Source organism: Seonamhaeicola algicola, assembly GCF_007997385.1.
Lineage (GTDB): Bacteria > Bacteroidota > Bacteroidia > Flavobacteriales > Flavobacteriaceae > Seonamhaeicola > Seonamhaeicola algicola.
Genome location: NZ_VOSC01000033.1, coordinates 231,460 through 289,130, shown reverse-complemented (window position 1 = coordinate 289,130; position 57,671 = coordinate 231,460). Strand labels below are relative to the sequence as shown.

Genomic DNA, 57,671 nt, shown 5'->3' with positions numbered 1-57,671 from the left:
AGCTTTTTTCCAGGCGTTTATGGCTTCTTCTTTTCTTGTGTTGTAAAGTAAATTTCCTAATAAGTAATGGGCTGTAGCGTTATTGGTATCTTCACTAATTATATATTTTAAAACAACTTCAGATTCTTCTCTGTATGGGAAACAATAATCTACACTAATTTTTTTTGATAGTTCAATATGTTTGTATGCATTTTCATTGTTTCCATTTTTATTGTAAAACCATGAAAGATAATAGTGTATTAGTGGGTTTTTAACTTCTTTTAATGAAGAAAGTAGTTGTATGCCATCATTATATAAACCGGCATTCATGTAATTTGTAGCAATTTCAAGATAGTTATTATCTAAATCTTGCATGTTTTTATGCCAATTTTTTAAGGGGTGGGAATTGTTTAGTTGACTTTTTTCATATAGAGCAGAAAAATTTAAAGGGTCATATTCTAAAATATCATTTATTAATGTTTTTGCTTTTTCCGTATTGTTTGTTTGCCTAAGTAAAGCGCTGTAAAGTATGTTAATTCTGCCATCTCTTGTGTTTGTAGAATAAGCATCTTTAATGTATTGTAATGCTTTATTGTAATTTCCAGCAGTGCTTTCTAGTTGTGCAAGTTGGTAATTTGCAGCGGCAAACCATTGGTAGTACCAAGTGGCTCGTGCAAAATTAGCATAAGCCTTATCGGTTTCTCCCAAATACCTGTAAGCTAAACCTTTGTAGTAATAAATTTCACCTTCCTTAGGTTGGTAGTATTTAATGTTTAGTTTTTTTGAAGCTGTTTCAAGGTATGCTAATCCTTCTTTGTATCTTGTTTGAGTAATGCGACGAATACCTAATGCTATGTTTGTTCTGTAATCTGTGGGCGATTTTTTAAGAGCAGCCAAATAATAATCATCTGCATTCATGCCGGGTCTGTTAAATTGGTCTACAAATCTACCAGTTAAGTAAAGGTCTTCAACAGTTTCTATAGCTTCTGGTTTTTTTACCTTTTCTTGAGGTTTTGGTAAGTCAGGATTTAAAGGTCTGTGTGGTGTATATGAAATAAGTGTTTTACCGTTGCCATCAAGTAATGTAATTTCTAGTTTATACTCATCAATATCCTTTTTAAATTTATATGTTGAAGTAAATGGTTTAGCAGGATTAATATTTATAAGTTTTTCAGAAATGATTTCAGAGTTATATTTTAAAATATATTTGGCGTTATCATGATTTTTAGTAGTGTTAAAACCAAAAAACACCTGTTTATTGTTTCTTTTTTGAAGTGTTACTGAAGCTTCAATGTTTGAGTTTTTAACAACCTCTAAACCTCTAATAGCATACCAGTAGTTTTTGGCGTCTTTTACGGCATGTGGCATATTCCAGCTATAATCTGGTTGATTGTTAGAGAACGTGCCAGTCATTAATTCAACATATGCTTTACCGTCATCGGTTAACTTTCTTCTAGCGTTTTGTCCTTGTAAGCCAGGGCCAAATTGCCAAAGTTTTGAGGCGTTATTTTTATAAGGATTGCCTACATGAACGGTACCTGCTTTAACACCATAATCATAACCACCAATAAAACCTTCTTTTATATCCCACATAAAAAATGATACAGGATTAGGGTGATTTTTCCACCAAGTTAAATCTACACCTTCTTTATAACTAGTTCTTCCGTAATCATTAGTTTCATTAGCTAAGGGCCACTTTATAAAACTACTATTATTATGAAAAACCCCAATTTCTTGGCTAGGAGGCCAAAAAGTTCTAAAGTTATCATTTGCAGTAATGGCAACATTAGCCCAAAATAAAAAAGCTTGTGTTTTGGTACTGGTGTTATTAAGCTTGTAGTCAACTTCAATATATGATTTTCCTGGGTGTAATGTCATGCCTACTATACCGCGTGCTCTAATAGTTTTTTCGGTTTCACCAATCCAAATAGTTGCACTACCATCATCATTTTTTACCAATCTGTAATCACTTGGAAGCATAGTTGTAGTTCTGTGATGATGCGGAAAGCACCATTCAATACCACCAGAAACCCATGCACCTAGAGTGCCAATTAAATCGGGTTTTATAACACTGTTTGTGTGAAATAATTCATGCCCATTAGTTTTGTCAATAGCTGAAAAAAGTCGCCCACCAAAAGCAGGCAACACTTTAACTTTAACATACTCATTTTCTAAGTACACCATGTTGTAAGTTTCATCTACAAGCGTTCTGGTTAAATTGGTTTGTGCAGGGTATGGGTAAACATGCCCTTCGGCACCTTGTACGCCACGGCCTGTATAAAAAATAGGACTTTTTAAATTGTTGCCTGTTTTGTAAGTTGGTATTATTTCAGTGCCTTCATAAATTTTTACTTGGGCACTTACACTTACATTCAAAAGAAAAATAAAAGCAGCCAGTACTTTTATTTGTATAGCATTATACAGTTTCATGTTTTTTTAGTTTAGTGGTTTTTGTTGGTGTTTCTTAAAAAAAGTGATTATTAAATTAGCTTGATATTTATAAATAATGCATTAAATTGCTGTGCAAAATGTGTACAAAGTTTGCATATAATACATGATAGAGCAGGAGTATCTTAAATATTGTCTAGAAAAAATAGAAGAAAGTTTAGGTTGGAAACCATCAGCAGCATGGAAAGAATCAGACTTTATTAAGCTTTCTGAAATTATAACCCAAAAGGCAAATATTTCAATAAGTTCACATACCTTAAAGCGCCTTTTCGGAAAAATTAAATATAAAAAGTATTACAATCCGCAGCAAGCAACTAAAGATGCACTGGCTAAATTTTTAGAGTATAGTGATTGGGAAGCGTTTGTGTTTTCAATAAAAAAAGAAAAGCAAGTAACAACAACAAAGCTAAAAAGTAAACATAAATTACAAAAACCTTTAGTGCTTGTAATTGTTGGTGTTTTAATTGTTTTGTTGGGTGTTTTTTTGTTTGGCAATAACAAAAATAAACCACTAAAAGACACCTTTTTTAAATTTTCATTGGCAGATTCTGTGGGTATTGTACCGTATACAGTATCTGTAAATTATAATTTGAAGGATGTGAAGTTTGATAGCACTTTTATTGATTTTGGTTTCAATCATCCTATAAAAGGTAATCAAACAGTTTTGCTTGATAAAAACGAATTTATGCGAAACTTTACTTATCAAATCCCAGGACAATATGTCATAAAATTAAAAAGTGAAGGAAAAAACGTAGTAAAAAAGAAAGTTCTTGCTAAATCTGATGGTTGGGAAAGTTTTTTTAATCCTGAAATTGCAATTGGAGATTATTGGTTAGATAATAAAATACCAAAATCGGCCATGTTAAATAACCTTTATTACGCACCTAGGTATTTAGATTCTGTAGGGTTTAACACAAACCAAGTATATTATTTAAGCAATAGGTTTTATAATGAGTTTAATATTGATGGCGATAATTTTGAACTTAATGCAAAATTTAAAAACTCTGAAGATTTAGGAGGCATAACATGTTTTGATTTTATTATTAGAATTATTTGTGAAAACGAAACAAATAATATTAAGCTCATGGAAAATGGTTGTTCGCAATTTTCTGGAATGAAAATTGGAGAAACTGTTTTAAGTGGCGTAAATAAAGATTTATCGGCATTTAAATTTAACCTCAACACTTGGAATTATTTAAAAATTAAAACCAATAACAGGTTTGCTCAAGTTTATATAAATCGAAATAAAATTTTTGAAGGGTCTTATACCAAACCAAACGGAAATATTGTTGGGCTTGAAATTATTTTTAAAGGCTCAGGTATGCTAGATAATTTACGCTTAAAAGATTTAAAAACTAACAAAAAATATATTAATAGTTTTAAGTGATAAAATAAAAAAGCAGCCATAGGCTGCTTTTTCAATATTATATGGTCTGCTATTAATTAGTGACCAGAAACTTCTTTAATTTTATCTTTAGTTGCATTTGCAGCGTTGTCTACGGCTTCACCTGCAGCATCAGCAGCATCGTTTACAGCTTCACCAGCAGCGTCTACAGCATCTTCAGCGGCTTCTTTTACAGAATCAGCAGCTTCTTCAGCGGCGTTAGCAGCGTCTTCAGCAGTTTCTTCAACAGCTTCAGTTGCATCTTCTACAGCTTGCTCAACAGATTCTTGTGCATCTTCAGCTTTTTTTGTATCTCTACAAGAAGTAAATGATAAAGCTAAAGCTAATAAAACAACAGTGCTTAAAATTAATTTTTTCATGATTTTTCGTTTTAGTGTTAATTAAGATTCTTCTATCAAATATAGAAATTTATTTAACTATATACGTAAATAACTAAGAATTTGGATTACGGCTCCCTTATTATTTTTTATATAGTTTAAATTTTTAGACCCCGCTTTATTACAAAAGTCACTTTTAGTAATGAGCTTGCTTAAAATTTCAGATAATTCTTGATTGTTAGCAATAGAAAACATGCCTCCAAAATTAATCATATCAGCTGCTTCGGGGAATTTATCATAATTTTTACCAATAATAATAGGTACTCCAAAAACGGCAGGTTCTAATGTATTGTGTAAGCCTGTATTGCCCATAGCGCCTCCAACATAAGCTATATTTGCATAGTTGTAAATTTTGCTTAATATACCTATGGTGTTTATAATAAACACTTGAGCATTGGGTAAATTGCTATTTTCTTTTTCAGTAAATAAAACAGTTTTTGGGTGTAACTGTTCTTTTAAGTTGTTTATTTGGTTTGCCTTTATATTGTGAGGCGCAATTATAAATTTTACGTTTTTGTGCTCGGTATTATTTATAAAATCAATTAAAAGCGCTTCGTCTTCAGGCCAAGTGCTACCAGCAACTACACACAATTGATTGTTTTTAAAAGTTTCAATAAAGTTGAGTGTATTATTTTGCTGTAATTGGCTGTAAACTCTATCAAAACGAGTATCGCCAGTAACAGTAACATTTTTGTAGTTTATTGAGTTTAGTAGTTTTTTTGAAGTTTCGTTTTGTGTAAATATATGGTCAAAAGCAAAAAGCGCATTTTTTAATTTTTTACCATAAAATTTAAAATAAGACTGATTAGCCCTAAAATTAGCCGATATTAAAATAGCCTTTAACTGCTTTTCTTTTAAGGTGTTTAAAATATTAGGCCAAATATCATACTTTACAAAAATGGTTAATTCAGGTTTAACCATATTTATAAATTTTGATGCGTTTTTAAGAGTATCTAAGGGTAAATACACAACAACATCAGCAACAGGTGTATTTTTTCTAATTTCATAACCCGATGGTGAAAAAAAACTTAGTACAATTTTGTGATTTTTATGGTAGTTTCTAAGTTCTTTAAAAACCGGAAGACCCTGTTCATATTCGCCCAATGAAGCGCAATGAAACCAAAGTGTTTTATCTTCATTATTTAAATGTGTTTTAAGCACATTAAAAGTTTGTTTGCGGCCGTTTACACCAAGTTTAATTTTATCATTAAAAGGTGTTAAACATTTTAAGGCAAACCCCGCTAAACTGATACCAATGTTATAAAGAAAACCCAATATTATTTGTTTGTTGCTAAAATACATTTCTTTACGTAATTTCATTGGTTTACCTATATGATTTTTTGTAATTTCGTAGTGTAAAAACTCAAAAAAAGAGTTCTAATTTTTTCAGATGAAGAAGATTCAAATGGTAGACCTCAAAGGTCAGTATAACGCTATAAAAGACGTTGTAAACCCTTCTATACAGCAAGTAATTGAAACCACATCATTTATAAACGGACCGAAAGTTCATGAATTTCAAAAGAATTTAGAAACCTACCTTGGTGTAAAACATGTAATACCATGTGCTAATGGTACTGATGCTTTGCAAATAGCCATGATGGGGCTTGGTTTAAAACCAGGAGATGAGGTTATTACTGCCAATTTTACTTTTGCAGCAACTGTTGAAGTTATTGCGCTTTTAAATTTAACACCTGTTTTGGTTGATGTTAATGAAGATGATTTCAACATTAATATTGAAGCACTAAAAAAAGCCATTACACCTAAAACTAAAGCTATTGTGCCCGTGCATTTGTTTGGTCAATGTGCCAACATGGAAGCTGTTATGCAAATAGCAAAAGAACATAATTTATTTGTTATTGAAGATAATGCCCAAGCTATAGGTGCAAATTATACCTATAGCAATGGTAATAAAGTTAAGGCAGGAACTATAGGGCATGTTGGAGCAACATCGTTTTTTCCATCAAAAAATTTAGGATGTTATGGCGATGGTGGTGCTATTTTTACCAATAATGATGATTTAGCACACACCATTAGAGGCATAGTTAACCATGGTATGTATGAGCGTTACCATCACGATGTTGTAGGTGTAAATTCTAGATTAGATAGCATTCAAGCAGCTGTTTTAGATGCTAAATTACCAAAGCTTGATAGCTATAACAAAGCAAGACAAACTGCTGCAAAAAAATATAATGAAGCTTTTAAAGATATTGAAACCATTATTACACCTTCTATAACTGGTGGTTGTAGAGAAAATATTTGCAATACTTGCGATTGCCACGTATTTCATCAATATACCCTTAAAATAAAAGGCGGAAAAAGAGATGCTTTAGTAAAGCATTTAAATGAAAATGGTATACCATGCGGTGTATATTACCCAATACCATTACATAAGCAAAAAGCTTATGCAGATGCGCGTTATAATGAAGCTGATTTTACAGTAACAAATCAACTAGTTAAAGAGGTAATTTCATTGCCAATGCATACAGAGCTAGATGATGAGCAAATAGAACATATTACATCAACCGTTATAAAATTTGTCAATGGATAAAATACTAGTTACAGGAGGTTTAGGCTTTATTGGATCTCATACCGTAGTAGAATTACAAGAAGCAGGTTATGAAGTTGTTATTATTGATGACTTATCAAACTCTTCAGAAAAAGTATTAGATGGTATAACTGCCATTACTGGAAAAACACCAATTTTTGAAAAGATTGATTTAAAAGAAAAAACCGATGTTGAGGCGTTTTTTAAAAAGCACAACAACGTTAAAGGTGTTATTCACTTTGCAGCAAGTAAAGCTGTAGGCGAGAGTGTAAATGAGCCATTATTATATTATGAAAACAATATTGGTACACTTGTTTACTTACTTAAAGAATTAAAAAAATTACCTGAGGCTAGTTTTATTTTTAGCTCATCATGTACTGTTTATGGGCAAGCTGATGAATTGCCAATTACAGAAAGTGCACCAGTAAAACAGGCAGAATCTCCGTATGGAAATACCAAGCAAATTGGTGAAGAAATTATTAGAGATACGTGTAAAGTAGTACCAACACTAAAAGCCATTGCATTACGTTATTTTAACCCTATTGGGGCGCATGCGTCTACTGAAATAGGAGAACTTCCAATTGGTGTGCCGCAAAATTTAGTGCCTTTTATAACACAAACAGCTATTGGTATTAGAGAACAATTATCTGTTTTTGGTGATGATTATCCAACGCCAGATGGCACTTGTATTAGAGATTATATTCATGTAGTAGATTTGGCAAAAGCACACGTTGTAGCTCTTGAAAGATTGCTTAGCAATAAAAACAAAGCTGCTTACGAAACATTTAATTTAGGAACTGGTAAAGGAAGCTCTGTTTTAGAAGTTGTTAATGCTTTTGAACGCGTATCAGGTGAAAAATTAAACTATAAAATTGTAGGAAGAAGAGAAGGTGATATAATATCGGCTTATGCTGATACTAATAAAGCTAAAAATGAATTAGGCTGGGAAACCAAATTATCACTTGATGATGCTATGCTTTCAGCTTGGAAATGGGAACAAAAAGTAAGAGGAAAGTAAGAAGAGTATAAATATTAAATAAAAAAAACCGATTAGAATGTTAATCGGTTTTTTTTATGTTTTGAGGTTTCTTTTTAAAAAGTGTTACAAAAACCAGTATAATCATGCCCGTAGTTACTGAAACATCGGCAAGATTAAAAATACCAGTTCTTAAAGTATCCGTTAATTTTACGTACCAAAAATCGGTAACGCTTCCGTACATAAATCTATCATAAACATTAGCAATACCACCACCAATAATACTTGAAAAAGCAAACAAAGACCAATTGTCTAGGCTTTTATCTTTAAAAATGTAGCGTAATACAAAACCTAAAACTACAATAGGTAAAATTAAAAGTAAAATAATACGCATGGGTTCATTTAAATCGCTTCCCATGCCTAAAAAAGCACCTGTATTTTCAACATTATGTAATGAAAAATAATTGCCAATTATAGATGATTGGCTACCCGGTTCTACATTAGCTCTCACCCAAATTTTTGAAACCTGATCAAGTGCAATGGTAGCTATAATGGTTATTATTATAAAAAGTGAACGACGAGACATTTTCATTTATAAAGTACCTTCAAAAGTTGCTGAAACAGTTTCTGATGTTCTGTTAATTTTCTTAACCAAACCTTGTAAAACTTTACCTGGGCCAACTTCGGTAAAATGTGTTGCTCCATCGGCAATCATTTGTTGTACAGATTGTGTCCAGCGTACTGGTGCTGTAAGTTGAGAAATTAAGTTTGTTTTTATTTCAGACGCATCAACAACCGCATTAGCCGTTACATTTTGATATATTGGGCAGTTAGGTTTACTAAACGTAGTATTCTCAATTGCAGCTGCTAATTCCTCGCGTGCTGGTTCCATTAAAGGCGAGTGGAACGCTCCTCCAACAGGTAGTACTAAAGCTCTTCGGGCGCCTTCTTCTTTTAAAGTTTCGCATGCTTTGTTAATAGCTTCAACTTCACCTGAAATAACTAACTGGCCAGGGCAATTGTAATTAGCGGCAACCACAACACCGCTGGTAGTAGCGCACACTTTTTCAACAATATCATCATCTAAACCTAAAACGGCAGCCATGGTGCTTGGTGTTATTTCACAAGCTTTTTGCATGGCCATGGCACGTTGTGAAACTAGTTTTAATCCGTCTTCAAAATTTAAAGTACCATTAGCAACTAAAGCAGAAAATTCACCTAAAGAATGCCCTGCAACCATATCTGGTTTAAAACTATCTCCTAGGGTTTTAGCTAAAATAACAGAGTGTAAAAATATAGCAGGTTGTGTAACTTTTGTTTGTTTTAAGTCTTCAGCAGAACCTTCAAACATAATATCTGTGATATTAAAACCTAAAATATCATTAGCTTTTTCAAATAATTCTTGTGCAATGGCAGAGTTTTCATAAAGGTCTAAACCCATGCCTGTAAATTGGGCGCCTTGCCCAGGGAATATGTAAGCGTTCATTTGTTTCTTTTTTTGTGCTGCAAAAATAGCAATATTATTAGTTTTTAAGTAACTATACAGGTAGTATTGCTTTTTACTTGCTAATAACGGTTATAGTTTCTTTTGAATTGCCATTATAGGTAATATCAATGGTAGCCTTATTGTTTTTGCTTTTTGATGTGCTTTTTACGTTAATTTCAAAAGTTGTATTGGCATCAACAAGGGTGAAATTTAAATTATTTATTATTCTGAAGCTATTAGTTGGATCTGTTAGTTTAATGTTACTAATAAAACTACCCGTATTACCACCTTCATTTTTAATTTTAATAGATGAAGTTGATTCTTTAGAAATAACTACTTTTTTAGGAGCTTTAAAGTAAGATGTTTTTAAGGTGAAACCTTCGGGAGTGTCTTCATTATAAACCTCCATGTTATGTTGTCTTCCACCACCTCTTGTTGGCGAACCAGCGGCAACATAAATACCATTTCCAGATAGAATAGCTTGTGTGCCGTGTCTTGGGTAATGCATATTAGCTTTGTTTACCCATTGCTTTGTTTGTGGGTTGTATGCTTCAACAATATTATAGGCGGGCCCATGTTTTTCGCCTTCGCCACCCATTACAAAAAGTTCATTATTTAAAACTGTAACACCAGGTGCAGCGCGAGGTGTGGGGATGTTATCTTTTAAAACCGACCATTTTTTTGTTGAAAAATCATAAACATCAACAACACTAACTAAAGGTGCAAAAACACCACCTTTACCACCAGATTGCCTTCCTGCAACAGCATAAAGTTTATTGTGTATTACTGCCGCACTGAAATGATCTCTGGCTTGCGAAGCGTTTTCAAGAACTTTCCAAGTGTTTTTTGCAGGATCATACTCATCAAACCAATTAACAAAACCGCCATCATGCCCAATTGTGTTACCTCCAACTAGGTAAAATTTATTGTTGTAAACAACTAATCCGGCACCGCCACGTCTTCTGTTTTCAGGAATTTCGGGGCCTTGAATCCAGGTGTCTGTTGGTGGGTGGTATAGCCAAACGTTGTCTTCAGGAATTTCACGCGGAAACGTATTGGTTTTAAAAGCGCCAATTACCCAAATAAACCCTTTATAAAATGTTGCTTGAAAATGATTAAATTGTTTTGGTGCTTTGTTTTGCGCCACTTGCCATGTGTTGCTTTTATAATCATAGACATCTAACTTTTGCGCAGATTCTCTACCTCCAAACATGTAAAACTTATCGCCTGCTTGAACAAAAGAACATTCATGGCGTGCGGTATAATTTTCGGCTTCGTTTTTATCAATCCATTGGTCTTTTATTTGTGCATTTGTAGCGCACGATAAGGTTAAAAGCGTTAAACAACAAAATAAGGCGTGTTTCATAATTTATTTTCTTGTGTAGGTAATAAATGAGAATTCGTGTTTATGGTTATCGTCTTTTTTATGAAACGTATTGCTTGTTTCTTTCCAAATATTTGTGTCAATTTCAGGAAAAAAAGCATCGGCTTCAAAAGTTTCATGTACTCTTGTAAGTTCAATTTTATCAGCAATATTCATAGCTTGTTCATAAATTTGTCCGCCACCAATAATAAACGGTTGCGCATCGGTTTTACAAGCTTCAATGGCTGCTTCTAAACTATTAACAGTGATAACGCCTTCAGGTACCTTGTAGTTTTGTTGCCTAGTAATAACAACATGAGTTCTATTAGGCAAGGGTTTTGGGAAACTTTCAAAAGTTTTGCGTCCCATAATAATATGATGCCCGTTGGTAAGAGTTTTAAAGCGTTTTAAATCATTACTTAAATGCCAAATAAGCTTGTTATCTTTGCCAATAGCATTGTTTTCGGCAGCAGCAACAATTATAGTTAGCTCTTGTGTTTTTTTGTTGTTTAATTGTTCATTATAAACTTCACTTTTGGCAATGTGTGGTGCTTCTTTTTTTAATTCAGTTTTAATTTTTTCAATTCTATTTTTTTGAAGCGCTACTAGCTTGTCTAATTGTTTTTGTTCCCAAGCTTTACCCATAAATTTATGGGTTACAAAAACATTAAAAATATGATATAATAAAAAGAATAGCCATAATAAAATGGCAAATACAAACCACTCAATTTCAGCAATTTTAAAATTCTTACCAATACCTAAAACGGTGTTTGCTAATATTAAAAATAAGGCGCCTATTAAAAACACAACAAAATGAGCATATAAACGTTTTTTTTGTTTAATGCGTTTTTGGGCATTTTGTATTAGCTCTAGTTGTTCTTTATCTATTTGAGGAACGTTTTTCTTTTTTCCAAACATATATTAAAAAATATGAAATGTAAAGTTACTATTTTAAATGAATACTTTATTAGTTTTATAGAATTTGCCTTTGAGTTTTGGTTTTGTTTTGGTGTGAACTTTCTGAAAATCAGTGTTAAAACAGGGGTTTTTGTGTTGCAAAAAGTGTATTTTTTAATTGCTTTTTTTTGTTAGTTTAAAATATTGTTAAGCTATATTATTAAATTGATAATTCTTTAGTGTTTAAAGGGTTATTTACTAACCTGTAGGAATTAGTTTTATAAATTTGCTTAATAAACAACACGCAAAAATTTTAAATTATGGCTATTAAAAAACAATATTTGAAAAGTAAACCAATTTGCAAAGTTACTTTTTCTATTGAAGCTGAAGCGGCTAAAAATGTTTCTGTAGTAGGAAGTTTTAATGAATGGAATGCTAAAAAAGCACCTTTAAAAAAATTAAAAAATGGTACTTTTAAAGGTACTGTAGATTTAGATAAAGACCACTCATATGAATTTAAGTATTTAGTAGATGGTGAGTACATTAATGATACGGCTGCCGATGCTTATGCTTGGAATGATTTTGCTAATGCTGAAAATAGCGTGGTAAACGTATAAATTAGTTAAATTAAAGATATAAAAACAAAGGCGCTTCAAAAAATAAGTTGAAGCGCCTTTGTTTTGTTCTTAATGTAGGTTTGTACTATCTATTTCTTAATAAACCTTTTTACGCCTGTTTTTCCATCAAAATTTAATTTGATAAAATACATACCACTACTTAAAGTAGATACGTTAATTTGTTTACTGTCTGTAGTGCCATTTGTTATAGTTTTTCCAGACATATCAATAATACTATAATTGTATTTATTATTTAAAACAGGTAAATCTAAATTAATTTGGTTGGCAACAGGGTTGGGGTAAAGTTTAATTTCTGAGCTAACATCATTAACATCTTCAATGCCTAAAACATCACTAACAGTGGCTTCATACATACCGTTACCGTGTGTGCCTATTAATAAATGATTATCAGAAGGTCTATATGCTAAAGAACTTACTACTGCAAAACCAATTTGATTTGGAGCTTCTCTCACCCAATCAATGCTAGTAGGATCTGTAGTACTGTATAAACCTCTTGCTGTACCAACAAAATAGAGTGTTTGTCCTGCAACCTCAGTAATGGCTGCTGAACGTATTGAATGTGATGAAAGATTACGCTCTACAAGTGTCCAGTTTGGTGATGCAGATGTGGCATTTGTTGTTAAGTAAATACTGTTTATACCATAGTTTGAGTACGTGGCTAAAACAATATCGTTATTAGTGGGGTGAATAGCTAAACCAGATACAATTGATGGAAATGTTGTGCTAGCTGTTGGTGGTGTAATATCTACCGCTGAAGATATGTTTGTTGCATTTTGCGGATCATTTAACCTGTAAATATGTCCACTATCGCCACCCATTAATAAATAACTTGAAGCAGGGTTATATGTGCCACGAGTAGTTGAGAAAATTTCAAACTGATCATTGTGCCCAAAAGCAGCAGTTGTATTACCTAAATCTGTCCAGTTATCTTGGGTTACATTTGTAGCATCGGTAGTTCTTAATAATTTATCTAATGAAGCAAAGTATAAGGCGTTGTTGTTATCAGGGTCTAAATGAAAATAAGTAACAAATTGGCTGTCATAAGGAGTGCCAGGGGCAGATTCCGGGGTTATTTCAACATATGTGCCACAATTACGATACGTTACACCATTTTGAAGGCTAATGAAAAAACCAATTCCTGAGTTACAATTGGTGTCTCTTGATATTGCTGTTGAAGCACCATCTCCATTAGCAATATTAAGTTGTTCAGTTAAATTAGGAAGCGATATGAAGGTTCCACCAAGTACACAACCATTGTCTTGAGCCCCGCCAATAACAAAATCAGAACCGTTTCCAGGATCAATATCTACATGATAAAACTGAAATGTTTGATAGTTGTTATTTAAACTAGTCCACGATATTGTGTTAGCTGTTATATCATTTGTAACATGCACGCCACCATCTGTTCCAGAAAAAAGAACATTATTATTAAACGGATTAAAAACTAAAGCGTGTATATCTGGGTGATGATTACTGTAAGATGTATATCCTGAAGAGCTTGCGTAACCACCAATTCTTGAAAACATGGCATCAGTAGTAATGTTTTCAATTTTGTAAGCATTTGTGCCGCCAATTACAACAAAGTTCTCATTATCAGGTTTAACGTTTACAACCAAATCATACCCATCTTGAGCAGCAAAAGGATCATTCCCTTCAGAGCAACCTGCTTCATCAGGTAATTTACTAGAATAATTGGTCCAGTTTGTGGTACTTTGATTCCACATCCATAAATCAGCTTCTTGTAAAGGAGTTGGGTCATTACAATCTATACTATTTCCGTTAACAAATAACGTATATAATTTATTTTCGTTAGAAGGCGCTAGTGCTAAAACAACTCTTCCTTCAGGAGTAAAATCGGCGCTAATACCATCGTCATTAATTCTAGTCCATGACCCTACACCTGTGGGAGAGGTCCAAATACCTTCTGTAGCTGTATCATGTATGCCAGAAAAAGCAGCGTAACACCTTCCTGAGGTTGTTATAACAATATCGGTAGCTTGTCCTGTTGAGCTTGGGTTACCGTCAATTTCAGTAGTCCAGCTAGATCCATCAAATCTAGCAATTAAACCTATTGAAGCAGCATATAAATGCCCAGTTAAAGGATGTACAGCTAAACTATAAGTAACATCAAAATCAGAATCAAAGCTTTCATAGTTACTGTCAGTTGAGGGCATTTGTACCCATGTAACACCACCATTTATGGATTGCCAAATACCTTGACCAAAAAAATAGGCTCCAGATGTTTGTTGAGCACTTGAACTTGCAGAATTGCCCAAACCTTCACCTGTAGCATAATACCAAACATTCTCAAAACCAGCTCTAGGGTCTTGAGCAATGGCAGTTACATTATGTATTTCGTCATTTGGTGAAACTTTAGTCCAATTAGCGCCGCCATCGGTAGTTCTAAAAACACCACCGCTTACACCGCCAGCAATTATTGTATTACCAGTGTTATCACTTTTGTCAACCACCAAAGCTCGGGTTCTTCCACCCATATTGCTTGGGCCACGACTAATGTAGGCTGCTTGTGGAACTTTTGCAGTTAAATTTATATTAGCTCTTAGTTTAGCGTTTTTGGCTTGTTTAAATTCACGTTTTTTATCGTTTTTTGAAATTATACCAGTGTTGGGGTTTACCTGTCTGTAGTATTCATATAAATTTCTAGCTTCATTATACAAAGCACGCTCTTCAGGTGTTTTTTTCTTCCCTTTTTTTGTAGGGTTAATGTTTTTTCTTTCAACCTTCACGATTTTTTGGTTGTCGTTGTTTGAAACACTAACAATACAAAAAGCAATAATTGCAAAGAGCGCTAAGGAAGCTAAGAGTAATTTTTTTTTCATAATAAAACAGGTGGGTTTTTAGTTTACACAGCCACGGTACCTTTTATGTGCGGATGCGGATCATAATTTAATAGCGTAAAATCTTCAAATTTAAAATTGAAAATATCTTTAATATCTGGATTTAAAACCATTTTTGGAAGTGGTTTTGGGTCTCTTGATAATTGAAGTTCTAGCTGCTCCATATGGTTGCTGTAAATATGAGCGTCGCCAAAAGTGTGTATAAAATCTCCTGGTTGGTAGCCACAAACCTGTGCCATCATCATAGTAAATAGAGCGTAAGACGCAATATTAAACGGAACACCTAAGAAAATATCGGCACTTCGTTGATATAATTGACATGATAGTTTACCATTAGCTACATAAAATTGAAAAAAAGCATGACACGGAGGTAAAGCGGCTTTACCATTGGCAACATTTTCAGAGAATGATTTTGAAGTATCGGGCAAAACCGAAGGATTCCAAGCAGAAACCAACATTCTTCTACTGTTAGGGTTGTTTTTTAGCGTTTCAATAACGTCTTTAATTTGGTCTATTTCATCACTATTCCAATTGCGCCATTGGTGCCCATATACAGGCCCTAAATTACCATTTTCATCAGCCCATTCATTCCAAATTCTAACACCGTTATCTGTTAAATATTTAATATTAGTATCACCTTTTAAAAACCAAAGTAACTCATAAATTATAGATTTTAAGTGTAGTTTTTTTGTTGTAACCATTGGAAAACCTTCACTTAAATTAAAGCGCATTTGATAACCAAAAACACTTTTAGTACCAGTACCTGTACGGTCTCCTTTTTCGTTTCCATTTTCTAAAACATGCTTAACTAAGTCGTGATATTGCTTCATAAAATCATTATTATCTTCTTCTGAAATAAAAATATAAAAAACCTCAAACAAAAGGTTGTTTTAATGTGATAAAGTTGTTAATTGTTTGTTTATGTTTTGATTAGCCTATAATCATACCAGCAATTGTAGCCGAAACTAATGATGCTATAGTGCCGCCAATTAAGGCTTTAATGCCAAATTGTGATAGCACTTTACGTTGCCCAGGAGCTAATGAGCCAATACCTCCAATTTGAATACCAATAGACGCAAAATTTGCAAAACCACAAAGCATGTAAGTGGCCATAATTATAGATTTTTCATAATTAAGGTGAATGGTGTTTGATGCATTTTTTAAATCGGATAGTTGGATGTAACCTATAAATTCGCTGGCAGCTAATTTTATGCCAAGTAATTGCCCCATAAGTGCCATGTCTTCGCTTGCTACACCTATTAACCACATTAAAGGCGCAAAGGCATAACCAAGAATTAATTCTAGCGAAAGACTTTGGTAAGCAGTATTTTTGGCAATCCAATTATTGATGTTTGAAACATCGCCAACCCACCCTAAAATACCGTTAAACATGGCTATAAAAGCTACAAAAACCAAAAGCATTGCCCCAACATTTACGGCTAGTTTTAAACCTTCGGTAGTACCATTGGCAATAGCATCTAAAAAGTTAGCTCCTATTTTTTCTTGAGAAACTTTTACATCGGTATTAATATCGTCGGTTTGAGGAAAGAGTATTTTTGAAATAACGATAGCGCCAGGTGCAGCCATTACAGAAGCGGCTAATAAATGTTTTGCATAAAATAACCTAAGCTCAGGGTCATCACCTCCTAAAAAGCCAATGTATGCAGCTAATACTGCGCCAGCAACGGTTGCCATACCACCAATCATAACTAAAAGCATTTCAGATTTGTTCATTTTTTCTAAATAGGCTTTTATTAATAGCGGCGCTTCGGTTTGACCTAAAAAAATGTTTCCGGCAACACTTAAACTTTCGGCACCTGAAATTTTTAAGGCTTTTGAAAGTAACCATGCCATTGCTTTTACTACTTTTTGAATAATACCTAAGTAGAATAGAACAGAGGTTAATGCCGAAAAGAATATGATGGTTGGTAAAACTTGAAATGCGAAGATGAAGCCAAAAGTATCCATGTCTACCACTAAACCTTCAAATAAAAACTTACTACCAGCACGGGTAAAATCTAGTACGCTTACAAAAAGGCTTCCTATGAATTCAAAAATAGCTTTTACAAAATCTATTTTTAGAACGCCTATAGCAATGAGTAGCTGAAAAGCTAAGCCAATACCAACAATTTTCCAATCTATAGCTTTGCGATTGCTGCTAAACAGAAATGCAATAAAAACAAGAGAAATCATGCCTAAAACACCACGCCATAGGCTGTTGAACGAAAAGCCCTGACTGGCTATTATTGTGGTTTCAGGTTCATGATTGTTTGTTAATATTGTGCTAGCTGCCGTATCATTAACATTGATTTCTAATGTTTCAGCAGTATTTTCTGAAAATAGCTCTTTTTCTGTGTTTTGGGCAAAAGTTGTAGTAGAAAAAGCCAACAAAACGGCTGTGAAAAACAGAAAAAGTTGTTTCATAATTAATTATTTTCGTTTTGAAATTTCATCTCTAATATGTGCCGCTTTTTCATAGTCTTCATTTGAAACAGCTTCGTCTAAGAGGTTTTGAAGTTCTTGTAGTGTTTTGTTTGCGTAATTTTGTTGTTGTGTGTTGGTAGTTTCTAATTCATCAGCAACTAAATCGTCACCTAAAATATCTTCAATATTAGTATCGTCTTCGGTTTCTTTTTCTGGGTTTACTTTAAGGTAAATACCAGCTTTATCTAAAATGTTTTTGTATGTAAAAATAGGAGCTTCAAAACGTAGTGCTAATGCAATAGCATCACTAGTTCTGGCATCAATAATTTCTTCAATTTTATCGCGTTCACAAATTAAACTTGAATAAAAAACACCATCAACTAGTTTGTGAATTATAACTTGTTTAACAACAATGTCAAACCTATCGGCAAAATTTTTAAATAAATCATGGGTTAAAGGTCTTGGAGGCCTAATTTCTTTTTCTAGAGCAATGGCAATAGATTGGGCTTCAAAAGCACCAATAACTATTGGTAGTTTTCGTTCACCATCAACTTCATTCAATATAAGTGCATAAGCACCATTTTGGGTTTGACTATAAGAAATTCCCTTAATATTTAATCTTACTAGGCTCATAATTTATAAAAAACGCAAAGAACTGTTTAAATTCGGAATTTACCAACTGCCTAAGGCAGATTATTGGAAATTATGCCAAAAATAAACAGTTCTTTTAGCTTACAATTTATAAAAAATAATTTATTGTTGAGCCTTAAAAGCTTTTAATTTTTCAATTAGTTGCGGCACTACAGTGAAGGCATCACCAACAACGCCGTAGTCGGCAGCTTTAAAGAAAGGAGCTTCAGCATCTGTATTAATTACTACTTTTACTTTAGAAGCGTTAACGCCTGCTAAATGTTGAATAGCACCAGAAATACCAATAGCAATATAAAGGTTAGAGGCTACGGGTTTTCCGGTTTGCCCAACGTGTTCACTGTGAGGTCTCCAGCCTAAATCTGACACGGGTTTAGAGCAGGCAGTTGCAGCGCCTAAAACATCGGCTAACTCTTCTATCATGCCCCAGTTTTCAGGTCCTTTTAATCCGCGTCCACCAGATACTACAACATCAGCATCTGCAATGGTTACTTTATCGGTAGCTTTATCAACAGCTTCAACTGTTACAGTTGAAGCTTCAATTGCTGGCGAAAAATCTTCAGAAGTTGCACTAGCACTATTTTCAACTAAGCCAAAAGCATTGTTTGATACACCAATAATTTTAACGTTGGTGTTAATTTGAGTTACTTCAAACGCTTTATTGGTAAACGCATTTCTTTTTACAGTAAAAGGTGCTGTGTTACTTGGAGCTTCAATAACATTTGATGCGTAACCAGCATTTAAACTAACAGCTAAAAGCGGAGCTAGATATTTACTATCTGCACTAGAGCTAACAATTACTACCTGCGCATTTTCTTTTTCAGCAGCTTGTTTTACTACGTTAGCGTAAACTTTGGCGCTAAAACTGTTTAAATCGTTATTATTTACAGTTAAAACTTTATTAACACCATAATTACCAAGCTCATTTGTATTGCTAGCATTTATAGCTAAAGCAGTAACAGTAGTGCCTAATTGGTCTGCTACGGCTTTGGCGTATGAGGCTACTTCAAAAGCCCCTTTTTTTAAGTTTCCTTGATCTGATTCTGTATATACTAAAACTGACATATTTTTTTTGTTTTGTAACCCTAAACTTGTTTCAGGGCTTCATTAAACTTTAAGTTTATTTGAAAAGATTCCAAACTAAATTTGGGATGATTTATTTTCAATTAAATAACTTTAGCTTCGTTGTGAAGTAAGCTAATTAGTTCGTCTAAATTATCTTCTGCAACTAATTTTACAGCACCTTTAGGCGCTGGTTTTTCAAATGATACAGAAGTAGTTTGGTCAGTGGTTTCTACACCATCAACAACGGTTAGCGGTTTTTGGCGTGCCATCATAATACCTCGCATGTTTGGTATGCGTAAATCACTTTCTTCAACCAAACCTTTTTGGCCTCCAACAACTAAAGGTAAACTTGTAGCAACAGTTTCTTTACCACCATCAATTTCTCTGGTAGCTTTGGCAGTGGTGCCATCAACATCTAAACCAATACAGTTGTTCACAAAATTAGCATCTAATAAAGCTGCTAACATACCAGGTACCATACCACCATTGTAGTCAATAGATTCTCTTCCTGCAATAATCAGGTCGTAACCACCATCGGTAGCTACTTTTGCAAGTTGTTTAGCTACAGAAAAACCATCGGTAGCAGCCGCGTTTACTCTAATGGCAGCATCGGCACCTATAGCTAAAGCTTTTCTTAAAGTAGGCTCAGTTTCAGCGCCCCCAACATTAACAACCGTTACTTTTGCTCCTTGTTTTTCTTTAAACCACATGGCTCTTGTAAGGCCAAATTCGTCATTCGGGTTTATAACAAATTGTACACCATTGGTGTCAAATTTTGTATTGTTCTCACTAAAGTTTATTTTTGAAGTCGTGTCTGGAACATGACTTATGCATACTAAAATATTCATATCATATAGTTTATAAAAGATATTTTTAACGGTTACGAATTTAGGTATTTATTTTCAAAAATACTATGCGCGCATAATAAATTTTAACAAAAATTGATGAAAAGCTTATAAAAAGGGTTGATTATTTGTGAATTTACAACACAATAACACCATATTTTAAAGATGAATAAAAAAAATAAACCACATAATAGTGGCAATTTTTAATAATAATAACCCTTTTAGTGTAAAATTATTAATTTTTAAAAGCACGCAACTTTAGTGTTTATTTTTATAGGAATTTGTTAGCAATAATTACTATTTTTGCTTTTTGAATAAAACAATTTAAATGAAGACAATTCAATTTAGAGAGGCTGTTTGTGAAGCCATGAGTGAAGAAATGCGCAGAGACGAAAGCGTATACTTAATGGGTGAAGAAGTAGCAGAGTATAACGGAGCGTATAAAGCTTCTAAGGGTATGTTAGATGAATTTGGGCCAAAACGTGTTATAGATACACCAATTGCTGAGCTTGGTTTTGCAGGTATTGCAGTAGGTTCTACCATGACAGGTAATAGACCCATTGTGGAGTACATGACTTTTAACTTTTCTCTTGTTGGTATTGACCAAATTATAAATAATGCCGCTAAAATTAGGCAAATGTCTGGTGGGCAATTTAAATGTCCAATTGTATTTAGAGGGCCAACAGCATCTGCAGGTCAGTTAGGAGCTACACACTCGCAAGCTTTTGAAAACTGGTTTGCAAATACACCGGGTTTAAAAGTTGTAGTACCTTCAAACCCAGCCGATGCTAAAGGATTATTAAAATCTGCTATCCGTGATGATGACCCCGTTATTTTTATGGAAAGTGAGCAAATGTATGGTGATAAAGGTGAAGTGCCAGAAGGTGAATACCTTATTCCTATTGGTGTGGCAGACATAAAAAGAAAAGGAGACGATGTTACTATAGTATCTTTTGGGAAAATTATAAAAGAAGCCTACAAAGCTGCCGATGAATTAGCAAAAGAAGGTATTTCTTGCGAAATTATAGATTTGCGTACTGTGCGCCCAATGGATAGAAAAACTATTATAGAATCGGTTAAAAAAACAAACCGTTTAGTAGTTTTAGAAGAAGCATGGCCTTTTGGAAGTGTTGCTACCGAAATTACATATACAGTACAAGCCGAAGCTTTTGATTATTTAGATGCTCCGGTAGTAAAATTAAATACAGCCGATACACCAGCACCTTATTCTCCAGTTTTATTAGCTGAGTGGTTACCAAACCATGAAGATGTAATTAAAGCTGTAAAAAAGGTACTTTACAAATAAAATAAAACTTTTTACGTTATATAAACTTCATTAGCATGATTGTTGATGAAGTTTTTTTGTATTATGAATATAAGATTTTTTGCCCCTTTTCTATTTGTAGCTATTACAAATGTTGTGTTATCTCAAACAAAAGTAAGTGGTTATGTGTTTGATGAAAACAACCAACCAATACCCTTTGCTAACGTAATTTTTCAAGGTTCTACAGAAGGAACTATTACCAATGAAGATGGTAAGTTTTATTTAGAATCTGATGAAACTTGGCAACAACTAACACTGTCTTTTATAGGTTATGAAACATTGGTTGTAACACTTCCTAAAAAAGTAAACTATAATTTAGAGTTTGTATTAAAAGAAGAAGCGGCTCAGTTAGATGCTGTTGTGTTAACAACCGGAAAGCAATCTAAAAAAAATAATCCTGCAATTGATATACTTCGTAAAATTTGGGAACACAAACGTAAAAACGGTTTAAAACAATTTAATCAATATGAATTTGATAAATACGAAAAAGTAGAGTTTGATATAAATACCATAGATAGTGCCTTAATAAATAGCCGTTTGTTTAAAGGCATGGAGTTTGTTTTTGATAAGGTTGACACCTCAAATGTAACAGGCAAAACCTATTTGCCTATGTTTATTAATGAAGCGGCATCACGCGTGTATGGTGATAATGTAATTAACAAAGAAAAAGCTGTTTTAAAGGGTAATAAAAACTCTGGTTTTAGTAACAATCAAATAATTATTGATTTTATTGATGATTTATACTCAGATTTTGATGTGTATGATAACTACCTGAAATTTTTTGATAAAAGTTTTGTAAGTCCGCTGTCAAAAACTGGTATTAACACCTACAATTATGTATTGGCAGATACCGCCTTTATTGATAACAAAATGTGTTTCAATATTGTTTATTACCCACGCCGAAAAAATGAATTAACCTTTAAAGGCGATTTTTGGGTGGCAGATACCACCTACGCCATTAAAGAAATTAACCTGCAAGCATCAAAAAGTGCCAATATAAATTGGGTAAAAGAAATTTATATAGAACAAGAATTTGAAGTGCTAAACGACTCATTGTTTCTTGTTAAGCGTGATTATATGATGTCTGATTTCGCCTTCAATAAAAAAGAAAAATCACGAGGGGTTTACGGTAAACGTACCACGCTTTATGATAACTATAAATTTGATATTCCGAAGGATAAAAAATTTTACGAAAGCGAAGTTTATAATTATAATGAAGATGTTTACAACCGTGATGATGCCTTTTGGGAGCAAAACAGACTAGAAGATTTAAACAAAGATGAAAAGGGTGTTTATAAAATGCTAGACACCTTAAAAACTGTAAAAAAGTTTAAACAACTATATAATTTAGGTAGCATTTTATCATCAGGTTATATTGAATTTAACACACTACCGTTAGATTATGGACCAATTTTTTCAACCTTTGGCTTTAACGAAGTAGAAGGTTTGCGTTTGCGCACCGGTGGGCGTACCTATTTTGGTAGAAATGATTTGTGGCGTTTAGAGGGCTTTTTGGCATACGGTTTTAAAGATGATAAATTTAAATATGGTATTTCGGGTAAATGGCTATTAGATAAAAAAAGCCGACTCATAATTTCTGGTGGCAATAGGCGCGATGTTGAGCAAATAGGCGCTAGTTTAACCACAAGTACCGATGTTTTAGGCAGAAGTTTAGCGTCATCGGCAGTTGTTGGTACAGGTTCAAATGATAAATTAACATCAATTAACTTAACAAGTTTTGCTATTGAAGCAGAACCTTGGCGTAATCTTATTTTTAGAATTGGTGCTAACTACAGAACGCTAGAATCTGCATCACCAACCTTTAGTTTAGATTACAATACACCTAACGGCATTGCTTCTGAAATTAAACAGTTTGAAACATCGGCTTCATTATTTTATTTCCCCGGTAGAAAAACAACAGGTTTTGGTGTTGAAAGACGTGATGCTAATGATGATTACTTACGTATTTTTGCCCAAGTTAGTCGCGGTGATAAAACTATTTTTAATAGTGATTTTGATTATACCAAAGTACAATTTTCTTATGTGCAACCATGGCAGTTAGGAGGTTTTGGTAGGCTAACAACTTCTATTGAAGCAGGTAAAACTTTTGGCGAAGTACCACTTGGTTTGTTAAGTGTTATTCCTGGTAATCAATCTTATTTTTCAATTTACAATACCTTTTCACAACTAGATTTTTACGAGTTTGTGTCTGATACGTATTCATCATTTCATGTTGAACATAATTTTAATGGACGTTTGTTTTCTAGAATTCCATTTTTACGAAAACTAAATTTACGTGAAATTGTTAGCGTACGCGGTGTTTGGGGAGAATTATCAGATGAAAATAAAGCGCTTAGTAATGTACCAAGTAATCCTGCAAATTTACAGTTAATAGCGCCTACCGATACGTTGTATTATGAATATGGTTTTGGTATTGGTAATATTTTTAAGGTATTCCGTATAGATTTTAATTTTAGAGGTAATTACCTTGATAACCCTGATGTTAGAAAATTTGGTGTAACGGGTACGTTTGGTTTTTATTTTTAATAAAATAGAAAAGGCTACCGTTTTAAGGTAGCCTTTGTTTTATAGGGAAAACTACTAGATTGTTTTTATTTATTACGAAGCTTTTTATACCCAAAAGCTGCAGCTCCAAGAACCAATATACCTAAACCACCATCTAAAGGAGCTGAAGGTGTTTTTTTATTTGTGTTACCTTTTTGTTTGTCGTTACCTTGGTTGCCAGTGTTTTCTCCATGATCACCTTTATTGGAACCTGTTGTTGTTCCATCGGCATTGCCTTTACCATTATTTCCTTTGTTATCTTTTTTTGCATAAATATTTGTTGAAAAAGTTAGTGCAATAACAACCATTAATGATGTTAAGATTTTTGAAACTGAGTAGTTTTTTGTTTTCATAATGTAAAAATTTATAAAATAAATGTATACAATTTGCGTGTAGGAAAATCTTTTTATCGATAAACGACATTAAAATTTGATATGCTGTTTATTGTTAATCAGTGTGTTAGGTTTTTTTGAATTGATTTAATAAACTTCAACTCATTGCTATTAGCCATTCCGTTTGGGTTACAGCCTAATTTGCCTTCTGGAATTTCAATGCCTAATGCAGCATAATGTTTTATCCAACCGTCATGAAACGCATTTGTTTTTGGGTTTTTAAACGTCATTGGTTCTAGTTTAAAAATACTATCTGTTTTATATATTTCATAAATATATTCTGAACAATAAACACCTTCATCTTCTAAAATATAAGTTGTATTGTATGGCGTTCCAATTAATTTTTTTGCCTGTTTTAAAGCAATTTCTATTTGTGTGTTAGTTGCATTTTTAATACGGTATACATCAACGGTATAATTGGTTTCTTTTGTTTTGCAAAATTTATTAAGAGGTTCTTTTATTACACCTTTTTTACTATCGGCATGATAAACATACACAGTGTTATTTTCAACTTCGCATACGCCCATGTGTGCGTAATTACTTCTTTTAGATGTTTGTGTAACATCGTTTATTGCTTCAGATAATTCACTATTACTAATACCTCTAAAAACAATATCGCCATTTTTGATGTTTGATGAATTACAACCAAAAAATAATGCAAGTGTAAGTACGTAAACTGTAAATTTTAAGTGTTTCAATTTTAATAGTTTTAAATAGCAAATAAACAACATAGATATTAAACATACGCATTTTTATAAGCCTGCTTCACCATACTCTTAACCACCACTCTATGAAACGGTGCTACAATAGCCATATAAACCTTCCCAAAGGTATTTTTGTATTCTACTAAAGTGGTTACTTTAATGTTAAAACTGGGTTCTTTGGAATCGTAAACACTGACTCTAAAGTTAAGATGTTTATCATCTGCACCAAGCACAAGTTCATTATCAAGAATATCAAAAATTTTAAAAAAACCAGAATAGCTGCCAACTTTATAGTCTAAATTATAATCTTTTGGCATTTCTACTTTTAAACCAAAAGGTTTTACAAGCGTGTTGCGTAGTTTCATTAGTGTGCTAACCCACTTTGGGAATGTTCCAAAAATTAAGTGTGCTACCGTTTTTAAGTCATCTTTATGGTTGGTGGTAGAAAAGGTGTCTTTAAAATCAACTTGCTTTAAGGCGTTTTTAATGGCTTCGGTTTTCGGGGTATTTTCTTCTTTTACTTTCATAGCTTTAAAAATTAGGTCAAATATACTAATTCTAATTAAATTAGGTCAGGTGTACTAAATTATTATATTTGTGAAATGAAAAGGACTAAAGTTATAATTCTAGAAACAGCACTTAAACTATTTAATGATGAAGGTTTACCTAAAGTTACTCTAAGAACAATAGCTAATACAATGGGGATTAGTCAGGGAAACCTTAACTACCATTTTAAAAAACGGGATGAAATTATTGAAGACTTATATTTTCAGTTAGTTGCCAAAATTGATAAAACTATTAACAATAGCACAACAGCTAGAAATTCTTTAGAAGGTTTTTTAAACATTTCAAAAAGCATGTTGTTTTGTTTTTATGAGTACCGTTTTTTTTTATTAGACTTTGTGCAAATAATGAGAGAAAACTCAAAGATAAAGGCGCACTATGCAATGCTTTTAAAATTAAGAGAACAGCAATTTTTAGAATTATTAGAACAATTAAAAGCTGAAGAAATTATAAGAAAAGAACAGCTGCCAAATGAATATAGGAACCTTTACAAACGCGGACACATCCTTTCCGATTTTTGGATTGCTGCAGCCCAAACTCAAGGTAATGAAATAACTTTAGAATCCATAGATAGTTATTTTCAAATTATGGCTCAAGGTTTTTATCCTTATTTAACTGAAAAAGGAAGCGCTATTTATACAGCCTATATAAATGCCTAAATGAGTTTTAAGAAGTTTTGAAGCATTGGGTTTCTATTGTTTTTATTCCAAACCACAGATAGTGTTGTTTTTTGTTTCATTTTATCTAATTCAATAAACTGTAAATTTTCATTGTTGTTTGCAGCCAATGATTTGGGAACAATAGAAATACCAAAACCATTTTCAACCAACTTGTAGATAGAACCAGCGTGAATAGTATTATGTGATATTATAGGCAAGAACCCGCTATCGTCAAAAATCTGCATGACTTTTTCATAATACGAAGCACTGTATTTTGGGTCAAAAAGTATAAAAGATTCATTTTTGAAGGATTCCAAGTTTTTCAAAGATTTTGAACTTATTTTAAAAGACTTAGGTAACACCAAACAAAAATTTTCATTTAAAATAGGTTTTGTTTCTAAGTCTTTGGGCACACGCTCTAAGCGCACAAAACCCACATCTAAATCAAATGAAAGTAAATGTTTTATTTGTGTTTCATTATCAATTTCTTTCAAACTAAATACAATATTGGGGTGTTTTTCTTCAAAAGCAATTAATAAATTAGGTATTACACTTTGCATTGCAGAACCTACGTAGCCAAGTTTTAAATTGCCTATTTTACCATCATGCACTAATTTAGTATGGTGCAACGTGTAGTCTAAACTTTTTAAAGTTATAGAAAGTTCTTTTTTTAGGTATTCGCCTGCTTTAGTAAGTATTACTTTTCGGTTATGGCGTTCAAAAAGTATCACTCCCAAATCATCTTCCATTTGTTTTATTTGGCGGCTTAATCCAGGTTGCGAAATATATAAGCGTTCAGCAGCGCGCCTAAAGTGTAATTCTTCGGCAACAGCTAAAAAATATTTAAGATGTCTTAATTCTAATTGATTACTCACAGTTATCAAATAATAACAAAAATAGTCTTTTTAAGAATTAAAATAACAAATAACTTTGAAAGACTTAAAACAATAAGCATGACGTTTAAATACGGAATAGATACTTTAACAGTTGATAAAGTTTTAAAAATAGCCAACGGCAATTTAAAAGCAGAAATAACACCTGAAGCCAAAGAGAAAGTAAATGTTTGCAGAGCAAAAGTGGAATCTATGGCTAATAGTAATAAAGCAGTGTATGGTATAAATACGGGGTTTGGCCCACTTTGTGAAGTGCAAATAACACCCGAAGAAACTAAAACATTACAGAAAAATTTATTGCTAACACATGCAGTTGGTGTAGGTAAAGTTATAGATAAGCAATTGTCAAAAATTATGATGATTTGTAAGGTGCATGCGTTATGTCAAGGGTTTTCAGGTGTGCGTTTAAAATTAATTGAACGTATCATTTACTTCATAGAAAATAATTTGTTGCCAGTGGTTCCAGAACAGGGTTCAGTTGGGGCTTCAGGAGACTTAGCGCCATTATCACATTTGTTTTTACCTCTAATTGGTGAAGGTGAATTTTGGGTAGATAATCAAATAAAACCGGCAAATAATGTTTTAGTAGCACATGGTTTAAAGGCTATGGAATTACATGCAAAAGAAGGCCTTGGTTTAATTAACGGCACACAATTTATTTTAGCACATACTATTATTGGGTTAAAAAAAATGGAATATATACTTGATTTGGCCGATGTTGCTGGGGCTATGAGTATTGAAGGTTATCAAGGTAGTTTTTCGCCTTTTAGAGACGAATTACATAAAATTCGCCCATATAAAGGTACAATTGAGGTAGCTGAACGTATGTTTATGTTGCTGTATAAATCACAGAATGTAGATTCTCATGAAAATTGCGGAAGAGTGCAAGACCCTTATTCCATGCGCTGTATTCCTCAGGTACATGGCGCGTCAAGGAACGCTTTTTATCATTTAAGTGAATTAGCTGAAATTGAAATGAACTCAGTTACAGACAACCCTATTGTTTTGAGTGATACCAAAGCTATTTCTGGCGGTAATTTTCATGGGCAGCCTTTGGCAATGGCACTAGATTATTGTTCTGTGGCTGCTGCCGAATTGGGAAATATTGCAGACCGCCGTTGTTACTTGTTACTAGAAGGAAAGTATGGGTTGCCTAGATTGTTAACCACAGGTGGTGGCGGATTAAATTCAGGGTTCATGATTCCGCAATATACAACAGCTGCTTTGGTTACTGAAAATAAAAGTTTGTGTTTTCCGCCATCTGCAGATAGTGTACCAACTTCCTTAGGTCAAGAAGATCATGTGTCTATGGGAAGTATTTCTGGTAGAAAGTTCAACCAAATTTTAGAAAATTTAGAAAAGATTTTGGCTATAGAATTAATGTACGCTGCACAAGCTTTAGAATTTAGAAGGCCCAATACGTTCTCTGATATTATAGAGGAAAACTTTAAAATTATTAGAAGTAAAGTAACAAAACTTGAAGATGACAGGGCTTTAAAAGCAGACATTGATGCCATGATAAATTTAGTGAAGACTCAAGCATTTAATTTAAGATAGGTATGACATTTAAAGAACAGATATTACAAGGTATTCCAACCAATTTGCCACCAAAGCGAAACTACCCAGAAAGCGTTAATAGAGCGCCAAAACGAAAAGATATTTTAACTGTTGAAGAAAAGCAATTAGCAATAAAAAATGCATTACGTTACTTTCCTGAGCAATGGCATAAAGCACTAGCTAAAGAATTTGCCGAAGAATTAAATGCATATGGTAGAATCTATATGTATAGATTTAAGCCAGATTATAAAATATATGCAAGACCAATTTTTGCATATCCTTCTAACTGTTCGCAAGCAGCTGCTATTATGCTGATGATCCAGAATAATTTAGATCCAGCAGTTGCGCAACATCCGGAAGAACTAATTACTTACGGCGGCAATGGTGCTGTGTTTCAAAATTGGGCGCAGTATTTGTTGACCATGAAATATTTGGCAACCATGACTGAGGAACAAACATTGCATATGTATTCTGGTCATCCTATGGGGTTGTTTCCCTCATCTAAAAATGCACCCAGAGTGGTGGTAACTAATGGCATGATGATTCCTAATTATTCTAAACCCGATGATTGGGAAAAATTTAATGCACTTGGGGTTACGCAATACGGGCAAATGACTGCTGGTTCATTCATGTATATTGGTCCGCAAGGTATTGTACACGGTACTACGATTACAGTGATGAATGCCTTCAGAAAAATTTTAAATAAAAACGAAACGCCTAACGGAAAAATATTTTTAACAGCAGGTTTAGGCGGCATGAGTGGTGCACAGCCAAAAGCAGGAAACATTGCGGGTTGCATTACAGTAGCAGCAGAGGTAAACCCTAAAGCTGCTAAAAAACGCTATGAACAAGGTTGGGTAGATGTATTAATTGAAAGTTTAGATGATTTGGTTACTCGCGTGAAGCAAGCACAGGCAGAAAATGAGGTGGTGTCTATAGCTTTCATTGGTAATGTTGTTAATGTTTGGGAGCGTTTTTATGAAGACAATATTTTTATTCATTTAGGGTCAGATCAAACCTCTTTGCATATACCGTATACAGGCGGTTATTATCCAGTTGGTGTAACTTACAAGGAAGCTAATCAATTGATAAGTGAAGCACCAGAAGTGTTTAAACAAAAGGTCAAAGAGTCACTAAAAAGACATGCTGATGCCATTAATAAACACACCAAAAGAGGCACGTATTTCTTTGATTATGGCAATGCTTTTTTATTAGAAGCATCTAGAGCAGGAGCTGAGGTTATGGCCAAAAATAAAGGTAATTTTAAATACCCATCTTATGTGCAAGATATTTTAGGACCAATGTGTTTTGATTATGGTTTTGGCCCATTTCGTTGGGTGTGCACATCAGGAAAACCTGAAGACTTAGAAAAAACCGATGCTATAGCTGCCCAAGTATTGCAAAGCATAATGAAGGATGCTCCAGAGGAAATAAAACTACAGATGCAAGACAATATAACTTGGATAAAAAATGCAAAGCAAAATAATATGGTTGTTGGGTCTCAAGCCCGAATATTATATGCCGATGCAGAAGGTAGAATAAAAATAGCTATAGCTTTTAATAATGCCATCAAAAAAGGAGAAATTGGGCCTATAGTTTTAGGAAGAGATCATCATGATGTAAGCGGAACAGATTCGCCGTTTAGAGAAACCTCTAATATTTATGATGGTAGTAAATTTACAGCAGACATGGCAATACATAATGTAATTGGTGATAGCTTTAGAGGCGCTACCTGGGTATCTATTCACAATGGCGGTGGTGTTGGCTGGGGCGAAGTTATTAATGGCGGTTTTGGAATGTTATTAGATGGCTCTAAAGAAGCTGAAGAGCAACTAAAAAATATGTTGTTTTATGATGTAAATAATGGAATAGCAAGACGAAGTTGGGCAAGAAACAATGAGGCTATGTTTGCTATAAAACGTGAAATGGAAAGAACGCCCAATTTAAAAGTAACTTTACCTAACTTAGTAGATGAAACGTTATTAGAAAATTTGTTTTAATGAAGTTATTATTTAAAAACATAAAAGAATTGCTTCAGGTTAGAAACGAACCAATAAAGTTTGTTTCAGGGAAAGATATGGGTGTTTTACCTACCATTAAACATGCCTTTTTAGTTGCTGAAAATGGTTTAATATCAGATTTTGGAACCATGGATGATTGTCCTAGTTCTAGTTTTGATACTATTATTGATTGTACGGGAAAAATGCTAATGCCTACTTGGTGCGATTCGCATACGCATTTGGTATACGCCGGAAACAGAGAAGCGGAGTTTGTAGATAGAATCAATGGCTTAACGTATGAAGAAATAGCTAATAATGGTGGCGGAATTTTAAATTCAGCCAAGGTATTGCAAGATACATCAGAAGAAGCATTGTATAATCAGAGTAAGGTTCGGTTAGAAAACATTATAAATTTAGGAACGGGAGCTGTTGAAATTAAATCGGGTTACGGTTTAACGGTTGAGGCTGAATTAAAAATGCTTCGTGTTATAAAAAGATTAAAGGAAAACTATCCAATTGAAATTAAAGCAACCTTATTAGGAGCGCACGCAATTCCTAAGGAATATAAAGACAATAAAGATGCTTATTTAGATTTGGTAATTAATGAACTGATGCCAAAAGTAGCCGAAGAAAATTTAGCTGAATACATAGATGTGTTTTGTGAAACGGGTTATTTCTCTGTTGAAGACACCAATCGTATTCTACAAGCAGGAAAGCAATATGGTTTTATACCAAAAATACATGTAAATCAATTTACAGCTATTGGTGGTGTTCAAGTGGGTGTAAAGCATAATGCGCTATCTGTAGATCATTTAGAAGTAATTAGAAATATTGATGTTGAAGCTTTAAAAACAAGTAAGACTATGCCAGTAGCTTTACCAGGGTGTTCTTATTTTTTAAGTATTCCGTACACGCCTGCTAGAAAACTTATAAATGCGGGCTTACCATTAGCCTTGGCAACAGATTATAACCCAGGTTCAGCTCCTTCGGGTAATATGAATTTTGTGGTGTCTACGGCATGTATAAAAATGAAGATGACGCCAGAAGAGGCCATTAATGCAGCTACCATAAATGGTGCTTACGCCATGGGGTTACAGGATAAATTAGGTTCAATTACAAAAGGTAAATTGGCTCGTTTAATATTAACTAAACCTGTAAACTCTTATGGGGTTATGCCTTATAGTTTTGGAGATAATATGGTTGAAAAGGTGTTTGTTTTTTAACTCACTTGGATAGAGAAGAGGGTTTTGTTGATATATAGAATTAAATCTTGAGCGGTTAAATGGGTGATTGAGTAGGTTTGTTTAACGGCTTAGGCTATGAGTAGCTGTGTGGGTTAGCGATTAACTTTACAAGTACATACCGAGTTGGAAATTCCGAAGGGATTTCCAAAGTAGGCGAGAACAAGCAATTACTTATAGCCATTGTTGTGCGTTCGTCTTTATTTGTTTTCCAATTTTATATTCCAATCAATAGAGGATATTCTTTTCTGAATGAGAATTAAAGTATTTAATAATTCCTGTTCATCTGGAAAAGAACCATAAACCAAGTTTTTAAAGTCTGACTCATATGCAACTTTCAAATCACTCCACACTTTTTCAGGGTAATCAAATATTAGTGAATTAATAGGGTGATTTTTTAGCCATTCATTGTTGTTTTTAAAGCTTGCTACATCATCTTGAGCGACTTTTAATAACATAATGTCAAATTCTTTTGATTTAAAAAAAGTAAGCAGTTCATTTACAGAAAGAAGTTGATTTAAGTCATATACGTGTCTAATTTTATTTTTTAAATCTGTAATTGGGTTTTCTCCATATGAGAACCGAACTAAACTCATAATTTTTTCACAAATAGTTCTACTTGGTTCTAAAACAAGTACATTGAATGGTAATAAATTTTGTTCTTTAGCGATTTCACTTTGTTCATTGTTCATCATCATTTCACCTACAAAAGAGCAAGCACTTTTAGTTGTGTAGGGTTCAAAGTATCCAAGCCAAGTAGCTTCCACCACAATAGCATCTCTTACTTGACCATAATCTCCTTTAAATTCTTTGTTGTATGAGTGTGCTGTTTTACGATTCATTCCCATTTTGTGAGTTAAACCTGCTATTTCTATTTCTGGCAGGACATTGCTCACTACATTACTAATCGTTCTAATTTTAGTGGTAAGTTTGTTATTTGATTCTCCCTCTCTTCTTAGGACAACTAGGTCTATATCTTCTGAAAATCTTTCAATTATGTTGTAACATTTAGATAATGCTGTTCCACCTTTGAAAACTGTATTACTACCAATTTTATCATTGAATATTGTGAAAAGTGCATATGTCACCCAATAGTCTTTTTCTACAAATATTGCCGGTATTTGCATTTGGTCAGATGTAAACTGTACAGCTTGTCTAAATAGCTTTTTGTCTAGATGAAGTTTCATGTAATATTCCAGTTAGAAGCGTTAGTTAATGCTTTTTTTGCACCTGGAATCTCATATTTAGTAATAGGATTTAGAGATTCTTTCAAGCTAATCGTTATTGATTTATTTTGTATTTCATCTAATAATGCGCCTAATAAAGCTCTTGTAGATGGTGGATACTTTAAAGATAGTCGTATTAACTCTTTTTTGTCATCTAAACTTAAGTCCCTAATTATTTCCAAAAATCTTAAACAAGATGTTTTTATGGTAGTGTCGGGTATTTTCTTCACATACTTAATTGAATCTAGAATCTGTAATAGAGGAATATTTCTTTTGGTAATTATATTTTTTTGTTTGACGAATGATATTGTGTAACGCTCTCGTTTAAATTTAGGGCGAGTTTGATTTTTTCCTATTTGTATTATGTTACTAACTTGAGTTGTTAATCCTAACTTATTATATATGCTATAACCTGTTAAATATCCAATCACTTTACCATTTTCATTTAGTAAGTCTTTAACTATTTGTTCTTGACTAGGTTGAAGAGTCCCAAAAGGGGTTTTTTCAGGTTTAAAATACTTTCCTTTTGATAATTTTTTAATTTTGCCTGAATTTGCCATACGATTTAAGGCTTTGATGATAGCTTCTTTTTTATTTACGTCAACATTAAAGTCTTCATAGGTGAAAATATATCCTTTTGGTAGTCGGTTTATCGTATTTCTAATATATTCAGTTGCTTTCAAGGTTTTTTTGTTTGTTCAAATATAATAAAAATGTCCAGTTTTTTAACTAATAAACTGGACAAAAAAATAATGAATTTGGAAAGTAACACTATGTAGCTTATCTTTGCGTTGCTTGCAACGCAAAGATAAGCTACATACCCTTCCTCTTCTATTTATTGATTTTCAGAGTACTGTTTTTAGATGACGCACAATGTTTTTCTGAATATGTGTCGTTGTAATGACGTATACCCGACGTTAAACGGAATTAGTTGAAAATTTTTACAAAATCAAGTTTTTAAAACTAGTTAATATCTCCTCCAACTTTTAAGCCACTTGGTACGCTTTCAGGAACTGTTTTATCAAATTCATCATCATTTAATGTGTTTAAAAATGATATGATGAGTGACATGTCCTTCATTCTTACGGTTTGGGTTATAGCCAAAGTATCAATTTTTTCAACCTTTACATGTGGGTTTCTAGATTTTTTAAAAGTAAGGTCTTCATAAAATTCTAAAACCTTTTCTAAAGTTAATAAGGTACCATTATGCATGTAAGGAGCGGTATGTCTTAAATTTCTAAGCGTTGGTGTTCTAAACGCGAATTGTTTATTAAAACCCATATCAGCTGAATCTAATTTACTGTTTTCAGGCACACTCAAAATATGTGTTTTAAAATCTGAAAACATGGGGCCGTTGTGGCAATTTATACAGCCTACGTTTTTAAAAAGTTTAAAACCTTCTTTTTCAGCCAAAGATATGGCCGTAGAGTCACCACGCATATACTTATCAAAAGGTGTGTTGTTTGTAATTAATGTTCTTTCAAAGGCAGCTATGGCTTTACCAATATTGACTGTGTTAATTGGATTTTCTTCAGAAAAAACTGTAGTAAATAGTGTTTTGTATTCAGGTATTTCTTTTAATCTTTTAACAACTTCAGTAAGAATTTCTGCTTCCGAAAAATTAGTGCCGCGCATTTCTTCTAAAGCTTTTATAGGCTCTAGCGCTTGTGTTTCTAAACTTTGCACTCTTTTGTCCCAAAACATTGGAGCGTTTTCTGGGGTATAGTTATTAGCCATACCAATACCATTAAAAGCAGTGTTTAAAACGGTGTGCGCGTTGCGTTTTACAAAAGGTATACTGTTGGGTTTGTTAAAGACTCGTTTGCTGCCAAAACCTATGCCGTTTACACCAATAGAAATATCTTTAAACTCTGCATATCCATTAGTTGGGTGGTGGCATGTGGCACAAGCAACATCTTTATTGCCTGATAAAATAGGATCAAAAAAAAGTAAGCGTCCAAGATTTACTTTTTCTTTTGAAAACGGATTGTTTTTTGGCCATTTTGCATTTAAAGGTAATGCACTTACAGTGTTTTTGGGTGTAGAAATAAGGTTTTCTTCTTTAGGGTTTTTACATCCAAAGAAGAAAACCAGTAATATAAAAATGCCTGTTTTCTTTGCTAAGTTTAGCAATTTTGTTTGTGTTAATTAGTTTTTAGATTGCGCTTTTTTAAAGCTATCAAATTCAGAATCTGTATTTACCTTCGGAAAACTATTGTTAGCTGTATTGGTATCGGCAAATTCAAAATTAGGATCTAAATTAACTTTGGCAACTTCTTTGTTTTTAATAAAAGTATGCTGAATTTCGTATTCATTACGTCTCCAAACTTGTGCAGGTAATTGGTCTATTTCTTTTGTGCCGTCAGTAAAAACCCATTCAATAGTAACGGGCATTACAAGGCCGCCAATGTTTTTAATGGTAACTTCGTATAAATTTTTGCCCGATAGTTGTTCTCTAATGCTACTTTCGTTTAATCTTGATAAAAATCCACCATAATCTTTATCAGGTGTTTCAATCATGTTAATAATTTCTGGTCCGTTTGAAAAATCATTAGCGGCACTATTAGCATTGTTTCCATTACTTGCTATTTTGGTTTGAGAGGTTTTTTGTTGGTCTTCAATATTTTTGTTTTCTTCAAAAATCTTAAACCATTTTACGTTGCTAAGTTCCATGTCTACATGGTCTGTGGTAAAAAACCAGCCTCGGTAAAACCAATCTAAATCTACAGCGCTAGCGTCTTCTAAAGTTCTAAATAAATCGGCCGGATTTGGGTGTTTGTATTTCCAGCGGTTGGCGTATTCTTTAAAAGCTTCATCAAACAATTCTTTTCCCATAATGGAGTTTCTAAGCATTTGCAAGCCAACGGTAGGTTTTACGTAAAAGTTCATGCCAAATTGCGAAAACAATTCATTGTCAGAGTTTGTCATTATAGGGCGTAATATGTTTTTATCGCCACTCATAAAAGGTACTATGGTAGCAGGTGTTACGCTATTAAAATCTGGATACCTTTCAGCTACTGTACGTTGGTGTAAAAAGGTGTTTAAGCCTTCATCCATCCACATCCATTTACGTTCATCTGAGCTTACAATCATAGGAAACCAGTTGTGGCCAACTTCATGTATAATGGTGCCAATCATTCTAGATTTGGCGTTTTTTGTCATTTCGCCATTTTTGGGTCTTCCGCCATTAAAACTTATCATTGGGAATTCCATACCAATATTTGATGTGTTTACTGAAATACAAACAGGATACGGATAATCAAAAGTAGCTTCAGAATATACCTCTAAAGCATGCATAATAGCTTTTGTAGATTCTTCTTTCCAAACAGGTAACCCTTCTTTTGGGTAAAAAGACATAGCCATTACGTTATTACTAGGAAGTTTAACGTTTTGGGCATCCCATAAAAACTTTCTTGATGAAGCAAAAGCAAAGTCACGAACGTTTTCAGCTTTAAATTTCCATGTTTTTTGCTTTTTACTTTTTGTTTTTTCGTTAGTAATAGCTTCTTCTTTAGTAATAATCATTACAGGTTTGTTATAGGATTTTGAAGCCTCTTTTAAGCGTTTGCGTTGTTTTTTTGTTAATACATTTTCGCTGTTTTGTAGTGCGCCGGTAGCAGCTACAATATGATCTGCAGCTACGGTTATTTCAACGTTATAATCACCAAATTCTAAAGCAAACTCACCAAGTTTTTGAAATTGTTGGTTTTGCCAGCCTTCGGTATCGCTATATACAGCCATTCTGGGAAACCAATGTGCTAATAAATACACGGTATTGTCATCTTCAGGAAAATATTCATAACCTTCTCTAGAAAGTAAAAACATACTACGGTCTGTTATGTGGTAAGACCACCCAATGTTTATAACTGTAGATTCGCCAGATTTTAAAGGTGTGTTAAGCTTAACCTTCATCATGGTGTTGTTAACCAGTGTTTTTATATCCTTGCCAGCACCATCTTTAACATATTTTATGGTGTAACCAGCAGGAAAATTAATAGCTCTGGTTAAAAACTGCATTTTTCTAGAAGTAATGCTGTCTTTTAAATTGTTGTTTATGCCACCAAAGTCTTCATTCCCTTTTTTGTTTACATTTTGCTCTAACATTATCCAAACATACGTTAAGTTGTCTGGTGAATTATTAAAATAAGTAATAGTTTCTTCTCCAGAAAGGGTGTTGTTGGTTTCGTTTAATTGGGCTTTAATATTGTAATTAGCGCGTTGTTGCCAATAATCTTTACCAGGAGCACCGCTTGCAGAACGGTAACTGTTTGGTGGTGCAATTAAATTGTCTATTGTTTCAAATTTACCTTGCCAAGGTTTGTTTTGTGCGCTTAAAAATAGGCTAAAAAGGAAAGCGCTTAATAGTGTTAAGGATAGTCGCATATATAAATGAGTTAGTCACAATTAAGAAATTGCCACAATATAGCAATTATTGAAAGTATTTTTTACCAAATTGCTTTTTAAATTATGTGAAGATTAAGGTTTTGTAAAAATTTTAAGCACCTTAAATTTATTGTTGTTAAAGCTATGGTTGTTATGTACCTTTGTTAACCAAATTATGAACAAACATGAGTAAGAAAAAAGAATTAACATTTGATGTTTTAATAGAAATACCAAAAGGAAGTAGAAATAAATACGAATACGATTTTACGTTAAATAAGATACGTTTTGACAGAACATTGTTTTCATCAATGATGTACCCGGGTGATTACGGATTTGTACCTGAAACTTTAGCGTTAGATCAAGATCCTTTAGATGTATTAGTACTTTCAACAGAGCCTTCATACCCAATGGTAGTAATGGAAGTAAGACCCATTGGAGTTTTTCATATGACCGATGAAAAAGGGCCTGATGAAAAAATAATTTGTGTACCAGTTTCAGATCCTGTTTGGAGTCATAGAAGTGATTTAATAGATTTAAATCCGCATAGATTAAAAGAAATTGAACACTTTTTTCAAGTTTATAAAGATTTAGAAAAGAAAAAAGTAGATGTTGGTGGTTGGGGTAATGCCGAAGAAGCTGTGAAAATTTATCATGAATGTGTTAAGCGTTATGATGAAAGTGAACATAAAAAGAAACGCACTTACACTATTTAAGAAATAATTAAAAATAATTTTTAAGCCACCCTTATTCAGGGTGGTTTTTTTATTTGGGTTGTTGTAGTATTGGTTTTAACTATCAAGTCTTTTTAAGCAATACAAAAATTCAATTGGTTAAGCGTGTTTTAGCTAACAAATATCATATAAATAGTAATATTATAATTTAAGAAGGGGTTTAAATGAATAATCTTTAATTAAATCATGCTTTTTTTATCACTTTTATTTTCCTACTTTTATTCGCATTAATTTTTAACTTAATAACTAACATAAAAAATATGGAATTAATAGTAGACTTTTTACCGCTTTTTGGCGTGTTAGCGTTAGCATTTGTTTTTATTAAAAGTGCTTGGGTGTCCAAACAAGATCAAGGTACAGATACCATGAAAGAAATAGCCAAAAATATTGCAGATGGCGCCATGTCTTTCTTAAAAGCAGAGTATAAAATTTTATCAATCTTTGTAGCAGCTGTAGCTGTGTTATTATATTTTAAAGGAGCTAATGAAGTTGGCTCAAATGGTATGGTTGCCGTGTCATTTATAGTTGGAGCTATTTGTTCAGCTTTAGCTGGTTTTATTGGTATGAAGGTGGCAACAAAAGCCAATGTGCGCACTACAAGTGCAGCTAGAACATCTTTAGGAAAAGCTTTAGAAGTTGCTTTTGCAGGAGGAGCCGTTATGGGTTTAGGTGTTGTAGGTTTGGGCGTTTTAGGCTTAAGTGGTTTGTTTATGATTTATAGCGGCCAAGGTTGGGAAATAACTGAAGTTTTAAATGTACTTTCTGGTTTTTCTCTTGGAGCTTCATCTATAGCGTTATTTGCGCGTGTTGGTGGTGGTATTTATACCAAAGCTGCCGATGTTGGTGCCGATTTAGTTGGTAAAGTTGAAGCAGGTATTCCTGAAGATCATCCGTTAAACCCGGCAACTATTGCCGATAACGTTGGTGATAATGTAGGAGATGTTGCTGGTATGGGGGCCGATTTATTTGAGTCTTACGTGGGGTCTATTATTGGTACAATGGTTTTAGGAGCCTTAATTGTAACACCTGGTTTTGATGGTTTAGGTGCTGTGTATTTACCACTAGCCCTAGCAGCAGTAGGTATTATTATGTCTATAATAGGAACATTTTTTGTAAAAGTTAAAGAAGGCGGTTCACCACATGCTGCTTTAAATATTGGCGAGTTTGGTTCTGCGGGGTTAATGCTTGTAGCATCTTATTTTTTAATAACAAATTTTATTCCTGCAGAAGTTGAAGGATTACCATTTGGAGCAATGGGTGTATTTTACGCAACATTGGCTGGTTTAGTGGCTGGTTTAGCTGTTGGAAAAGTAACCGAATATTATACAGGTACTGGCACAAAACCAGTAAATTCTATTGTAAAACAATCTGAAACTGGTGCAGCTACCAATATCATTTCTGGTTTAGGTGTAGGTATGATGTCTACAATGTTCCCAATTCTTTTAATAGCTGCGGCAATTTTAGTGTCGCACCATTTTGCAGGCTTATACGGTATTGCAATTGCTGCCGTAGGTATGTTAGCCAATACAGGTATTCAATTAGCAGTAGATGCTTACGGACCAATTTCTGATAACGCAGGAGGTATTGCTGAAATGGCAGAGTTAGATCCTGAAGTTAGAGAACGTACTGATAAGTTAGATGCAGTAGGTAACACTACAGCGGCTATTGGTAAAGGGTTTGCAATAGCATCGGCAGCATTAACAGCATTGGCTCTGTTTGCTGCGTTTATGGAAACTGCAGGTGTAGCGTCTATTGATGTATCTAGACCAGATATTATGGCAGGTTTATTAATAGGAGGTATGTTGCCATTTGTGTTTTCAGCCTTATCAATGAATGCGGTTGGTAGAGCTGCCATGGCTATGATTGAAGAGGTTCGTCGTCAGTTTAGAGATATACCAGCTTTAAAAGCAGCTTTAGAGGTAATGCGTAAGTATGATTCTGATATGAGTAAAGCTACCGAAGCAGATAGAAAGATTTTTGATGCCGCCAATGGTGTTGCAGAATATGATAAATGTGTAGCTATATCAACACAAGCGTCTATTAAAGAAATGGTATTGCCAGGTTTATTAGCTATTGCAGTACCTGTTGCTGTAGGTTTTATTGGAGGTGCCGAAATGTTAGGCGGTTTACTTGCGGGTGTAACTACTTGTGGTGTGCTTATGGCAATTTTTCAATCTAATGCCGGAGGCGCTTGGGATAATGCTAAAAAAACAATTGAAGAACAAGGTAGGAAAGGAACTGATGCACATAAAGCTGCGGTTGTAGGAGATACGGTTGGAGATCCTTTTAAAGATACATCTGGCCCTTCGTTAAATATATTATTAAAGCTTATGAGTGTTGTTGCGTTGGTAATTGCACCAAGTTTAGTGTCAAATGAGACGGTACAAGCTTATAATAATACCAGTAATGAAGATGTTGAAATGGTTGAAATAACAAAAGAAGTGAAGGTTGATATGACGAATCTTGATGATGGTACTGCAAAAGCCATTGTTACGGTGGTTACTACACAAAACGGCGAAGCCAAAACTACATATGAAACGTTTAAAGGAACTGAACAAGAAGTAAAAGCGCGTATTGATGCGCTTAAAAATAACGGATAGCCACTTTTACAAACTAAACTAAATTTTACCACAAAAAACCACGCTGTAAGGCGTGGTTTTTTTGTGATAATTATTATTGTAAGAATAATTCATAAGAAAATAGAAATGTTAAAGTTTTATCTATTGGTTACTAAAATTAAATAAACAGCTATATTTATTCGGAATTTTAACCCTAACTATGAAATATAAATTCCATTTTCATGTGGTCTTTTTGTTTTTTGTAAACATATGTATTTCGCAAAATACTAATCAGAATTCTAAATTTTACGCTTTATTTGATGCTTATGTTCAAACTGAAAATTTAGAAGTTTATAATGGCAAAGAATTTTTAGATGAACACCCTGAACTTATTAGAACTTCAAAAACAAACAATAAATTTTTTGGTGTTTATGATTTTTTAAAAGGAACTGTAACTTACAACCATCAGCCTTATTTTGATATTGAATTAAAATATAATTTGGTTGATGATCTGGTATTAGTAAAATACATAAATGAAAAGGTTAATTTATTAAGTTTAAATTCTTCTTTATTGAGCAACTTTTCGGTTTTAGGAAAAACTTTTGTGAAGTTACCAAAATCTAACGCAATAGCATCATCTGTTTATGCTAATGGTTTTTTTGAAGAGCAATATAAAGGAACTCATTTTTCTTTTTATGTAAAACATCAAAAAGAAGTTATAGAAGAACATTTAGATGGTAGAATTGTATATAGTTTCAGGCGTTATGAAAACTACATTGTTGGTAATAATAGTAACTACTACCATATAGCCACAAAAAAACAAGCCCTAAAATCATTTCCAGCAAAAGAGAAAGAAATAAAGCAGTTCTTCAAAAAAAATAAAATTTTAAGAAAAGCTGATAAGCAAAAGTTTTATCACAACTTATTCAGACATCTAGATACTTTAAATGATTAATATACCATTAAAAAAGATGGCTTTTTTTAAAGCAATCAAAATTACATTAGTTTTTACGTTAATTTCTTTGAAGTCTTTGGGGCAATCACAAGAAATTAAAACACTTAATTTAAATAACTCAACGTTGTACGAAGCTATTTTAAAAATAGAAAAAGCAACAAATTATACCTTCTATTTTGAAAATGATTGGGTAAATAATGTTAGTGTAAATGAAAACTTTAGCAATACAACAATCAAAGATGTTTTAGAAAGTATTTTAGCCGAAACACCTCTAAATTATTTCATAATTGATTCAAAAGTAATTTTAACAAAAAATAGTGTGGTTAGAGATTATTTGCCAGAAAACTATTTTAAAGTAGAAGAGGCAGTAGCTAAAGCGCCTAATGAAGAAGAAGTTGCTGTTTTACAAAAACAATATACAAGCACTAATTTAAACTCAAATAAAAATAAGGTTTTTTATATAGGTAAAGAAAACAAAAATAGCTCAAAGAAGTATTTTGAACTCTCTGGTGTTATAACAGATGTGAAAACGTTAAAACCTATTGAGAATTTAAGTGTTTTTATTTCAGGAACAAGTATAAATTCTACAACAAATAATAATGGTTTTTATAAAATAAAAGTTCCAAAAGGCTACAGTGTTTTAGAAACATCATCATTAAGTTATGGTAAAACAAAAAAACAAATAGTTGTTTACGGTAATGGTGTTTTAAACTTTAAATTAATTGAAGACACCAACGCTTTAGATGAGGTGGTAATTAACTCTAGTAAAAATGAAAATGTTAAAAGTGTTGAGGTTGGCGTTACCTCAATAGATGTAAAAGGCATAAAAAATATTCCATTAGTTTTAGGTGAACGCGATGTTTTAAAAGTAGCAACCACCATGCCAGGTATTAAAACTGCTGGCGAAGGCGCATTGGGTTATAGCGTAAGAGGTGGAAAAGTAGACCAAAACCTTATGTTGTTTGATGGTGCTGCCATTTATAATCCGTCGCATTTTTTTGGTGTTTTTTCAGCAGTAAATCCGTTTGCTACCGGAAGCGTAGATATTTATAAAGGAAGCATACCAGCAGAGTATGGTGGTAAACTTTCATCAGTAATTAATATATCAACAAAAGAAATTAATAAAAAAGAATTTTCAGGCGAAGGTAATATTGGGCCAGTTACAGGTAATTTAATGTTAGAAGTGCCCGTAGTTAAAGAAAAAGCAGCATTGCTTGTAGGGGTGAGAGCAACGTATTCAGATTGGGTACTAAAAGCCGCAAAAAATAAAAACCTGCAAAATAGTACGGCGTCATTTTATGATGCACTAATAAAATATGAACATAAAATTGATGACAAAAACACAATTCAGGCTACAGGATATTTTAGTAATGATAGGTTTAGTATAACTTCAGACTCAGTTTTTGATTATGGCAATAAATTAGGGTCATTAAAATGGAATCATGTTTTTAATGATAAAAACTCTGCCTCATTGCAGTTGGCTACAAGTGAATATAAATTCAATATAATTTATGAAGGTAATTTTAATAGAAATTTTGATTTCGGATACAAAATAAATGAAACTCAAGTAAAGTTAAAAGCAAGGTATTTGCATAATAAAAAACATAAATTTACATATGGTTTAAGTAGTAAGTTATATGCTATAAATCCAGGTGAAATAAGGCCTATTGGGCCAGAGTCAATAATAACAAAAGAAACCGTTAGTAAAGAAAAAGGTTTAGAGTCTGCGCTTTTTTTATCAGATATATTTAAAGTAAATGATGCACTTAGTTTAGATTTTGGTATAAGGCTATCAACCTTTACAGCTTTAGGTAAAAGTAGCCAAAATATATATGCGGCCAATGTGCCCAAAAGTGAAGAGTCTGTTATTGAGGTAAAACAATATAATAATAACGAATTCATAAAAACATACGGCGGGCCTGAGGTAAGGTTATCGGCACGTTATTTTTTAAGTCCAACCTCATCCATTAAAGCATCATTTAACAATACCATACAGTATTCTCATTTATTATCTACAAATACAACAGCATCACCAATAGATTCTTGGAAGTTGTCAGATTTAAATATTGAACCTCAAAGAGCTCAACAAGTTTCATTAGGAATTTTTAAAAATTCTGAAAATGATGTTTATGAGGTTAGTTTAGAGGGGTACTATAAAAAAATGAAAAATCTGCTAGATTTTAAAGTGGGTGCTAATTTACTTCTTAATAAAACTATTGAAACTGAACTGTTACAAGGAGATGGTAAAGCGTATGGTTTAGAGTTTTTATTAAAGAAAAAAGAAGGAAGATTAAACGGTTGGTTAGCCTATTCGTATTCTAGAACTTTAGTTAAACTTGATAGTGAGTTTTTAACCAATAGAGTAAATAATGGTGCGTATTTTGCAGCAAACCAAGATAGACCTCATGATGTTAATTTAGTGTCTAATTACAAATTAACTAAACGTTTTAGTTTCTCAATGAACTTTAATTATCAATCAGGAAGGCCAATAACATATCCTGTTGGAAAATACATTCATAATAACACAGAGCATGTATTGTATAGCGATAGAAATAAGTTTAGAGTACCAGATTATTACAGGCTAGATTTAGGGGTTAACATTGAAGGAAATCATAAAAACCAAAAGCTAGCACATAGTTTTTGGAATATTTCCGTTTACAACGTACTTGGTAGAAACAATCCTTACTCAGTGTTCTTTGTAAATGAAGATGGACAGATAAAAGGTTATAAATCATCTATTTTTTCAGTGCCTGTACCAACAATAACATATAATTTTAAGTTTTAAAATGAAGTTGAAAACCTATTGTAAAACTATAATATTATGCCTTTTGGCAAATGTAATTTATAATTGCACGGAACCCTTTGCTTTAGTAACAGAGTCTTTTGAAGATGTTTTAGTTGTAGAAGCTACCATAACAAACGAACTTAAAAACCAAGAAATAAAACTGTCTAGAACTTTTAAGTTAGAAGAAGGTAGTGTTCCTGTTTATGAAACTAATGCAAATGTGTCAATAATAACAAGCGTAAATGAAACATATACGTTTTCGCATATTGAAAATGGGCTTTATAAATCAAATCAAGAATTTCAGGCCCAAGAAGGTGTTTCTTATATGCTGAAAATTAAAGATTCTAAAGGAGATGAGTATATGTCAACAGATGAGTTTTTGCCGTCTTCAGTTGCTATAGAAGAAATTAACACTAAACTAATTAATATTGAAGGAGAATTAGGTGTTCAAGTTCTTGTTGATAGTGAAGATACTTCTAATGATGCAAATTATTTTAGGTATGAATATGAAGAAACTTATAAAATAGAAACTGAATTATTTTATAGATATGATATAGATTTAGATAACTGGAAAGAACAGGGTACACAGCCATTTTGTGCAGGAGACCCCGAGTTAATAGCAAGACCAGAAAACCAGAAAACATGTTATTCAACCAACTATTCTAATGACATTATAGTAACTAGTTTAAACGGTCTAGATGAATCAAAAGTATCAGAGTTTCCAGTAAGGTTTATACCTGTTTCTAGTCACGTTTTAAGGGATAGATATAGTATTCTAGTTAAGCAATACATACAGTCTGCTGATGCTAATAATTTCTATAAGGTATTAGAAGAGTTGGGAGGAGACAAAAACCTACTAACAGATAATCAACCAGGGTTTGTTAAAGGGAATATATCTCTAAAGGATAATGATAATAAAAAAGTTATTGGTTTTTTTGATGTTTCATCAATAACTACCAAAAGGGTTTTTTTTGATTATTCTGAGTTTGAAATTGATAAGCCTGAATATATATATAATTGTGATGATTTAAGAACATTAAATTATGCAGCAACAGACCCTAATGCTGAGAATGGAAGAGCATATTTATTTTGGCTATTATCAGTTAAAGGATATAAATATTACGGACAAGATGCATGCGATGTGTTTGTTGTTCCACCGCATTGTGGTGATTGCTCAACATTTGCATCAAATGAAAAACCTATTTTTTGGGAAGACTAATGATAATTAAAGTTAAATACACAATAATAATGTTTTGTTTATGCTATATTACTACTATAGCTCAAAACAATAAGCTTGCAATAGAATCACGTATGGTAAATGAAATACCAAACGAGGAAATTTCTGTTGTAATAAACACAAATGTTTTATTAGCAGGCGAAACCCTAAATTATAAATTGTTTTGTTTAGTAAATAAGCATAATGCATTGAGTAGTTTAAGTAAGGTGGCTTATGTAGAGTTGTACTCTAGCAAAAATAATTCAATTTTCAGTCATAAAATAAAACTTGAAAAGGGTATGGGGTCAGGAGATTTTTTTGTGTCTCCTACAGTAGAAACTGGACACTACAAACTAATTACATATACCCAGTGGATGAAAAATAGCGATAATCAGTTTTCAGAAACGGATATTTATATTATTAACCCATTCAATAATTCAAGCTTCATTGGTTTAAACTCAAACAAAACAAAACTAGGCTTGCTTGCTAATAGTCATTTAAATAATAAGAAAAGTGATGTTTTAAAGTTAGATGCCCAAACCTATGCAACTCGAAAAAAAGTTACTTTAAAAGTTACAGATTTAATAGGTAATTTTACACTGTCAGTTAGAAAAGCAAACAATATATCAATAGAAGCTAGCGAAGTAAATTCAAAAAGCAAAAGAATATTTGCAAACAGCAAAGGCTTTGTGCTTCCTGAAATTAGAGGGGAGATAATATCGGGGGTTGTATACGATAACTTAGGAAATACTGCTGCTAATAAAAAAATAGCATTAAGTATTCCTGGTGAAAACTATATTTATAAAAATGTAGTAACAGATAGTTTAGGAAATTTTCTTTTCAACATACACGAAAATTATTTAAATACACAAGTTTATTTTCAGGTAATAGGTGATAGTTTACTTAATTATAGTTTTAAGATACATAATAAAAACGCATCAAAACCTAAAGATTTGATTTTTAAAAACTTACAGTTTAATGCGGAATTAAAGGATTGGATTATAACTCAAAGTATTAACAATCAAATAGAAAACGCATATCATATTTCTAAGGCAGATAGCATAAAGCCAGTTGTTGCTAACCATAATTTTTTAGCCGAAAAATCAGTGGTTTATAAACTAGATGATTACACAAGATTTAAGACAATAAAAGAAACTTTTATTGAAGTTGTTGAAGGTGCAGCTTTAAGAAAAAAGGAAGACAATTATATTTTCAAAATATATCATAATGAAGGAAATAATCATCCGTTTTCAGAATATAAACCATTGCTATTACTTGATGGTGTGCTTATACAAGATGAAAAATTTATAGTAGACTATGACCCTTACAAAATAGAAGAAATAGGCCTAATTAAAGGCGCTTACTTTTATGGACCTAAAATTTATTATGGTGTTATTGATATTAAAACTAAATCAGGAAATGCTTTTGTTGATGGTTTTGAAATAGAGGGGCTTACCAATTACACGCTAAAATTAATACAACCTCAAAAAAAGTACTTTTCGCCAAATTATGACGAAAATAGTACAGAGCTTAAAAGAATACCAGACTTTAGAAGTCAGTTATTGTGGTGTCCTAATGTAAAATTAAATGGTGAAGAAAAAACTATAACATTTTTTACATCAGATGTTAAAGGTGTATTTGAAGTAATATTGAGTGGTTATAATATGTACGGAAGGTACATATCCGAAAAAACGTATTTTACAGTAGAGTAGAGTGAGTTTTGGGTTTAACAACTAAAACAACCCATGTATTTCTGCATCAATTGTGTTAATTACGGTGCCTAAATCTTCTGGTTTATCAACAAAATCTAAATTGTCAACATCAATGATAACTAGTTTTCCGTTTTTGTAGCCATGAATCCAAGCCTCATAGCGTTCGTTTAATCTACTTAAGTAATCAATACTAATAGAGTTTTCGTAATCTCTGCCGCGTTTATGAATTTGCGCTACTAAATTGGGTATAGAGCTTCGTAAATAAATTAATAAATCAGGGCCCTGTACCAAAGATTCCATCAACTCAAATAACGATTTGTAATTTTCAAAATCTCTATTAGTCATTAATCCCATAGCATGAAGGTTAGGTGCAAAAATGTGAGCATCTTCATATATGGTTCTGTCTTGTATTATTTTTTTGCCGCTTTCTCTAATTTGTAATACTTGTCTAAATCTGCTATTTAAAAAATACACTTGCAGGTTAAAGCTCCAACGTTCCATTTGGTTGTAAAAGTCATCTAAATATGGGTTGTCAACAACATCTTCAAGTTGAGGTTCCCAATTGTAATGTTTTGCAAGTAATTTGGTTAGAGTTGTTTTTCCAGCTCCTATATTTCCGGCAATAGCTATATGCATGGTATTAATTAAATTTTAATTGAAACTGTTGTAGCGTTTGGTGGTGGTAAATATACAAGGTTTCATTGGTTACAAAAAACTGTTTTATTAATAAATTAGGTAATGTAATGGGCGCTATTGTATTAGTGTTTTCTTTTAAAAAAAATAAATTGTTATCTCTTTTTAAAATAATGCTTTCATTGCTTTCGGCTAATGCTTGGTAGTCATCATTTTCAAGTTTGGTTATTAGGTTTCCAAAATAATTGTATCTGTAAATATACTTTTGTGTAAGTAGCCATGCGTTATTGTAGTTGCTGGTTAAATGTAAAACAGTACTTTTTACAGGCAAAGTTCTGGCTTGAGTTGTGTTATTTTTATAGTTATATAATTCTAGTTGTGAATTATCTAGGTTAAAAAGCCATAGTGTATTATCAAATCCACTAGAAATTTGGGCTATATTTTTATAGGGCGTTATACTATTAAAATCTATTTTAAATATTTCTGCTAATCTGTTATCTAGAATAATACTGGTATTAAAGTCAGGGTAAAATAAGCTTATTTTTAAAGGATTAAAGGTATTGGCGCTCTGCAAATTTCCTAATTGTAAATTATTATAGCTTGTAATGCTGTTTTTACTTTTTTTATAAAACGTGTTGTTTTTTATGTAGTATATGGTTCCAAAGTTATCAACCGAAACTATAACATCGGCATCAATATTTATGCTATTAATAAAAGTGGTTTCAATACTATTTTGAGAAAAAACAGCATATTGAAAGCATAAAAAAATAAAAAAAACGTGTTTCATATAAGGTTTCAAATTACAAAAAAAGTAGCTGTTTTAAAATAAACATTTAGCAATAGCTTTTAGTGTTTGTGGTTATATAAAATTTCAAAATTAAACTTTAAGAATCATTTAACAGTTTTCATTTAAACCTTTATGTATTGTTGTTGTCTTAAAACCATGTTTAAAAGTAAGAATATTACATAAATAATTTAAAATGAAAACTATATCAACTACAATTTTAGTTGCTTTAACCTTTGTTTTTACGGGTTTAATACAAGCGCAAGATTTTCAAGGTAAGGCCTATTACATGTCTAAAACCACCATAGACATGGCTAATTTTGGAAGACCCGGAATGGATGAAGACATGAAAAAAAGAATAGCCGATAGGCTTAAAAATGCTTTAGAAAAAACATACATTCTTACCTTCAATAGAGAGGAATCTGTTTATAAAGAAGAAGAAAAACTTGATACTCCTGGAGGCGGCAGTAGCGGTTTTGGACGCATGATGATGGGTAATTTTGTGGCTGGTAACCAATATAAAAATATAAAAACCAATGCTTTTTTACAAGAACAAGAGGTGTTTGGTAAAAAGTTTTTAATTAAAGATTCTGTGCCATCATTTGAGTGGACTATGACTGGTGAAAGCAAAAAAATAGGTCAATATACAGCCTTTAAAGCAATTGGTAAAAAATTAAAATATGGCTTAGATGTAAACTTTGGAAGACCAAAACCAGGAGAAGAAAACAAAGAAGAAGCATTAACACCAGAAAAGGAAGAAATAGAAGTAGTTGTTTGGTATACACCACAAATACCTGTAAGCCAAGGACCATCAGACTATTGGGGGCTGCCAGGTTTAATTTTAGAAGTAAATGAAGGCCGCACAACCATACTTTGTTCAAAAATAATAATGAATCCTGATGATAAAGAAACTATAAAAGTACCATCAAAAGGTAAAGAAGTTTCTAGGGCAGAGTTTGATGAAATTTCAAAAAAGAAAATGAACGAAATGCGTCAAAACTTTAGACGCGGCGGAGGAAGACCTGGTGGCGGAAGAAGATAGAGGGCAAAATCAACAAAACAAAAACACCAATTAATGAAATATAAAATATTAATACTGCTTTTCTTAGCGGTTGGGGTAACATACGGCCAGGTAAAAATTGAAGGCGTAGTAAAAGACAGTATAGGTACACCTTTAGAACTGGCAAATATTATTGCCATAAACCAAGCAACACAAAAGTTAGATGCCTATGGTATTACCAATGAAAACGGACAATATAAATTATCAGTTGAAAAAAATGCCAAGTATAACATTCAGGTAAGTTATGTTGGCATGCAAACAGCACAAGCTATAGTTGAGGTAGGTAATAATGCCGTAACACAAAATTTTACTTTACAAAATGATAATACCTTAGATGCCGTAGAATTAGTATACGAAATGCCAGTAACAATTAAAGGAGATACCATTACGTATAATGCAGATTCTTTCCGGTCTGGAACTGAACGTAAATTAGGCGATGTGCTTAAAAAATTACCAGGTGTAGAACTTAATGATGATGGTGAAATTGAGGTAGAAGGAAAAACGGTTGGTAAAGTTATGGTTGAAGGAAAAGATTTTTTTGATGGCGACTCAAAACTTGCAGTTGAAAATATTCCAGCAAATGCTATTGATAAAGTTGAAGTACTAAAAAATTATGCCGAAGTTGGCCAGCTTCGAGGCGTAACCAATAACCAAGATAACATTGCCATAAACATTAAGCTAAAAGAGGGTAAAAAGAAGTTTTGGTTTGGTACAATAACAGGTGGTTTAGGAGATTCGCCCAATGAAACGCTTTACTTGGCTCAACCCAAACTGTTTTTTTACAGTCCTGAGTATAGCGTAAATTTAATAGGTGATTTAAATAATATAGGAGAAGTAGCTTTTACAAGGCGCGATTATTTTAAATTCTCTGGCGGCTTTAGGTCTCCTAGCCGTAGCAGTGGTACAAATATAAATTTAGGAAGCAATGATATTGGTTTTTTAACCATGCAAAATAACCGCGCCAAAAGTATTGAAACCAAATTTGGAGCTGCAAACTTTAGTTACGCACCATCAAAAACTTTAGATTTAAGCGGATTTGCCATTTTTTCAAACAGTAAAAATGAACTACAAGAAAACAGGTCAGTAGTGTATACTGATCCTGATTTAAACATTCCTGATGAAATTACCGAAAGTAATACCACACAACGTAGTGATTTGGGTATGTTAAAGTTAAGCGCTACATATAAACCAAACGCCAATAATCAGTTAGATTATGATATTTTAGGAAGGGTTTCAAAAGAAACACAAAATCAAAATTACTTTTCAACGGTCATTGGTAACATAGCACAACCCGAAGAAACATCACCATATAGTATAAATCAAAATTTAAATTATTACTATACGTTAAACGATAAAAATATTTTTGCTTTTGAAGTTCAGCATTTATTACAAGACGAAGATCCGTTTTACAATGCCATTTTAGCAGATAAAGATAATTACGAAGAAACAGCCAATGATTTAGGTTTAAACAATGCACAGGTAAATTATAATATTGCTCAAGAAAAGCGTGTAAAATCTAACCAAATAGATGCTAAATTAGATTATTGGAATGTGTTAAATAATAAAAGTGATATAAATTTTACACTTGGTACAATTTACAGTAAACAAGATTTTAATTCAGAAATTTATCAATATTTAGATAACGGCTCAATTTTTAATCCTACAACAACAATTAATGATGGATTAAATTTTAATGACATTGCATATACGTTTTCTGATGTGTATTTGGGAGCGCATTATCGTTTAAAATCGGGTATTTTCACCTTTACACCTGGTGTTTCGGCACATGCTTACAGTGCAAAAAATAATCAATTTAATGTAAATTATGCTGATAACTTTTTTAGGCTTTTGCCAGATTTTAACACCCGTGTTCAACTAAAAAATAGTGAGCAAATTATTTTTAATTACAGCATGCAAACTAACTTTACTGATGTAAACCAACTTGCAAGAGGTTTGGTTTTAAATAATTACAATTCACTTTTTTCAGGTAATCAAGAGTTAGAAAGTGCCTTGTCTCATAATTTAAATTTGTCATATTTTAGTTTTAATATGTTTAACTATACCAATGTAATGGCAAGGTTAAATTACTCAAAAACTGTTGATAGAATTAGAACCACTTCTGCCTTTGAGTCTGGTAGTGTAATACGTGTAAGCACGCCTTTTAACTCTAACTTTGCAGATGAAAGTGCTAGTGCCAATGGCCGTATAGAAAAAACCTTTGGTAAATTTAAAGCGCGTGTAAACGGTAACGTTAGTTATAATAAATTTAATCAAATAATTAATAATTTACCATCGGTAAACAAAAACTATTCATATACTTACAGAACAAGTTTGAGTACAAACTTTAGAGAAGCACCAAATTTTGAAATTGGGTATCGTCATACAACCCAAGATAATAATCAAGGTGAAAGAAAAACAACATTTTACACAAAATCACCATCGGTTGAGTTTGATGCCTTAATTTTTAAGAAGTTTACTTTTAAAACAGATTATACATATAATAATTTTAGTGACGAAGATAGAACTATTAATGATTTTGAGTTCTGGAATGCATCATTATCATACAGAAAAAACCAAGATAGTAAATGGGAATTTGAAGTAAAAGCAACCAATTTATTAGATACCAGAGTACAAAACCAAAGCAATACCGGTAATGTATCTGTAAGTGCGGTTGAATATTATATACAGCCCAGATTTGTAACTTTTAGGTTGCGTTATGAGTTGTAAGTAAATTATATAGTGAAAAAGCATAGTTTTTAAACTATGCTTTTTTGTTTAATTTATTAACTATGTAATTTATATTTTTTGATGCTTGTTCTATAGAGCTAACATAATATTGTGCTTTTTCATCAAAACTTAAAAAAGGAGCTTTATTAAGTTGGTTTACAGCAATATTTATGGTGTTTAAAGCGTTTGAGAATTTATCAGAAATTATACCGGCAAATCTTTGATAGGCAAGATGTCTTGTTTGTAATTTTTTTAACTCCGTAATATCTCTAAAGCATGAATTGCTGTAAACAATTTTATTGTTTTTGTCTTTAATAGAGTTTACTTTTAATAAAACATGAATTTTAGAACCCTTTTTGGTTTTTAGTATTAATTCAGTGTTGTCAACTTTTCCTGTATCTAAAAATGTTTTGTATGCAGTTTCTACGTTTTTTATGCATTTTGGGTGATAAATAAAGAAAATAGATTTACCTATAATTTCAGCTTTGGTATAACCCATTTTTTTAATGAAAGTTTCATTACATTCAGCAATTTTAGTGTTTTCGGGGTTGACCGATAAAAGCATGTCTGGAGAGTTTTCGTATAAGCATTTATACCTATTGTAGGTTGTGCTTAATTGCTGCTTTAGCGTGTTAATTTGTTGTGTTTCCATGAGAGTAGATTAGTTAGTTTGGTAGCAATTTTATTGAAAAATAGTTAAAAAAATCAACATTTAAAAATTAAATATTGATTTTCAGTTACTTAACAGTGTTGTTTTGTGCAAAAAAAATAATTTGAGCATGCTTTTTAAATTTTCTCAAAATATTGCTTTGTATATTGTTGCAAGTGCGGTATATTTGCGCTCGGTTTTGGGAAGATACTCAAGCGGCCAACGAGGACAGACTGTAAATCTGTTGGTTTTTACCTTCGCAGGTTCGAATCCTGCTCTTCCCACAAAAAACAAAAAAGCAAGCTATTTAGCTTGCTTTTTTGTTTTCAATATTTGATGGTATAAACTATTTATTCTGTTAATTTTATTTTTTGTATGTTTTTTGCAATGTTTATGCGGTTAATTATAGAATCAATTATTGTGTCATAAAGCGCATCGCCTAAAACACTATCTTCAACGCCGGCATCAATATTGGGGTTGTCATTAACTTCAACAATATAAACTTCATTATTCACAATTTTTAAATCTACACCATAAAGTCCATCTCCAATTAAAGCAGCCGCTTTTTGGGCTACTTTTATCACCTTTTCTGGTACTTCATTTATTGGTAGTGTTACGTAATCGCCTGATGGATCATCACTTTCGCTATTCCAATCATAAATTTGCCAATGGTTTTCTTTCATAAAATATTTACAAGCAAAAAGTGGGGTGTTATCTAAAATTCCAATTCTCCAGTCAAATTCTGAATACAAGAATTCTTGACAAATAACCATGTCTGATTTTTTAAATAACTTAAGTAATTCAACTTTAGCTTCTTCTTTATTATTCACTTTGATAACACCTAATGAAAACGCGCTATCTGGTTGTTTTAAAACCACCGGATAGGTTAAAGCGTCTAACTGTTTTAAGTTAGAAATATTGTTGGCCAGTACTATAGTTTGTGGCGTTTTTATTTTGTGCTTTTTAAACAATTCATTTTGGTAAATTTTGTTGGAGCACCTAAGTATAGACCAAGGGTCATCAATAACCACCATGCCTTCGGCATAAGCCAACCTTGAAAACTCATAGGTATAGTGGTTTACATTGGTGGTTTCTCTAATAAAAAGTGCATCAAATTCGTTAATTTTATCAACGTCGGCCTTGGTTATTAGCTCTAAATACACGCCTTTTTTGTTAGCTGCTATTTTAAGTTTTTCTAAGCCTAAAGCGTTTGATGGCGGTGTTTCTTCTTTTGGGTTTACAAGAACAGCCAAATCATATTTGTAATTAGCTAGTTTTGGGTAATTGTGTCTTTTTTTATTGAAAAAATTTACGGCAAAACTGTACATTAAATCTTTTTCAGTATCATTATCAATATCCTGAAAGGTAAAAACTTTAATGTCTTTTATTAACCATTTTTCGTTTTTAATAAAGTTCACTTTAAAAAAAGGAGCTTCAAAAATTTGATATAGTTTTGATGCTAATGTTCTGTAACTTTTGTTGGGTGTTTGCCCAAAATAAATGTTTAAAGAAAAAGCACTATTTGAAATTTTTAACAATGTTTTGTTTATAAGTGCATCTAAATCAAAAGCAATAGATTGAATAACATTTTTTATTCTAAAATCTCTAATAACCGTAATGCTAGGTATAACTCTTTGTCCGCGTGCCGATGCTAACAAAGAAACATAATACCCATAGCTTTGGTATTTGTATGAGCTGCAAAGGTTAAAAATTCTGTAGTCTGGGTTGTTGTGGTATTGCGTGTTGTTAATATAATCTTTAACCGAAATTACTTTGGCGTTTATAGTGTTTTCTTGCCATTTAAAAGGCTGGTTTATTACAATAATATTTTTGTAATCTTTAGTAGCGTTTTCTTGGTTGTATTTCATTTTTATGGCGTGTAAACCTTCGGTGTAATAGTTATTTAATAAAGCTGTTTCAGTAAAATTATGCTTTTTGTACCAATTAATTAATTGTTGGTTTGTAGCACTAACTTCTAATATTATAGTGTTAAAATTATGTGCTGCAGCATAAGTTTTTATATAATTTAAAATAATTGAGCCTATACCTTTGTTGTGATATGCTTTTATAAGGCCAACAGAGTATATGCGTAATGAATGTGTATATTTAAATAACACAAATGCACCAATAGGGGCTTGGTTAGCAATAGTGTCTTCAACAATAAAAATTTCTTGAAAATTACTGCTTAAGCTTTTTTTTATATTTTGTTTTGAATTTTGTTGGTATGCTGGAAATACCTCCTTTTCTAGTTGTAGTAAAAAGGGTAAATCTTGGTTTTGAGCTTTTCTAAAATTAAAGCTCATTATAGTATGAATTTAAGCATTGTAGTAAGCCAAAATAATATTTTAAATTTAAGAAATTTTGTAGTTAAATTTTAAACGAAATTAGCTGTTTTTTTTATATAACCAAGTGAAAATTTAGTTAATTTAAATATGCTTTTTTGAGTAATTAAAAACAAACTAGTTTTTAGTTTTTTTTCTAAATGAACGGGTGTATTTGCTATTTGTGGGATAGCTTCTTTTAGAAGTCATATTGTTAAAAATAAGTGCAACTATAAGCAAAATAATAACACCCGAAAGTACAGGTGCAAACAAATAATAATAGCCTAAATCTCTTATTTTTTCAGTGCCTATTACAGCAATTAAAGCAGTTGCTCCACCAGGAGGATGAAGTGTTTTTGTAAATTGCATAAGTACAATAGAAATAGCCACGGCTAATGGCGCTGTAAGCCAAATAATATCGGGGAGTAACTTTAAAATAGTTACTCCCACAAAGGCAGATATTAAATGGCCTCCAATTAAATTTCTAGGTTGTGAAAAAGGGCTTTGAATAGCACCGTAAATTAATACGCAAGTAGCACCAAAAGAACCTATTAAAAAGGTATTTTCTACTTTGGGTAAATATAGTGATTGTATCATGGCAATTAAGCCAATACCAATAAAAGCACCAACAAAAGACCAAAAGTGCTCTTTAAAATCAACTAATGTTTCCTTGTAAATAACATATTTTGAAATACGAATAGTTCTGTTAATTCGTTTTTTCATTTGTCATTTTTTGGTGGTACAACCATTAATTAACAAGCGTTATATTTTAAAGGCTTGTTTAATTTTATCTGTATAATCTAACTTTTCCCAAGTAAACAATTCAACATTAAGTGTTACGTTTTCGCCATTTGGTTGACTAAATGTTTTTGTAACTGTTTCATTGGTGCGCCCCATATGGCCATAGGCAGCAGTTTCGCTATACATTGGCGAGCGTAGTTTAAGGCGCTCTTCAATAGCAAATGGTCTCATATCAAAAATTTCAGAAACTTTTGCAGCTATTTCACCATCAGTTAAATTTACTTTTGCAGTACCATAAGTATCAATAAAAATACCCATTGGTTCTACAACACCAATGGCGTAGCTAACTTGTACTAAAACTTCATCGGCAATACCAGCAGCAACTAAGTTTTTAGCAATATGGCGTGTAGCGTAAGCGGCACTTCTATCAACTTTACTTGGGTCTTTGCCTGAAAAAGCACCACCACCATGTGCGCCTTTACCACCATAAGTATCAACAATAATTTTTCTTCCTGTTAATCCGGTATCACCATGTGGACCACCAATTACAAATTTTCCGGTTGGGTTAATGTGGTATTTTATATCATCATTAAATAAAGCCTGAATAGCAGCTGGTAATTTTGCAATTACTCTGGGTATTAAAATAGTTTTAATGTCTTCTCTAATTTTGGCAAGCATAGTAGTGTCATCAGCAAAATCATCATGTTGTGTAGAAACTACAATAGCATCAATGCGTTGTGGTACATTATCATCACTATATTCAATAGTAACTTGACTTTTAGAGTCTGGCCTTAAATAAGTAATGTCTTTGTTTTCTCTGCGTAATTCAGCTAACTCTTTTAAAATTCTATGCGATAAATCTAAAGCTAAAGGCATGTAGTTTTCAGTTTCATTGGTGGCGTAACCAAACATCATACCTTGGTCTCCGGCTCCTTGCTCTTCTTTGGTAGCTCTATCTACACCTCGGTTAATATCGTCAGATTGTTCGTGAATAGCCGAAAACACACCGCATGAATTGCCATCAAACATATATTCGCCTTTAGTGTAACCAATTTTGTTAATGGTATCTCTAGCAATTTGTTGTACATCTAAATAAGTGTTAGATTTTACTTCGCCAGCAAGTACAACTTGCCCAGTGGTTACAAGGGTTTCGCAAGCTACTTTAGAGTTTATATCAAAAGCTAAAAAATTATCTATAAGTGCATCACTAATTTGGTCAGCAACTTTGTCTGGGTGTCCTTCAGATACACTTTCTGAAGTGAATAAATATGACATTGTTAAAAATTTTAAATGAGGTTGATTTGACGTAAACGTCTCAGGAAGTTAACACTGCCTTT

General features: G+C 32.6%; 45 protein-coding genes and 1 tRNA gene (1 of these 46 running past the window's edge). 19 read left to right on the top strand and 27 right to left on the bottom strand.

Annotation, left to right across the window (positions count from 1 at the left end):
* Positions 1 to 2,409, bottom strand: the 5' portion of a protein-coding gene (locus FUA26_RS14985; protein ID WP_147137963.1) for a DUF5107 domain-containing protein. Its footprint begins 903 nt before the window's first position; the window shows 2,409 of its 3,312 coding nt (coding positions 1–2,409); the start codon lies at positions 2,407 to 2,409; its stop codon lies off the left edge, out of view.
* Between the two features lie 124 nt (positions 2,410 to 2,533).
* Here FUA26_RS14985 and FUA26_RS14980 point away from each other — a divergent pair, with 124 nt between their 5' ends.
* Positions 2,534 to 3,814 (top strand): hypothetical protein, encoded by a 1,281-nt coding sequence (locus FUA26_RS14980; RefSeq protein WP_147137960.1) that lies wholly within the window; start codon positions 2,534 to 2,536, stop codon positions 3,812 to 3,814.
* A gap of 56 nt (positions 3,815 to 3,870) precedes the next feature.
* Here the strand turns inward: FUA26_RS14980 and FUA26_RS14975 are convergent, their stop codons facing one another.
* Positions 3,871 to 4,191, bottom strand: a complete 321-nt coding sequence (locus tag FUA26_RS14975; RefSeq protein ID WP_147137957.1) for a hypothetical protein — start codon at positions 4,189 to 4,191, stop codon at positions 3,871 to 3,873.
* Positions 4,192 to 4,248: 57 nt separating this feature from the next.
* Positions 4,249 to 5,529: a 3-deoxy-D-manno-octulosonic acid transferase gene (locus FUA26_RS14970; protein ID WP_246109154.1), complete on the bottom strand. Its 1,281-nt coding sequence runs from the start codon at positions 5,527 to 5,529 to the stop codon at positions 4,249 to 4,251.
* Positions 5,530 to 5,599: 70 nt separating this feature from the next.
* Here FUA26_RS14970 and FUA26_RS14965 point away from each other — a divergent pair, with 70 nt between their 5' ends.
* Complete coding sequence (locus FUA26_RS14965) at positions 5,600 to 6,757, top strand: DegT/DnrJ/EryC1/StrS family aminotransferase (protein ID WP_147137954.1); 1,158 nt, start codon at positions 5,600 to 5,602, stop codon at positions 6,755 to 6,757.
* Positions 6,750 to 7,772: a UDP-glucose 4-epimerase GalE gene (gene galE / locus FUA26_RS14960; RefSeq protein WP_147137951.1), complete on the top strand. Its 1,023-nt coding sequence runs from the start codon at positions 6,750 to 6,752 to the stop codon at positions 7,770 to 7,772. Before FUA26_RS14965 ends, galE begins: the two co-directional genes overlap by 8 nt.
* Positions 7,773 to 7,812: 40 nt before the next feature.
* Here the strand turns inward: galE and lspA are convergent, their stop codons facing one another.
* From lspA to FUA26_RS14940, 4 genes are all read right to left on the bottom strand, one after another.
* On the bottom strand, positions 7,813 to 8,316 hold the full coding sequence (gene lspA, locus FUA26_RS14955) for a signal peptidase II (protein WP_246109153.1): 504 nt from the start codon (positions 8,314 to 8,316) through the stop codon (positions 7,813 to 7,815).
* Between the two features lie 6 nt (positions 8,317 to 8,322).
* Positions 8,323 to 9,216, bottom strand: a complete 894-nt coding sequence (gene fabD / locus FUA26_RS14950) for an ACP S-malonyltransferase (protein ID WP_147137945.1) — start codon at positions 9,214 to 9,216, stop codon at positions 8,323 to 8,325.
* A 73-nt stretch (positions 9,217 to 9,289) separates the two neighbouring features.
* A complete protein-coding gene (locus FUA26_RS14945; RefSeq protein WP_147137942.1) occupies positions 9,290 to 10,582 on the bottom strand; it encodes a Kelch repeat-containing protein in 1,293 nt (430 codons plus the stop codon).
* A 3-nt stretch (positions 10,583 to 10,585) separates the two neighbouring features.
* Positions 10,586 to 11,497 carry a dihydrofolate reductase gene (locus FUA26_RS14940; RefSeq protein ID WP_147137939.1) on the bottom strand — a complete coding sequence of 304 codons (912 nt, stop codon included), beginning with the start codon at positions 11,495 to 11,497 and terminating at the stop codon, positions 10,586 to 10,588.
* A gap of 299 nt (positions 11,498 to 11,796) precedes the next feature.
* Between FUA26_RS14940 and FUA26_RS14935 the strand changes: the two genes are divergently transcribed.
* Complete coding sequence (locus tag FUA26_RS14935; protein ID WP_147137936.1) at positions 11,797 to 12,093, top strand: isoamylase early set domain-containing protein; 297 nt, start codon at positions 11,797 to 11,799, stop codon at positions 12,091 to 12,093.
* Between the two features lie 89 nt (positions 12,094 to 12,182).
* Here FUA26_RS14935 and FUA26_RS14930 read toward each other — a convergent pair whose 3' ends face one another.
* The 6 genes from FUA26_RS14930 to FUA26_RS14905 form a co-directional block, all read right to left on the bottom strand.
* Entirely contained in the window at positions 12,183 to 14,954 is a 2,772-nt protein-coding gene (locus tag FUA26_RS14930) for a T9SS type A sorting domain-containing protein (RefSeq protein WP_147137933.1), read from the bottom strand.
* A 23-nt stretch (positions 14,955 to 14,977) separates the two neighbouring features.
* Complete coding sequence (locus tag FUA26_RS14925) at positions 14,978 to 15,802, bottom strand: thymidylate synthase (protein ID WP_147137930.1); 825 nt, start codon at positions 15,800 to 15,802, stop codon at positions 14,978 to 14,980.
* A 100-nt stretch (positions 15,803 to 15,902) separates the two neighbouring features.
* Entirely contained in the window at positions 15,903 to 17,396 is a 1,494-nt protein-coding gene (locus FUA26_RS14920) for a NupC/NupG family nucleoside CNT transporter (protein ID WP_147137927.1), read from the bottom strand.
* 6 nt (positions 17,397 to 17,402) lie between these two features.
* Positions 17,403 to 18,029, bottom strand: coding sequence for a bifunctional nuclease family protein (locus FUA26_RS14915; protein WP_147137925.1), 627 nt, complete (start codon positions 18,027 to 18,029; stop codon positions 17,403 to 17,405).
* A 120-nt stretch (positions 18,030 to 18,149) separates the two neighbouring features.
* Positions 18,150 to 19,109, bottom strand: a complete 960-nt coding sequence (locus tag FUA26_RS14910; RefSeq protein ID WP_147137923.1) for an electron transfer flavoprotein subunit alpha/FixB family protein — start codon at positions 19,107 to 19,109, stop codon at positions 18,150 to 18,152.
* Between the two features lie 101 nt (positions 19,110 to 19,210).
* On the bottom strand, positions 19,211 to 19,957 hold the full coding sequence (locus tag FUA26_RS14905) for an electron transfer flavoprotein subunit beta/FixA family protein (protein ID WP_147137920.1): 747 nt from the start codon (positions 19,955 to 19,957) through the stop codon (positions 19,211 to 19,213).
* 325 nt (positions 19,958 to 20,282) lie between these two features.
* On the opposite strand from FUA26_RS14905, the gene FUA26_RS14900 reads away from it, so the two are divergent.
* Positions 20,283 to 21,260 (top strand): pyruvate dehydrogenase complex E1 component subunit beta, encoded by a 978-nt coding sequence (locus FUA26_RS14900; RefSeq protein WP_147137918.1) that lies wholly within the window; start codon positions 20,283 to 20,285, stop codon positions 21,258 to 21,260.
* A gap of 63 nt (positions 21,261 to 21,323) precedes the next feature.
* Positions 21,324 to 23,825 (top strand): DUF5686 and carboxypeptidase-like regulatory domain-containing protein, encoded by a 2,502-nt coding sequence (locus FUA26_RS14895; protein WP_246109152.1) that lies wholly within the window; start codon positions 21,324 to 21,326, stop codon positions 23,823 to 23,825.
* Positions 23,826 to 23,890: 65 nt separating this feature from the next.
* Here the strand turns inward: FUA26_RS14895 and FUA26_RS14890 are convergent, their stop codons facing one another.
* The 3 genes from FUA26_RS14890 to FUA26_RS14880 all read right to left on the bottom strand — a co-directional run bounded on the left by FUA26_RS14890 (position 23,891) and on the right by FUA26_RS14880 (position 25,466).
* Positions 23,891 to 24,196 (bottom strand): PID-CTERM protein-sorting domain-containing protein, encoded by a 306-nt coding sequence (locus FUA26_RS14890; protein ID WP_147137912.1) that lies wholly within the window; start codon positions 24,194 to 24,196, stop codon positions 23,891 to 23,893.
* Positions 24,197 to 24,294: 98 nt separating this feature from the next.
* A complete protein-coding gene (locus FUA26_RS14885) occupies positions 24,295 to 24,933 on the bottom strand; it encodes a YiiX/YebB-like N1pC/P60 family cysteine hydrolase (protein ID WP_186826928.1) in 639 nt (212 codons plus the stop codon).
* A 38-nt stretch (positions 24,934 to 24,971) separates the two neighbouring features.
* Positions 24,972 to 25,466, bottom strand: coding sequence for a DUF2867 domain-containing protein (locus FUA26_RS14880; protein ID WP_147137907.1), 495 nt, complete (start codon positions 25,464 to 25,466; stop codon positions 24,972 to 24,974).
* A 75-nt stretch (positions 25,467 to 25,541) separates the two neighbouring features.
* On the opposite strand from FUA26_RS14880, the gene FUA26_RS14875 reads away from it, so the two are divergent.
* A complete protein-coding gene (locus FUA26_RS14875) occupies positions 25,542 to 26,162 on the top strand; it encodes a TetR/AcrR family transcriptional regulator (protein WP_147137904.1) in 621 nt (206 codons plus the stop codon).
* On the opposite strand, the gene FUA26_RS14870 is transcribed toward FUA26_RS14875, so the two are convergent.
* The gene (locus tag FUA26_RS14870) at positions 26,159 to 27,037 is read right to left on the bottom strand and encodes a LysR substrate-binding domain-containing protein (RefSeq protein ID WP_147137901.1); all 879 of its coding nucleotides are present in this window, start codon (positions 27,035 to 27,037) and stop codon (positions 26,159 to 26,161) included. The two genes, FUA26_RS14875 and FUA26_RS14870, sit on opposite strands and share 4 nt — an antisense overlap.
* A gap of 78 nt (positions 27,038 to 27,115) precedes the next feature.
* Here FUA26_RS14870 and hutH point away from each other — a divergent pair, with 78 nt between their 5' ends.
* Genes hutH through hutI form a run of 3 tightly spaced genes read left to right on the top strand, consistent with a single transcriptional unit; the run spans position 27,116 to position 31,835 of the window.
* Positions 27,116 to 28,612 (top strand): histidine ammonia-lyase, encoded by a 1,497-nt coding sequence (gene hutH / locus FUA26_RS14865; RefSeq protein WP_147137898.1) that lies wholly within the window; start codon positions 27,116 to 27,118, stop codon positions 28,610 to 28,612.
* 2 nt (positions 28,613 to 28,614) lie between these two features.
* Positions 28,615 to 30,612 (top strand): urocanate hydratase, encoded by a 1,998-nt coding sequence (locus tag FUA26_RS14860; protein WP_147137895.1) that lies wholly within the window; start codon positions 28,615 to 28,617, stop codon positions 30,610 to 30,612.
* Positions 30,612 to 31,835 (top strand): imidazolonepropionase, encoded by a 1,224-nt coding sequence (hutI, locus tag FUA26_RS14855; protein ID WP_147137892.1) that lies wholly within the window; start codon positions 30,612 to 30,614, stop codon positions 31,833 to 31,835. Before FUA26_RS14860 ends, hutI begins: the two co-directional genes overlap by 1 nt.
* Before the next feature lie 218 nt (positions 31,836 to 32,053).
* Here the strand turns inward: hutI and FUA26_RS14850 are convergent, their stop codons facing one another.
* The 4 genes from FUA26_RS14850 to FUA26_RS14835 form a co-directional block, all read right to left on the bottom strand.
* Positions 32,054 to 33,040 (bottom strand): nucleotidyl transferase AbiEii/AbiGii toxin family protein, encoded by a 987-nt coding sequence (locus FUA26_RS14850; protein WP_147137889.1) that lies wholly within the window; start codon positions 33,038 to 33,040, stop codon positions 32,054 to 32,056.
* Complete coding sequence (locus tag FUA26_RS14845) at positions 33,037 to 33,762, bottom strand: type IV toxin-antitoxin system AbiEi family antitoxin domain-containing protein (protein ID WP_147137886.1); 726 nt, start codon at positions 33,760 to 33,762, stop codon at positions 33,037 to 33,039. The genes FUA26_RS14850 and FUA26_RS14845 overlap by 4 nt, the downstream gene beginning before the upstream one ends.
* A 280-nt stretch (positions 33,763 to 34,042) precedes the next feature.
* Positions 34,043 to 35,212 (bottom strand): cytochrome-c peroxidase, encoded by a 1,170-nt coding sequence (locus tag FUA26_RS14840; RefSeq protein WP_147137883.1) that lies wholly within the window; start codon positions 35,210 to 35,212, stop codon positions 34,043 to 34,045.
* A 15-nt stretch (positions 35,213 to 35,227) separates the two neighbouring features.
* Positions 35,228 to 37,462 carry a M1 family metallopeptidase gene (locus tag FUA26_RS14835; protein WP_147137879.1) on the bottom strand — a complete coding sequence of 745 codons (2,235 nt, stop codon included), beginning with the start codon at positions 37,460 to 37,462 and terminating at the stop codon, positions 35,228 to 35,230.
* Positions 37,463 to 37,647: 185 nt separating this feature from the next.
* Between FUA26_RS14835 and FUA26_RS14830 the strand changes: the two genes are divergently transcribed.
* The 6 genes from FUA26_RS14830 to FUA26_RS14805 all read left to right on the top strand — a co-directional run bounded on the left by FUA26_RS14830 (position 37,648) and on the right by FUA26_RS14805 (position 47,419).
* Complete coding sequence (locus FUA26_RS14830) at positions 37,648 to 38,175, top strand: inorganic diphosphatase (RefSeq protein ID WP_147137876.1); 528 nt, start codon at positions 37,648 to 37,650, stop codon at positions 38,173 to 38,175.
* 278 nt (positions 38,176 to 38,453) lie between these two features.
* The gene (locus FUA26_RS14825; RefSeq protein WP_147137874.1) at positions 38,454 to 40,793 is read left to right on the top strand and encodes a sodium-translocating pyrophosphatase; all 2,340 of its coding nucleotides are present in this window, start codon (positions 38,454 to 38,456) and stop codon (positions 40,791 to 40,793) included.
* 178 nt (positions 40,794 to 40,971) lie between these two features.
* Complete coding sequence (locus FUA26_RS14820; RefSeq protein WP_147137871.1) at positions 40,972 to 41,706, top strand: hypothetical protein; 735 nt, start codon at positions 40,972 to 40,974, stop codon at positions 41,704 to 41,706.
* A gap of 16 nt (positions 41,707 to 41,722) precedes the next feature.
* Entirely contained in the window at positions 41,723 to 44,491 is a 2,769-nt protein-coding gene (locus FUA26_RS14815) for a TonB-dependent receptor (protein ID WP_147137868.1), read from the top strand.
* Positions 44,492 to 44,534: 43 nt separating this feature from the next.
* Entirely contained in the window at positions 44,535 to 45,710 is a 1,176-nt protein-coding gene (locus tag FUA26_RS14810; RefSeq protein ID WP_186826927.1) for a DUF4249 domain-containing protein, read from the top strand.
* A 29-nt stretch (positions 45,711 to 45,739) separates the two neighbouring features.
* Complete coding sequence (locus FUA26_RS14805) at positions 45,740 to 47,419, top strand: hypothetical protein (protein WP_147137863.1); 1,680 nt, start codon at positions 45,740 to 45,742, stop codon at positions 47,417 to 47,419.
* 21 nt (positions 47,420 to 47,440) lie between these two features.
* Here the strand turns inward: FUA26_RS14805 and FUA26_RS14800 are convergent, their stop codons facing one another.
* Positions 47,441 to 48,055, bottom strand: a complete 615-nt coding sequence (locus tag FUA26_RS14800; RefSeq protein ID WP_147137860.1) for a deoxynucleoside kinase — start codon at positions 48,053 to 48,055, stop codon at positions 47,441 to 47,443.
* 4 nt (positions 48,056 to 48,059) lie between these two features.
* A complete protein-coding gene (locus FUA26_RS14795; RefSeq protein WP_147137858.1) occupies positions 48,060 to 48,839 on the bottom strand; it encodes a hypothetical protein in 780 nt (259 codons plus the stop codon).
* Positions 48,840 to 49,032: 193 nt separating this feature from the next.
* On the opposite strand from FUA26_RS14795, the gene FUA26_RS14790 reads away from it, so the two are divergent.
* Both FUA26_RS14790 and FUA26_RS14785 read left to right on the top strand, forming a co-directional pair.
* Positions 49,033 to 49,878 (top strand): GLPGLI family protein, encoded by an 846-nt coding sequence (locus FUA26_RS14790; protein WP_147137855.1) that lies wholly within the window; start codon positions 49,033 to 49,035, stop codon positions 49,876 to 49,878.
* Positions 49,879 to 49,911: 33 nt separating this feature from the next.
* A complete protein-coding gene (locus tag FUA26_RS14785) occupies positions 49,912 to 52,623 on the top strand; it encodes a TonB-dependent receptor (RefSeq protein ID WP_147137853.1) in 2,712 nt (903 codons plus the stop codon).
* Positions 52,624 to 52,657: 34 nt separating this feature from the next.
* Here FUA26_RS14785 and FUA26_RS14780 read toward each other — a convergent pair whose 3' ends face one another.
* The gene (locus tag FUA26_RS14780) at positions 52,658 to 53,275 is read right to left on the bottom strand and encodes a PAS domain-containing protein (protein WP_147137850.1); all 618 of its coding nucleotides are present in this window, start codon (positions 53,273 to 53,275) and stop codon (positions 52,658 to 52,660) included.
* A 198-nt stretch (positions 53,276 to 53,473) separates the two neighbouring features.
* On the opposite strand from FUA26_RS14780, the gene FUA26_RS14775 reads away from it, so the two are divergent.
* Positions 53,474 to 53,556, top strand: a tRNA-Tyr gene (locus tag FUA26_RS14775).
* A gap of 66 nt (positions 53,557 to 53,622) precedes the next feature.
* Here FUA26_RS14775 and FUA26_RS14770 read toward each other — a convergent pair.
* The 3 genes from FUA26_RS14770 to metK all read right to left on the bottom strand — a co-directional run bounded on the left by FUA26_RS14770 (position 53,623) and on the right by metK (position 57,609).
* Positions 53,623 to 55,575, bottom strand: a complete 1,953-nt coding sequence (locus FUA26_RS14770) for a GNAT family N-acetyltransferase (protein ID WP_147137848.1) — start codon at positions 55,573 to 55,575, stop codon at positions 53,623 to 53,625.
* A 156-nt stretch (positions 55,576 to 55,731) separates the two neighbouring features.
* On the bottom strand, positions 55,732 to 56,316 hold the full coding sequence (locus tag FUA26_RS14765; RefSeq protein ID WP_147137845.1) for an HPP family protein: 585 nt from the start codon (positions 56,314 to 56,316) through the stop codon (positions 55,732 to 55,734).
* A gap of 39 nt (positions 56,317 to 56,355) precedes the next feature.
* Positions 56,356 to 57,609, bottom strand: a complete 1,254-nt coding sequence (gene metK / locus FUA26_RS14760) for a methionine adenosyltransferase (protein WP_147137842.1) — start codon at positions 57,607 to 57,609, stop codon at positions 56,356 to 56,358.
* Between the last annotated feature and the right edge of the window lie 62 nt (positions 57,610 to 57,671).

Bases quoted from the DNA above. Each gene is read 5' to 3' on its own strand.
- FUA26_RS14920 (WP_147137927.1), bottom strand. From the start codon at position 17,396: ATGAAACAACTTTTTCTGTTTTTCACAGCCGTTTTGTTGGCTTTTTCT.
- FUA26_RS14905 (WP_147137920.1), bottom strand. From the start codon at position 19,957: ATGAATATTTTAGTATGCATAAGTCATGTTCCAGACACGACTTCAAAA.
- FUA26_RS14930 (WP_147137933.1), bottom strand. From the start codon at position 14,954: ATGAAAAAAAAATTACTCTTAGCTTCCTTAGCGCTCTTTGCAATTATT.
- FUA26_RS14850 (WP_147137889.1), bottom strand. From the start codon at position 33,040: ATGAAACTTCATCTAGACAAAAAGCTATTTAGACAAGCTGTACAGTTT.
- FUA26_RS14790 (WP_147137855.1), top strand. From the start codon at position 49,033: ATGAAAACTATATCAACTACAATTTTAGTTGCTTTAACCTTTGTTTTT.
- FUA26_RS14880 (WP_147137907.1), bottom strand. From the start codon at position 25,466: ATGAAAGTAAAAGAAGAAAATACCCCGAAAACCGAAGCCATTAAAAAC.
- FUA26_RS14765 (WP_147137845.1), bottom strand. From the start codon at position 56,316: ATGAAAAAACGAATTAACAGAACTATTCGTATTTCAAAATATGTTATT.
- FUA26_RS14805 (WP_147137863.1), top strand. From the start codon at position 45,740: ATGTTTTGTTTATGCTATATTACTACTATAGCTCAAAACAATAAGCTT.
- FUA26_RS14945 (WP_147137942.1), bottom strand. From the start codon at position 10,582: ATGAAACACGCCTTATTTTGTTGTTTAACGCTTTTAACCTTATCGTGC.
- FUA26_RS14820 (WP_147137871.1), top strand. From the start codon at position 40,972: ATGAAATATAAATTCCATTTTCATGTGGTCTTTTTGTTTTTTGTAAAC.
- FUA26_RS14815 (WP_147137868.1), top strand. From the start codon at position 41,723: ATGGCTTTTTTTAAAGCAATCAAAATTACATTAGTTTTTACGTTAATT.
- FUA26_RS14875 (WP_147137904.1), top strand. From the start codon at position 25,542: ATGAAAAGGACTAAAGTTATAATTCTAGAAACAGCACTTAAACTATTT.
- FUA26_RS14910 (WP_147137923.1), bottom strand. From the start codon at position 19,109: ATGTCAGTTTTAGTATATACAGAATCAGATCAAGGAAACTTAAAAAAA.
- FUA26_RS14925 (WP_147137930.1), bottom strand. From the start codon at position 15,802: ATGAAGCAATATCACGACTTAGTTAAGCATGTTTTAGAAAATGGAAAC.
- FUA26_RS14935 (WP_147137936.1), top strand. From the start codon at position 11,797: ATGGCTATTAAAAAACAATATTTGAAAAGTAAACCAATTTGCAAAGTT.
- FUA26_RS14970 (WP_246109154.1), bottom strand. From the start codon at position 5,529: ATGAAATTACGTAAAGAAATGTATTTTAGCAACAAACAAATAATATTG.
- fabD (WP_147137945.1), bottom strand. From the start codon at position 9,216: ATGAACGCTTACATATTCCCTGGGCAAGGCGCCCAATTTACAGGCATG.
- FUA26_RS14890 (WP_147137912.1), bottom strand. From the start codon at position 24,196: ATGAAAACAAAAAACTACTCAGTTTCAAAAATCTTAACATCATTAATG.
- lspA (WP_246109153.1), bottom strand. From the start codon at position 8,316: ATGTCTCGTCGTTCACTTTTTATAATAATAACCATTATAGCTACCATT.
- FUA26_RS14780 (WP_147137850.1), bottom strand. From the start codon at position 53,275: ATGGAAACACAACAAATTAACACGCTAAAGCAGCAATTAAGCACAACC.
- FUA26_RS14795 (WP_147137858.1), bottom strand. From the start codon at position 48,839: ATGAAACACGTTTTTTTTATTTTTTTATGCTTTCAATATGCTGTTTTT.
- FUA26_RS14860 (WP_147137895.1), top strand. From the start codon at position 28,615: ATGACATTTAAAGAACAGATATTACAAGGTATTCCAACCAATTTGCCA.
- FUA26_RS14830 (WP_147137876.1), top strand. From the start codon at position 37,648: ATGAGTAAGAAAAAAGAATTAACATTTGATGTTTTAATAGAAATACCA.
- FUA26_RS14965 (WP_147137954.1), top strand. From the start codon at position 5,600: ATGAAGAAGATTCAAATGGTAGACCTCAAAGGTCAGTATAACGCTATA.
- FUA26_RS14800 (WP_147137860.1), bottom strand. From the start codon at position 48,055: ATGCATATAGCTATTGCCGGAAATATAGGAGCTGGAAAAACAACTCTA.
- FUA26_RS14915 (WP_147137925.1), bottom strand. From the start codon at position 18,029: ATGAGCCTAGTAAGATTAAATATTAAGGGAATTTCTTATAGTCAAACC.
- FUA26_RS14895 (WP_246109152.1), top strand. From the start codon at position 21,324: ATGAATATAAGATTTTTTGCCCCTTTTCTATTTGTAGCTATTACAAAT.
- FUA26_RS14980 (WP_147137960.1), top strand. From the start codon at position 2,534: ATGATAGAGCAGGAGTATCTTAAATATTGTCTAGAAAAAATAGAAGAA.
- hutI (WP_147137892.1), top strand. From the start codon at position 30,612: ATGAAGTTATTATTTAAAAACATAAAAGAATTGCTTCAGGTTAGAAAC.
- FUA26_RS14940 (WP_147137939.1), bottom strand. From the start codon at position 11,497: ATGTTTGGAAAAAAGAAAAACGTTCCTCAAATAGATAAAGAACAACTA.
- FUA26_RS14900 (WP_147137918.1), top strand. From the start codon at position 20,283: ATGAAGACAATTCAATTTAGAGAGGCTGTTTGTGAAGCCATGAGTGAA.
- FUA26_RS14975 (WP_147137957.1), bottom strand. From the start codon at position 4,191: ATGAAAAAATTAATTTTAAGCACTGTTGTTTTATTAGCTTTAGCTTTA.
- FUA26_RS14825 (WP_147137874.1), top strand. From the start codon at position 38,454: ATGGAATTAATAGTAGACTTTTTACCGCTTTTTGGCGTGTTAGCGTTA.
- FUA26_RS14770 (WP_147137848.1), bottom strand. From the start codon at position 55,575: ATGAGCTTTAATTTTAGAAAAGCTCAAAACCAAGATTTACCCTTTTTA.
- galE (WP_147137951.1), top strand. From the start codon at position 6,750: ATGGATAAAATACTAGTTACAGGAGGTTTAGGCTTTATTGGATCTCAT.
- metK (WP_147137842.1), bottom strand. From the start codon at position 57,609: ATGTCATATTTATTCACTTCAGAAAGTGTATCTGAAGGACACCCAGAC.
- hutH (WP_147137898.1), top strand. From the start codon at position 27,116: ATGACGTTTAAATACGGAATAGATACTTTAACAGTTGATAAAGTTTTA.
- FUA26_RS14785 (WP_147137853.1), top strand. From the start codon at position 49,912: ATGAAATATAAAATATTAATACTGCTTTTCTTAGCGGTTGGGGTAACA.
- FUA26_RS14835 (WP_147137879.1), bottom strand. From the start codon at position 37,462: ATGCGACTATCCTTAACACTATTAAGCGCTTTCCTTTTTAGCCTATTT.